Origin of the sequence: Gordonia sp. N1V (assembly GCF_029269935.1) — a bacterium.
Lineage (GTDB): Bacteria > Actinomycetota > Actinomycetes > Mycobacteriales > Mycobacteriaceae > Gordonia > Gordonia polyisoprenivorans.
Map to the genome: position 1 here is coordinate 172,384 of NZ_JARJDD010000009.1, position 44,921 is coordinate 217,304.

The 44,921-nt window shown below is 67.0% G+C and carries 37 protein-coding genes and 1 pseudogene; 21 read left to right on the forward strand and 17 right to left on the reverse strand.

Annotated features, from left to right (window positions below):
- Positions 1–84 precede the first annotated feature (84 nt).
- Positions 85–1,923, forward strand: a complete 1,839-nt coding sequence (locus tag P3L18_RS14095; RefSeq protein ID WP_079929096.1) for a hypothetical protein — start codon at positions 85–87, stop codon at positions 1,921–1,923.
- Here P3L18_RS14095 and P3L18_RS14100 read toward each other — a convergent pair.
- The 4 genes from P3L18_RS14100 to P3L18_RS14115 all read right to left on the reverse strand — a co-directional run bounded on the left by P3L18_RS14100 (position 1,897) and on the right by P3L18_RS14115 (position 6,730).
- Complete coding sequence (locus tag P3L18_RS14100; protein WP_276114384.1) at positions 1,897–2,976, reverse strand: XdhC/CoxI family protein; 1,080 nt, start codon at positions 2,974–2,976, stop codon at positions 1,897–1,899. The genes P3L18_RS14095 and P3L18_RS14100 overlap by 27 nt on opposite strands.
- Before the next feature lie 567 nt (positions 2,977–3,543).
- A complete protein-coding gene (locus P3L18_RS14105) occupies positions 3,544–4,854 on the reverse strand; it encodes a D-arabinono-1,4-lactone oxidase (protein WP_276114416.1) in 1,311 nt (436 codons plus the stop codon).
- Positions 4,851–6,107 (reverse strand): alanine racemase, encoded by a 1,257-nt coding sequence (locus P3L18_RS14110; protein ID WP_276114385.1) that lies wholly within the window; start codon positions 6,105–6,107, stop codon positions 4,851–4,853. The genes P3L18_RS14105 and P3L18_RS14110 overlap by 4 nt, the downstream gene beginning before the upstream one ends.
- Positions 6,104–6,730: a TetR family transcriptional regulator gene (locus P3L18_RS14115; protein WP_276114386.1), complete on the reverse strand. Its 627-nt coding sequence runs from the start codon at positions 6,728–6,730 to the stop codon at positions 6,104–6,106. The genes P3L18_RS14110 and P3L18_RS14115 overlap by 4 nt, the downstream gene beginning before the upstream one ends.
- Before the next feature lie 142 nt (positions 6,731–6,872).
- Here P3L18_RS14115 and P3L18_RS14120 point away from each other — a divergent pair, with 142 nt between their 5' ends.
- From P3L18_RS14120 to P3L18_RS14130, 3 genes are all read left to right on the forward strand, one after another.
- On the forward strand, positions 6,873–8,054 hold the full coding sequence (locus P3L18_RS14120; protein WP_276114387.1) for an MBL fold metallo-hydrolase: 1,182 nt from the start codon (positions 6,873–6,875) through the stop codon (positions 8,052–8,054).
- A complete protein-coding gene (locus P3L18_RS14125; RefSeq protein ID WP_276114388.1) occupies positions 8,051–10,564 on the forward strand; it encodes an HAD-IC family P-type ATPase in 2,514 nt (837 codons plus the stop codon). Before P3L18_RS14120 ends, P3L18_RS14125 begins: the two co-directional genes overlap by 4 nt.
- A gap of 90 nt (positions 10,565–10,654) precedes the next feature.
- Complete coding sequence (locus P3L18_RS14130; protein ID WP_020170264.1) at positions 10,655–10,903, forward strand: antitoxin; 249 nt, start codon at positions 10,655–10,657, stop codon at positions 10,901–10,903.
- Here P3L18_RS14130 and P3L18_RS14135 read toward each other — a convergent pair.
- Positions 10,900–11,556, reverse strand: a complete 657-nt coding sequence (locus tag P3L18_RS14135) for a DNA-3-methyladenine glycosylase (RefSeq protein WP_276114389.1) — start codon at positions 11,554–11,556, stop codon at positions 10,900–10,902. The two genes, P3L18_RS14130 and P3L18_RS14135, sit on opposite strands and share 4 nt — an antisense overlap.
- Before the next feature lie 18 nt (positions 11,557–11,574).
- Between P3L18_RS14135 and P3L18_RS14140 the strand changes: the two genes are divergently transcribed.
- The 5 genes from P3L18_RS14140 to P3L18_RS14160 all read left to right on the forward strand — a co-directional run bounded on the left by P3L18_RS14140 (position 11,575) and on the right by P3L18_RS14160 (position 16,953).
- On the forward strand, positions 11,575–12,012 hold the full coding sequence (locus P3L18_RS14140; RefSeq protein ID WP_276114390.1) for an SRPBCC family protein: 438 nt from the start codon (positions 11,575–11,577) through the stop codon (positions 12,010–12,012).
- A gap of 73 nt (positions 12,013–12,085) precedes the next feature.
- Positions 12,086–13,813 carry a VWA domain-containing protein gene (locus P3L18_RS14145; protein ID WP_276114391.1) on the forward strand — a complete coding sequence of 576 codons (1,728 nt, stop codon included), beginning with the start codon at positions 12,086–12,088 and terminating at the stop codon, positions 13,811–13,813.
- Positions 13,814–13,920: 107 nt separating this feature from the next.
- Positions 13,921–14,421: an FMN-binding protein gene (locus tag P3L18_RS14150; RefSeq protein ID WP_276114392.1), complete on the forward strand. Its 501-nt coding sequence runs from the start codon at positions 13,921–13,923 to the stop codon at positions 14,419–14,421.
- Between the two features lie 4 nt (positions 14,422–14,425).
- Positions 14,426–15,367 (forward strand): FAD:protein FMN transferase, encoded by a 942-nt coding sequence (locus P3L18_RS14155; RefSeq protein WP_276114393.1) that lies wholly within the window; start codon positions 14,426–14,428, stop codon positions 15,365–15,367.
- Complete coding sequence (locus tag P3L18_RS14160; RefSeq protein ID WP_276114394.1) at positions 15,364–16,953, forward strand: FAD-dependent oxidoreductase; 1,590 nt, start codon at positions 15,364–15,366, stop codon at positions 16,951–16,953. The genes P3L18_RS14155 and P3L18_RS14160 overlap by 4 nt, the downstream gene beginning before the upstream one ends.
- A gap of 49 nt (positions 16,954–17,002) precedes the next feature.
- Here the strand turns inward: P3L18_RS14160 and P3L18_RS14165 are convergent, their stop codons facing one another.
- Positions 17,003–17,893, reverse strand: coding sequence for a LysR substrate-binding domain-containing protein (locus P3L18_RS14165; RefSeq protein WP_276114395.1), 891 nt, complete (start codon positions 17,891–17,893; stop codon positions 17,003–17,005).
- 93 nt (positions 17,894–17,986) lie between these two features.
- On the opposite strand from P3L18_RS14165, the gene P3L18_RS14170 reads away from it, so the two are divergent.
- The 4 genes from P3L18_RS14170 to P3L18_RS14185 are packed head-to-tail and all read left to right on the forward strand — an operon-like array spanning position 17,987 to position 21,531.
- The gene (locus tag P3L18_RS14170; protein WP_035727117.1) at positions 17,987–19,228 is read left to right on the forward strand and encodes an acetyl-CoA C-acetyltransferase; all 1,242 of its coding nucleotides are present in this window, start codon (positions 17,987–17,989) and stop codon (positions 19,226–19,228) included.
- Positions 19,225–20,001, forward strand: a complete 777-nt coding sequence (gene pcaD / locus P3L18_RS14175; RefSeq protein ID WP_079929108.1) for a 3-oxoadipate enol-lactonase — start codon at positions 19,225–19,227, stop codon at positions 19,999–20,001. Before P3L18_RS14170 ends, pcaD begins: the two co-directional genes overlap by 4 nt.
- Entirely contained in the window at positions 19,998–20,780 is a 783-nt protein-coding gene (locus P3L18_RS14180) for a CoA transferase subunit A (RefSeq protein ID WP_006368265.1), read from the forward strand. The genes pcaD and P3L18_RS14180 overlap by 4 nt, the downstream gene beginning before the upstream one ends.
- A gap of 52 nt (positions 20,781–20,832) precedes the next feature.
- Positions 20,833–21,531 (forward strand): CoA transferase subunit B, encoded by a 699-nt coding sequence (locus P3L18_RS14185; RefSeq protein ID WP_006368266.1) that lies wholly within the window; start codon positions 20,833–20,835, stop codon positions 21,529–21,531.
- On the opposite strand, the gene P3L18_RS14190 is transcribed toward P3L18_RS14185, so the two are convergent.
- The 5 genes and pseudogenes from P3L18_RS14190 to benA all read right to left on the reverse strand — a co-directional run bounded on the left by P3L18_RS14190 (position 21,477) and on the right by benA (position 31,126).
- On the reverse strand, positions 21,477–23,999 hold the full coding sequence (locus P3L18_RS14190; protein ID WP_276114396.1) for a LuxR C-terminal-related transcriptional regulator: 2,523 nt from the start codon (positions 23,997–23,999) through the stop codon (positions 21,477–21,479). The two genes, P3L18_RS14185 and P3L18_RS14190, sit on opposite strands and share 55 nt — an antisense overlap.
- Positions 24,000–24,227: 228 nt before the next feature.
- A pseudogene (locus tag P3L18_RS14195) lies at positions 24,228–25,857 on the reverse strand (HNH endonuclease).
- A gap of 451 nt (positions 25,858–26,308) precedes the next feature.
- Positions 26,309–29,077, reverse strand: a complete 2,769-nt coding sequence (gene benC / locus P3L18_RS14200; protein WP_276114397.1) for a benzoate 1,2-dioxygenase electron transfer component BenC — start codon at positions 29,075–29,077, stop codon at positions 26,309–26,311.
- A gap of 16 nt (positions 29,078–29,093) precedes the next feature.
- Positions 29,094–29,651 carry a benzoate 1,2-dioxygenase small subunit gene (benB, locus tag P3L18_RS14205; protein WP_276114398.1) on the reverse strand — a complete coding sequence of 186 codons (558 nt, stop codon included), beginning with the start codon at positions 29,649–29,651 and terminating at the stop codon, positions 29,094–29,096.
- Positions 29,652–29,701: 50 nt separating this feature from the next.
- Positions 29,702–31,126: a benzoate 1,2-dioxygenase large subunit gene (benA, locus tag P3L18_RS14210; RefSeq protein ID WP_276114399.1), complete on the reverse strand. Its 1,425-nt coding sequence runs from the start codon at positions 31,124–31,126 to the stop codon at positions 29,702–29,704.
- A gap of 234 nt (positions 31,127–31,360) precedes the next feature.
- Between benA and P3L18_RS14215 the strand changes: the two genes are divergently transcribed.
- The 6 genes from P3L18_RS14215 (at position 31,361) to P3L18_RS14240 (ending at position 36,830) form a co-directional block, all read left to right on the forward strand.
- Entirely contained in the window at positions 31,361–32,284 is a 924-nt protein-coding gene (locus tag P3L18_RS14215; RefSeq protein ID WP_006368272.1) for a LysR substrate-binding domain-containing protein, read from the forward strand.
- Positions 32,281–33,384, forward strand: coding sequence for an enolase C-terminal domain-like protein (locus tag P3L18_RS14220; protein WP_276114400.1), 1,104 nt, complete (start codon positions 32,281–32,283; stop codon positions 33,382–33,384). The genes P3L18_RS14215 and P3L18_RS14220 overlap by 4 nt, the downstream gene beginning before the upstream one ends.
- Positions 33,385–33,393: 9 nt before the next feature.
- Positions 33,394–33,678: a muconolactone Delta-isomerase gene (gene catC / locus P3L18_RS14225; RefSeq protein WP_006368274.1), complete on the forward strand. Its 285-nt coding sequence runs from the start codon at positions 33,394–33,396 to the stop codon at positions 33,676–33,678.
- A 73-nt stretch (positions 33,679–33,751) separates the two neighbouring features.
- Positions 33,752–34,627, forward strand: coding sequence for a catechol 1,2-dioxygenase (gene catA / locus P3L18_RS14230; RefSeq protein WP_276114401.1), 876 nt, complete (start codon positions 33,752–33,754; stop codon positions 34,625–34,627).
- Positions 34,628–34,672: 45 nt separating this feature from the next.
- Positions 34,673–36,256, forward strand: coding sequence for an ATP-binding protein (locus P3L18_RS14235; RefSeq protein ID WP_276114402.1), 1,584 nt, complete (start codon positions 34,673–34,675; stop codon positions 36,254–36,256).
- A gap of 31 nt (positions 36,257–36,287) precedes the next feature.
- Positions 36,288–36,830 carry a molybdenum cofactor biosysynthesis protein gene (locus P3L18_RS14240; protein ID WP_276114403.1) on the forward strand — a complete coding sequence of 181 codons (543 nt, stop codon included), beginning with the start codon at positions 36,288–36,290 and terminating at the stop codon, positions 36,828–36,830.
- Between the two features lie 15 nt (positions 36,831–36,845).
- On the opposite strand, the gene P3L18_RS14245 is transcribed toward P3L18_RS14240, so the two are convergent.
- The 6 genes from P3L18_RS14245 to P3L18_RS14270 form a co-directional block, all read right to left on the reverse strand.
- Positions 36,846–37,808 (reverse strand): proline dehydrogenase family protein, encoded by a 963-nt coding sequence (locus P3L18_RS14245; RefSeq protein WP_276114404.1) that lies wholly within the window; start codon positions 37,806–37,808, stop codon positions 36,846–36,848.
- Positions 37,808–39,439: an L-glutamate gamma-semialdehyde dehydrogenase gene (gene pruA, locus P3L18_RS14250; RefSeq protein WP_276114405.1), complete on the reverse strand. Its 1,632-nt coding sequence runs from the start codon at positions 39,437–39,439 to the stop codon at positions 37,808–37,810. Before pruA ends, P3L18_RS14245 begins: the two co-directional genes overlap by 1 nt.
- 88 nt (positions 39,440–39,527) lie before the next feature.
- Positions 39,528–40,325 carry an ABC transporter permease subunit gene (locus tag P3L18_RS14255; protein WP_271354004.1) on the reverse strand — a complete coding sequence of 266 codons (798 nt, stop codon included), beginning with the start codon at positions 40,323–40,325 and terminating at the stop codon, positions 39,528–39,530.
- A 3-nt stretch (positions 40,326–40,328) separates the two neighbouring features.
- Complete coding sequence (locus P3L18_RS14260; protein ID WP_211543985.1) at positions 40,329–41,213, reverse strand: 2-aminoethylphosphonate ABC transporter permease subunit; 885 nt, start codon at positions 41,211–41,213, stop codon at positions 40,329–40,331.
- Positions 41,210–42,394, reverse strand: coding sequence for an ABC transporter ATP-binding protein (locus tag P3L18_RS14265; RefSeq protein WP_276114406.1), 1,185 nt, complete (start codon positions 42,392–42,394; stop codon positions 41,210–41,212). Before P3L18_RS14265 ends, P3L18_RS14260 begins: the two co-directional genes overlap by 4 nt.
- 1 nt (position 42,395) lies before the next feature.
- Positions 42,396–43,439 (reverse strand): 2-aminoethylphosphonate ABC transporter substrate-binding protein, encoded by a 1,044-nt coding sequence (locus P3L18_RS14270; RefSeq protein ID WP_276114407.1) that lies wholly within the window; start codon positions 43,437–43,439, stop codon positions 42,396–42,398.
- A gap of 125 nt (positions 43,440–43,564) precedes the next feature.
- Between P3L18_RS14270 and P3L18_RS14275 the strand changes: the two genes are divergently transcribed.
- Together P3L18_RS14275 and P3L18_RS14280 are read left to right on the forward strand one after the other, a co-directional pair.
- The gene (locus P3L18_RS14275) at positions 43,565–44,140 is read left to right on the forward strand and encodes an HD family phosphohydrolase (protein WP_276114408.1); all 576 of its coding nucleotides are present in this window, start codon (positions 43,565–43,567) and stop codon (positions 44,138–44,140) included.
- On the forward strand, positions 44,124–44,822 hold the full coding sequence (locus P3L18_RS14280; protein ID WP_276114409.1) for a GntR family transcriptional regulator: 699 nt from the start codon (positions 44,124–44,126) through the stop codon (positions 44,820–44,822). Before P3L18_RS14275 ends, P3L18_RS14280 begins: the two co-directional genes overlap by 17 nt.
- The last annotated feature ends 99 nt before the right edge of the window (positions 44,823–44,921 follow it).

Sequence of the window (44,921 nt, forward strand, 5' to 3'; positions counted from 1 at the left end):
TAACGTTCCCGAAACATGCAGGGGTGCCTTTCAGAAACGCGTCAGCCCTAGCGTGATCGCAGTTCATTCCTGGAAGGGGACTGCGTGTCGAAAAAACACCACGGAGCCGACGATCTCTCCGCAGGGGTCGGAGAGATCGAGAACGCCGAACACAGCATCATCGCCACTGGTGCGCAGGCAGCCGCCGCGCGTGAGTCCTTGGAGGACTACACACTTCGGTTCGCACCGCGCAGCTATCGCAAGTGGGGCCCGGGGGTCGTCGCGATCTCGGCCCTCGGCGGTATCGCCTACCTGGCCGACTTCGCGATCGGTGCCAACATCGGCATCGCCAACGGCACGGGAAATGCCTTGTGGGGCATCCTGTTCTTCGCGGTGGTGATCGTGCTGACCGGCTATCCGCTGGCCTACTACGCCGCGCGGTACAACATCGACCTCGACCTCATCACGCGCGGAAGCGGATTCGGTTACTACGGCTCGGTGCTGACCAACGTCATCTTCGCGTCCTTCACCTTCATCTTCTTCGCACTCGAGGGTTCGATCATGGCGCAGGGCCTCCAGCTGGGCCTGCACATCCCGCTGTGGATCGGCTACCTGCTGTCCTCGGTGCTGATCATCCCGCTGGTCATCTACGGCATGAACACCCTGGCGAAACTGCAGGTGTGGACCACCCCGCTGTGGCTGATCATGATGGTGCTGCCGTTCCTGTACCTGGTGATCAAGCACCCGTCGGCGATCGGTGACTTCTTCGCGTTCAGCGGTGTCGACTCGGCGGGCAACCCGCTGGGCAAGGGTGTCAGCTTTGCCGGCACCATGCTGGCCGCAGGCGTGTGTCTGTCGCTGATCGCGCAGATCGCCGAGCAGATCGACTACCTGCGATTCATGCCGCCGCGCACCCCGGAGAACAACCGCAAGTGGTGGATCGCCACCCTCACCGCCGGACCGGGCTGGGTGTTCTTCGGTGCCATCAAGCAGATCGTCGGCCTGTTCCTGGCCGTGTACCTCATCGGCATCAGCATCGACAACGCCGGGATCGCCAACCAGCCGGTGCATCAGTTCGTCGAGATCTATCAGGACTTCCTGCCGCACTGGCTCGCACTGACCCTCGCGGTGATCCTGGTGGTCATCAGCCAGGTGAAGATCAACGTCACCAACGCATACTCGGGATCGCTGGCCTGGACCAACGCCTTCACCCGCGTCACCAAGACCTACCCGGGTCGACTGGTGTTCCTGTTCTTCAACGTCTTCATCGCCATCGTGTTGATGGAAGCCGACATGTTCAGCTTCCTAAACAACCTGCTCAACTTCTACGCCAACTGCGGTATCGCCTGGATCGCCGTCGTGGCCTCCGACATCGCGATCAACAAGTACCTGCTCGGGATCTCGCCCAAGCAGCCCGAGTTCCGGCGCGGCATGATCCACAACGTGAACCCCGTCGGGTTCGGATCGCTGATCGTGTCGGCGGGAGCCTCGATCCTGGTGTACTTCCACGTCTTCGGTGATGCGATCCAGCCGTACTCGCCGCTGGTGGCATTGGTGCTCGCCGTCTTGTTGCCGCCGATCCTGGCGCTGGCCACCAAGGGCAAGTACTACCTGCGTCGTCACGACGACGGCATCGACATCCCGATGTACGACGAGCACGGCAACCCGACCGATGCGCGCCTGCTGTGCTGTGTCACCGGCATCGAGTTCGAACGCCCGGACATGATCGCCTCGGCGGTCCCCGGCCCGAACGGTGAGAAGCAGTACATCAGTTCGCTGGCGCTGTCCTGCGACCGCACCGGTGAGCATGTGCTTCCCGCACAGGACATGTCGGCCGCCCCGACGTCGTCGGTCACCTCCGACATCGCCGTCGATTCCACCACCGGCGAACCCGCGGCGGAGTCGCCGGCCTCGGGGTCACCGGTGGATGGGTCCACTCCGTAGCGTCAACGACATCCCCGAGGCGTCGTGCCGGTCGGCGATCAGTTGAGCGGCGATCGACACGGCGACCTCGGCCGGGGTGTGTGCCCCGAGATCCAAACCCAGCGGAGAACGCAACCGCGCCAACTGATCTGCTGTAACGCCCGCCTCGACGAGGCGGGCGTTTCGGTCGGCGACGGTCCGTCGGGAACCGAGCGCGCCGACGAATCCCACCCGGTCGGAACCCAACGCCGTGCGCAACGCCGGCACGTCGAACTTGGTGTCGTGGGTCATCACGCACACGCAGGTCGACCTGTCGGTGCGGTGTTCGGCGATCTCGTGGGCGAGATAGCGATGGGGCCAGTCGACGATCACCTCGTCGGCGTCGGGGAACCGCGCGCGGGTCGCGAACACCGCGCGGGCATCGACGACGGTCACGTGATGGCCGAGCGCCGACCCCAGGGTGGCGAGCGCGCGGACGAAATCGTTGGCGCCCACCAGGATCAGCCGTGAGCGTGGGCCGAAGGTCTGCACAAACGTGCGTGGCCGGTCCCCCTGTGGGCCGGTCTCGCAGTCGTCGACACCGATGATGCCGCTGCGTCCGGTGGCGAGTAGGTCGGCGATGTCGGCGTCGAGGTGTCGCCACGGTCGCTGGTCATCGGGAGTGGCCACGTGCCATGCCGGGCTTGCGCTCAGGGTGGCGGCCAGGGCGATCGGTGTGCCTGCGGCCACCGCCGCGGCGAGGAGTCGCACCGCGCTCAGGTGCCCGGCGCCAAGCGGCTCGACGAGCACTTCCATCTCTCCACCGCAGGTCAATCCGATCGCGATGCCGTCGGGGTCGGCGAGCCCGAAGTGCTCGATGATCGCGGTCTCGTCGCTCAACGCCTGTGCGGCACTGTCGATGATCGCCGATTCGATGCACCCGCCCGACAACGACCCGATGATCTCCCCGTCGGCGGTGATCAGCATGGCCGACCCGACGGCACGCGGCGACGCGCCGGTCGTCGAGATCACCCGGGCCAGGGCGACCGGACCGCGCTCCAGGTGCCGAACCAAGGCGGGGAGAACATCACGCATACTCCCAGTGTCGGCGCCCTGGCCCGCGCGCGCCACTCGGGCTGCGGTGGGTCTCGAGGCCTCCTCGCTGCGCTTGTCGGCACCTCGACCATCGGAAGGGACGGCGTCCTCATCCCGGTGGTGGAGCCGCCCCATCCCGGCAGTCGAACCGCCCTATCCCGGTGGTGGAGCCGCCCTATCCCGGCAGTCGAACCGCCCTATCCCGGCAGTCGAACCGCCCTATCCCGGTGGCGGGACCTCCCCATCCCGGTGGTCGAGCAGTCCCATCCCGGTGGTCGAGCCGTCCCATCCCGGTGGTCGAGGTGTGAGGAGCGATAGCGACGAGCCTCGAGACCGCTTGTGCCGGAGCTGGTTCGGTAGCCGTGGGGGTTGTGGACGCTGATCGGTGCGGCGGGTCTCGAGGCCTCCTCGCTGCGCTCGTCGGCACCTCGACCATCGGAAGGGACGGCGTCCTCATTCCGGTGTCGAGCCGCCCCACCCCGGTGGTCGAGGTGTGAGGAGCGATAGCGACGAGCCTCGAGACCGCTTGTGCCGGTGCTGGTTCGGCAACCACGGTGGCCGGAACCGTCAGGAACCCAGCACCTGGTGCAGGTAGGGGTTGGTGAACACCCGATCCGGGTCGAAGCGGTCTCGGACGGCCAGGAATTCGTCGAAGCGCGGGTAGACCGACCGGAGATACTCGGCGTCGCGTGTGTGCATCTTGCCCCAGTGCGGGCGACCGCCGTGAGCGGTCATGATCGCCTCGGCATCGGCGAAATATGCGGCGGAGTCGGCGGGGTCGTCGTGGTGGTATCGGTGCACGGCGATGTACCCCCGTGGTCCACCGGATGCGGTCGAGAGCATCAGATCGTCGCCAGCGGCGGCGCGGACCTCGACGGGGAAACTGACCCGATAGCGCTTGCCGTCGATCATCTTTCGTAGCTCGCGCAGTGCCGACGGGGTCGCCTCCAGCGGGACCGCGTACTCCATCTCCCGGAAGCGGACGGTGCGAGAGGAGACGAACACCTTGTCGGAGCGGTCGGTGAACGTGCGGGCCGACAGCACCCGCCCGGACAGCTGACTCATCGCGGGAACCACTGCGGGCAGACGGGAGCCGAGCGCGCACACGGCGCCGTACACGCGGTTGGAGAGGATCTCGTCATCGATGTAGCGGCGTACCGCGCCGGTACCCGACGGCTCGACCAGGCCGTCGAGTCGGGTGTTGGTCTTCGTCAGCGCGCAGGTGGTGTGCGGGAACCAGTAGAACTCGTGATGATCTTGTGTCTCAACGCGTTCGAGGAAGCCGTCGATCGCGTCGTCGGCGTCGAGCGGGTACTCCTCGGCCCGGATGGAGAACGCGGGAACGCACTCGATGGTCAGGTCGACGAGGATGCCGAGCGCGCCGAGGCCCAACGCGACGGCGGCGAGGTCGGGATCGTCCTCGGACACGGTGACGACCTCACCGGTTCCGGACACGAGGGTTGCGCCGACGATCTGGGTGCTGATGCCGCCGAAAGCGATTCCGGTGCCGTGGGTTCCGGTGGAGGTGGCCCCGGAGATGGTTTGCCGGTCCACGTCGCCGAGGTTGGTCATGGCCAGACCGTGCTCACCGAGCAGGGCGGGTAGCTCGTGCAGATGGGTGCCCGCACGCAGCGTGACGCGCCGGGCGTCGGCGTCGACGTCGACGAGTCCGCGCAACCCGGACATGTCCAGTTGATGCTGCGGCGCCACGGCGATGGGGGAGAAGCTGTGGCCCGCCCCGACGGCCTTGACCGTCGAATGTGTCTGCGCGGCACGCTCGACCAGCGCGACGACGTCGTCGATCCGGGCGGGGGAGTGCACGGCGTCCGGTGTGCACTGCGCCGTCCCGCCCCAGTTGCGCCAACTCGCCACGGTCACAGGAAGCACTTCCCTTCTCCACGGTAGGTGGGTACCAGCTCGTCGACCCGGGCCGTCCCGTCGGCAGTTCGCGCGATGCGCGCGACTCGCGACGACCGTTCGCACACCTCGCCGGATTTGGTGTGACGGAACCAGACCCGATCCCCGATCCGCAGGTCCTCGGTTCCCGGTCCGTGCAGCGGCGTCTGCACCTCACCGGCCGCCTCGGTCGCCACATAGTGCAGCTCGCGGGGCCACACCGGGCGGGGCAGGCGATCGGGTGCCGGTGGGCCCGAGGCGATCCATCCGCCGCCGGCGCAGGTGACGAAGCCCGGCGCGGGAACACGCACCACGTCGAGCCCGAACGCGAGCGCCGGTGCGGGCCGGAAGCGACGGTAGGTGTCGAACAGGTGGCCGCCGAAAACGCCGCTGCCGGCGGCGATGTCGGTCACCGAGGTGTCCCGCGAGGTGGCCTCCAGGGAACCGGTGCCGCCGGCGTTGACGATCTCCAGCGGTGCGATGTCGCGCAGCGCCGCCACGACTCGTCCACGGCGACGCCGGATCTCGGCCATGGAGGCACGCTGCATCAGACGCACGGCCCCGTTCTTCGCGCGTTTGCCGGGTACATCGTCGCCGACCCCGGCGACCTGTGCCTCGTAGGACATCACGCCGACCAGATCGAAACCCGGGCGATCGACGATCGAGCGACCGAGGGCAAGCGCGGCGTCGAGATCGTGGATGGGTGAACGCCGTACACCGAGATGCACTCGACCGCCGAGTGCACGCAACGACGCGTCGAGGTCGATGGCGACCCGGACCGACGGCCGGGAGCCGGGAGCCGCGATTGCATCGATCGCGTCGAGATGCGCCACGGAGTCGACGAGCAACGTCACCCGCGTGGTGGCCATCTCGTCGGCGAGGAACTCGCCGATGGCGCTCGCACGCACCGTCGGGTATCCCATCAACACATCGGTGATACCGGATTCGGTTGCCAGCCAGCGTGCTTCGTCCAGGTCATAGGCCAGCACCCCGGCGAATCCCGGGCGGGCGACGAGGTCGGCGATGACCGAGCGGACCCGCAACGACTTGCTGGCCAAGCGGATGGGTACGCCACCGGCGCGGCGCAGCAGGTCGGCCACATTGTGTTCGAGCGCGGACGTGTCGAGGACCAGGGCGGGACTGTCGACTCCTGCCGCGGTGAGCGCCTCGGTGAAGCCCTCCCAGTACCGGCGCGGGTCGCGCTCCCACAGTCCCATGGGGGTGGCCGACGTCATGAAGCCTCATCATCCGCAACGACAGCCGACATCGTCTGTCGGACAAGTGATTCCATGAGCGTGTTGACGACGGAGTCGTCGGCGGTGCTCAAGTAGATCAAGGTGATCGAGATCAACGCGCCGATCATCGCGGGCGCGATCTCGGTGGACGGGGTGACGAACCGAACACCGCAGCGCGCTGCCCCGGCGTCGAGGCCCGCGGCGGCGACGCCGTAGAGATTCTCGTACATCTTCTTGCCGTGACGCTGCAGCTCGGGATGGTTGTGCGCGTAGATGCCGAGCGAGATCGTGGCCTGCAGCCGACCCGGGTCGGCTTTGAGCATGGCGTAGAACGCATCGAGCTGGTGGCGCATGGTGGTTTCCATCGCCTCCACCGCCGACCCGGCGACGACGTCGTCCTCGGCCTGGATCGTGTGCAGCATCTGATTGATGTCGGTGGGAACCGCTGTCTCCATCACCGCGCACAACAGGGCGGTGCGGGATTCGAAGGCGTAATGGAAGCTCGCGAGTGGCATGTCGGCGTGCGCACAGATCCGGCGGGTCGTCGCGCCCTCGACGCCGTGGTCGGCGATGACCCGATATGCGGCCTCGACGAGCGCTGCGCGCCGATCCGTGACGGACATCCGTGCCAACGAAATTTCACTTCCCGACCAGCGTGTGAACTCCGCACACGCGTGAACTTGGTTGCAGGCGAGAATGCTACCAAGCCGTGTCCCCCTTTTCCGGTACCACGACTTTCCGGCGGGCACGGTTACGCTGAGGATCGTGACAACGCCCATCGAAAAGACGCCCACCGACGTGTTGGGGCGGATGAAGACCTCGGTCAGCACGCTCGGCGTGCGCGCGGCAGGTGCGGCCGTCGACTCCCTGGCCTCGGCGGGACTGCCCGCGGCACGGGCGATCGGCGCCGACCCGGAATCGATCTGGCGACATGTCGCGGGTTCTCCGAACCTGGTGGGCCGGACCTTCACCAACCCCGAACCGCCGTCGGCCGGGTCGGCGCCCGACCTGCGCGTCGCGCTCGACATGGCCCGACGCCCCGGACGTCCGACGACACCCATCCGGGTTGAGCGTCCGACGTTTCCCGACGACGCACGGGCACTCGCGGTCACCTGGCTCGGGCACGCCTCGGCCCTTGTCGAGATCGACGGGATGCGGGTGCTGACCGACCCGGTGTTCTCCCAGCGGTGTTCGCCGTCGCAGGTCATCGGTCCCGCCCGGATGCACCGCGCCCCGCTCCCGGCCGCCGACCTCCCGCCCCTCGACGTCGTGCTGATCAGCCACGACCACTACGACCATCTGGACATGGCGACCGTGCGCACGATCGCCGACACCCAGCCCGCGGCCACCTTCGTCACCCCGCTCGGGGTCGCTGCACACCTGCTGTCCTGGGGTGTGCCGGCCGATCGCATCCGGCAGGCCGATCTGTGGGAGACCGTGGAGGTCACCGGTCGGACCGGTCATGTGAGTTTCACGTGCGGGCCGGCCCGGCATTTCTCGGGCCGCATGTTCGACCGCGACCTCACCCAGTGGGCGAGCTGGGCGATCGTCGGACCGACCCATCGCGTGTTCTTCTCCGGCGACACCGGCTACACCGAACGCTTCGAGGACCTCGGCGCGCAGCTCGGTCCGTTCGACCTCACGCTCATCGCGGTCGGCGCCTACGACACGCTGTGGCCCGACGTCCACGTCGACCCCGAGGAGGCCGTCGCGATCCACCGGATGGTCTCCGGGTCGGCGGGCACCGATGCCGTTCTCGTCCCCATCCACTGGGGCACGTTCTCCCTTGCCCGCCACCCGTGGGCCGAGCCGATCGCGCGACTGCTGCCCAGCGCCGGCCGCAACGCGACCACGGTGATGGTTCCGCAGCCCGGTGGCAGCATCGACCTCACCCGTCGGTCGGGGACCGGTCTCACCGATCCGCAGTGGTGGGAAGCCTCGGCGTGAGCGGACTGATCGACACCGGAGCCACCAATCCCGGACTGACCGCCGACGAGGTGGCCGAACGGGTCGCCGCCGGGCAGGTCAACTCGATGCCCGATCGCTCCGGGCGGAGCGTCGCCGACATCATCCGCGCCAACGTGTTCACCCGGATCAACGCGATCCTCGGTGTGCTGTTCGCCATCGTCGCGTTCACCGGCTCGTTCATCAACGGCCTCTTCGGTCTGCTCATCGTGGCCAACAGCGGCATCGGCATCATCCAGGAGATCCGCGCCAAACGCACCCTCGACCGGCTGGCCATCGTCGGTCAGACCCGGCCCCGGGTACGCCGCGACGGGCAGGTGCACGAGTTGCCGCCCGCCGAGGTCGTCATCGACGACATCATCGAGGTCGGCGCGGGCGATCAGATCGTCGTCGACGGTGAGGTCGTCGAATCGCTGGTCCTCGACGTCGACGAATCGCTGCTCACCGGTGAGGCCGACGCCGTCGACAAGGCCGCGGGCGACAAGATCCTCTCCGGCAGCTTCGTGGTCTCCGGATCCGGCGCGTACCGGGCCACCAAGGTGGGCGCCGACGCCTACGCCTCGCAGCTGGCCGCCGAGGCGTCGAAGTTCACGCTGGTGTCCTCGGAGCTGATGTCCGGGATCAACGAGATCCTCAAGGTGATCACGTGGCTGCTCATCCCGGCCGGTGTCCTGACGATCGTCAATCAGCTGTTCATCAGCGGGAACGGGCTGCGTGCGTCGCTGTTGGGCATGGTCGCCGCGCTGGTGCCGATGGTGCCCGAGGGACTGGTCCTGATGACCTCGATCGCGTTCGCCGTCGGCGTCGTCCGGCTCGGGCGCCGCCAATGCCTGGTCAACGAACTGCCCGCGATCGAGGGCCTCGCCCGCGTCAACGTCGTCTGCGCCGACAAGACCGGCACGCTCACCGAGAACGGCATGCGGCTGTCGGAGGTGCGTGGGGTCGGCGACGCCGCCGAGCACACGTCGGTCGACGACGTCCTCGCCGCGCTCGCCGCCAACGACCGCAGCCCCAACGCGAGCGTGCTCGCGCTGGCCGAGGCCTACCCGCAGGCCCCGGACTGGCATCTCACCGCCATCGAGCCGTTCACCTCCGCCAAGAAGTGGAGCGGCATGTCGCTCGCCGACGCCTCCGGTGCCGATCGCGGCAACTGGATTCTCGGTGCCCCCGATGTGCTCCTCGACCCGGACTCCGCGCCGGCCACGCTGGCCTCGGAGATCGGCGCCAACGGACTGCGGGTGTTGCTGCTCGGGCACACCGACGTCCCGGTCGACACCGACCCCGATGCCGCGCCCACCGAGAGCGGTTCGGCGACAACCGTTCCCGGGACGCTGACGCCGGTCGCGCTCGTCGTCCTCGAACAGCGGGTGCGTGACGACGCCCGCGATACCCTCGACTATTTCGCGTCCCAGCACGTCGAGGTGAAGGTGATCTCCGGCGACAATGCGCGCTCGGTGGGCGCGGTGGCCCAGTCGCTGGGTCTCGGTTCACCCGAGTCGGCCGTCGATGCGCGTAGCCTGCCCGACGATCCCGCCGAGCTCGCCGAGGTCGTCTCCGACGGCGTCATCTTCGGCCGGGTGCGTCCCGACCAGAAGCGTGCGATGGTCGCGGCGCTGCAGTCGCGCGCGGACACCGTGGCGATGACCGGTGACGGCGTCAACGACGTCCTCGCGCTCAAGGACGCCGACATCGGCGTGGCCATGGGATCGGGCAGTTCGGCGGCCCGGGCGGTCGCGCAGATCGTGTTGCTGGACAACAAATTCGCGACGTTGCCGTATGTGGTCGGCGAAGGCCGACGGGTGATCGGCAACATCGAGCGCGTATCCAACCTGTTTCTCACCAAGACCGTGTACGCGGTGCTGCTCGCACTGTTCGTCGGGGTTGCCGGGGTGGCCGGCAAGATCTTCGGATTCGCCTCGCTCAGTTACCCTTTCCAACCCATCCACGTCACCATCTCGGCATGGTTCACCATCGGCGTGCCGGCATTCATCCTCTCGCTCGCCCCGAACAACGAGCGTGCCCGGACCGGCTTCGTCCGTCGGGTGCTGACCCAGGCGGTACCCAACGGCATCATCGTCGGGCTCGCCGCGTTCATCACCTACGTCATCGTCAATCCCGGCGGGACCGGGGTGGCGTTGGGTGGCGACAGCGTCGACCTCCCGCCCGCGCAGACCCAGGCGGCCACGGCCACCCTGATCTGCCTGATCGCCGTAGCCCTCTACGTCCTGGCCGTCGTCGCGCGGCCGTACACGTGGTGGAAGATCGTGCTGCTGGTCGCCTCCGTCGGCGCCTACGTGATCATCTTCGCCTGGCCGTGGACGCAGCACATGTTCAAACTGGATTCGTCGAACTGGGACATGAACGTGGTCGCGTTCATCGCCGCGGCCTGCGGCATCGCGGGTGTGGAGATCGTGTCGCGGTTGTTGCCGCGTCTGGTCGGCGATCGCGACTCGGAGCACATCGACGGCGCCGAGGGAGAATCGCTGGCATGAGCTCGACGCGGCACCTACACTCGGGGACCGCTTCGCCCGATCTGTACACCGTGTGACAGACGGTCATCACCCCACCACGAGGAGCTGGTCATGGATCTCAAGGGATTGGTCGACAAGGCCAAGGCCGCACTGCAGAAGAACCCGAGTCTGATCGACAAGGGCGGCGACGCCATCGACAAGGCGACCGGCGGTAAGTACGCCTCGCAGGTCGACAAGGCGCAGGACGCGGCCCGCAAGGCCGTCGGGGCCCAAAATCCGGAAACCCAGAATCCGGAAACACAGAACCCGGAAACACAGAAGCCGGATACCCCCAACCAGCCGCCGCAGAATCCCGCCTAAGTTCCCGCTGCGGCCCGCGGGTGTCGGCGATACGCCGACACCGTCGGGTCGTCGGTGAGCCAGAACCGCCACGCGAGGTCGGCATTGCGTCGCACACCTACCCGTGGGCCGGCGCTGATCGCTGCCGGGTCGATCGGTTCGTCCGCGGGTAGCAGCGTGACCGGCGTGTCATCGCCGAGGTCGGCGCCCAGATCGTCCATCGTGATCCCGAGCGCACGGGTCAGATTGCCCGGACCACGCGCCAGCGCCGACTCGGCGACCGGTGCCGCCCGACCGGCCGCTCGTCGACGATGTGCGAGTGCCGATCCGTCGAGTACCTCACCGGCGCGCAGCAGCACCGCCGATGCCAACCCGTCGGGCCCGGTCACCACATTCGCGCAGAAATGGCCGTGGATGTGGTACACGTAGAGCCGGTCGGGTGGGCCGTACATGATCTCCGAGCGCGCAGTGCGCACGAAGGCGTGCGACGCGGGATCGCGCGGTCCCGCATAGGCCTCGACCTCGGTGATCCGCAGGCTCACGTCGTGCCCGACGAGGATCGCGTCGAGCAGCGTTCGTGCCCCGACGGTGGGATCGGGATGGGCGATCGCCGCGGTCAGCCGGTCGCGCCCGGTTGGGCAAGGCTCGGGTCGTCGTCTGTGCACCTGCATCACCGGTTAGGCTTCCACACCATGGCGAAGACGAGCGACTCCATCGACCTCGAGCTGTCACCCGCAGACACCTGGACCGCGGCGTCGGATCTGTCGCGTTTCGACGAGTGGTTGGTGCTGCATGGTGGATGGCGTAGTCCGGTGCCGCAGCCGCACGAATTGCGCAAGGGACTCAAGGTGACCTCCATCGTGAAGGTGAAGGGCAATCCCGTGCGCATCGACTGGGTCGTCGACAAGTATGTCGAGGGCAGCGAGGTGCGGCTGAAGGGTTCGGGTAAGGGCGGGATCAAGGTGAAGCTCGACCTGTCGGTGGAGCCCCGTTCCTCGGGATCGACGATCACGTTCCTCGTCGACCTCGGTGGTCTCCCGTTGATGGGGCCGATCGGAATTGCGACGGCCAAGGTGGTCCACGGGGATCTGCACACATCGCTGACGACCTTCCAGCAGAAGTTCGGCTGACTTCGACACTGCCGGGCTCGACACCAACCGGATTCGACAACACAGGGTTCGACAACACAGGGGGAGTGCGCACATGGGGCGGCACAGCAACGAGCCTGCGGATTCCGGGCGCGCTCCCGGCCGTCCGGGTGACGGTCAGTCCGGTGCTGCCACCGACTTCGGTTTCGAGCACCGCAAGGTGCGGTCGTCGCGTCGCGGCGCCCTGCTGTGGGGTCTCGGCGCACTGGTGGTCGTTGCCGCCCTCGTGACCGGATTCGTGGTGTGGCGCACCGTCGGTTCGGGTGCCTGTCACGGTGACCGGACGAGTGTGACCGTCGCCGCCGATCCGACGATCGCCTCGGCGTTGCGGGATTCCGCGGCCACGGTGTCGGCCAACAGTTGTTACGACTACTCGGTCGACTCGGTGGCCGGGTCGGCCGCCCCGGGTCTGTTGACCAGTGGTGATCAGCGCCCCGATCTGTGGGTGCCGGATTCGCAATTGCAGGCTCGCCGCGTCATCACCCAGGTCCGTCAGGAACTCGATCTCACCTCACCGTCGTTGGTGTCCACCCCCACCGTCGTCGTCGGCAAGAACGTGCCGCAGCTGACCAGTTGGGAGCAGGTCATGAAGCTGCCCGATCTGCGCGCGGGCAGCCCGGTGGACACCAGCAGCGGCGACGCACCGATCGTCGGCGCACTCGCCGAGGTCAATGCCAACAAGCTCACCGAGGATCAACTACTCGAGGGCATGACGGTACTTGCGGTGCAGCAGAACAACGTTCGTCTGACCAACGACAGCGAGGGCACGCGCCTCAATCTGGCGAACGCCTCCGAGGTGCCGGCGGTGACGACCGAACAGCAGTACGTGATGTTCATGCGCACCCATCCGGGATCGCAGCTGAAGTTCGCGATTCCCGCCGACGGCACTGTGCTGCTGGACTACCCGTTGGTGAACACCGCCGGTTCGGCGCGCAAGGGCGACGCCGACGACGCGGGCAAGGCGCTGGCCGCCGGTATCGCCGGCAATGCCGCACAACCGTTGGCCGACGCGGCATTTCGTCTGCCGAACGGCAAGCCGGCCGGTGGCGATCACCCGTACGGCACTGGTCAGCCGGTGCAGGTGCTCACGCTGCGCGATCCCGCCGAGGTCGACAAGGCACTGCGGCAGTGGCAGGTGCTCGGCGTGCCGATCCGCACGCTCGTCGTCGAGGACACCTCCGGATCGATGCAGCAGCGCGTCGGTTCCGAGACCCGGGCGCAGTTGTTGATCGACGCGTCGTTGCAGGGACTGAAGCTCTTCCCGAACAACGCCGAGATCGGCGGTTGGGCGTTCAGCCAGAACCGCGGCCCGGGCGGCCAGGACTGGGTGTCGCTGTCCGACATCCGTCGGCTCGACGCGCCCGCGGCCAACGGAAAGACCCACCGTGACGAACTCGCCGCCGCGGTGACGCAGGGGCTGGCGCCGCAGAACCTCGGCGGGGCGACGGGTCTCTACGACACCACCCTCGCCGCATTCAAGCAGGTCCAGAGCACCTACGATCCGACCTACTCCAACAGCGTCATCATCATGACCGACGGCGAGAACGAGGATCCCGGCAGCATCAGCCTCGACGAGCTGATCACCGAGCTCAAGAAGCTCGAGGATCCGGCGCGGCCGGTACTCGTGCTCACCATCGGCATCTCCTCCGACGCCGACACCGACGCTTTGAAGCAGATCGCCGACGCGACCGGCGGTACCTCGTATGTCGCCAAGACCGCCGACGACATCTCGTCGGTGTTCGTCAACGCCATCCAGGCGCGCGTGGCGGCCGCCGGACGCTGATCCGCCGGCATGAATCCGGCAGGTGGCTGCGAAGTTTCTTGGGATACCCTAAGACATCGGCCTCGGGGGAGGCGCGCCACGGTGATCGTGCCCCAGAATGGGGAACCATGACCCGATCAATCCGGACCATGGTCCGCAAAGATGAGTTCGTGACCGTGACCCGCGCGACCGGGGTGGTTGCCGCCGTCGCCGCCGTGGGCCTGGCGACCGCCGCATGCGGTTCCGACGACGCGACGGCCTCCGACGCCACCCAGAGTACGGGCGCGGCGGCCTCGGCCACCTCGGCGACCGGTTCCGCAGGCGGCTCCGGCGAGTACAAGAGCGGCACCTACAGTGCGACCGGGCATTACGTCTCCCCGGGCGGCCCGCAGCAGATCGGTGTGACCGTCACGCTCGACAATGCGACGATCACCAAGGTCGATCTCGATCGCAGTCATACCCGCGGAACGTCAGCGGAGTTCCAGGCGAAGTTCGCCAGCGGGATCAACTCCGAGGTGGTCGGCAAGAACATCGACGATCTCGACGTGCACAAGGTGTCCGGATCGTCACTGACCTCCGGTGGCTTCAATGACGCCATCGCCCAGATCAAGTCGCAGGCGCGCGCCTGATCCGGTGCGTACCGACCCGTTGAGTACCGACTGGGGTTTCGAGGCGCTCGGCACGGTCTGGGAGATCACCACCGACCGGCCGCTCTCGGACCGTGCGCGTGCCGCGGTGGGTGCCGAACTCGATCGCATCGACCGGTTCTGGTCACGCTTCCGTCCGGACTCGACGGTCGCCGAGATGTCCCGCACGGCCGGCCGATACCGCCTCGCCCGCGAGGATCGATGTCTGCTGGAGTGGTATCGCGAGCTCTACGACGCCACCGGTGGTGCCCTCACCCCGCTGGTCGGGCAGATCCTCGACGACGCCGGATACGACGCCGACTACTCGTTGACCCCCGATCGCACCGTGCCCGCGCCCGCGTGGGACGACGTCATCGACTGGGACGGTACCGAATTGGTGGTCCACACCCCCGTCCTGCTTGACGTCGGGGCAGCCGGCAAGGGCTTCGCCGTCGACCGGGTGGCGTCGATCGTCGCCGACCACACCGAGCGCTACCTCGTCGACGCCGGCGGGGACATGATGATCTCGCCGCGCGACGAACCGGTACGGATCGCCCTCGAACACCCCCTCGACCCGACCAAGGCGATCGGACTCGTCGAATTGACCGGGGGTGCGTTGTGCGCGTCTGCGGCCAACCGTCGCGTGTGGGGCGACTGGCACCACATCGTCGACCCGACGACGGCTGCTCCCACCCGTGAGGTCATGGCCACCTGGGTGTACGCGGCCGACGCGATGACCGCGGACGGCCTCGCGACCGCGCTGTTCTTCACGGCAGCAACGGAATTGATCGGTCTCGGTGCGCGTCACGAGCGGACGTCGGCACTGTCGGTCGGCTCCGACATCGCCGGGTTCCGGTTCGCCGGCACCGACCTACCCGACCATGTGACGATTCGCGGCAACGGAGTCGTCGAGCACACCTCGATCCCCGGATTGGAGTTGTTCGTATGACGAGTCCGTCACTGCGCAGCAGTCTGTCACCGCGATGGCTGACCATGCATCGCGCGGTGCTGCTCGCGCTGCTCGCACTGGCCGTCGTGTCGTTCATCGTCGCTACCGTCGACAACGATTTCGCCTATACCCCAGAACAATTGCTGGTGTCACTGGTGATCGCGCTGGCCGTCACGGGCGCCGGAACGTACCTGTGTGCGGCGCTGGTGCGGGTACCGCCGGGTGCGGATTCGTGGGCGATCACGGCGTTGATCCTGTTCTTCCTCATGCCCGGTGTGTCCGATGCGGCCTCGGCGGTGTCGATGGTGATTGCTGCGGGCGCTGCGGCGATCAGCAAGTACGTGGTGGTGTGGCGTCGCCGGTTGATCCTCAACCCGGCCGTCGTCGGGGCGATCGCCGCGTACGCGGTCTCCTATGCCGGGGTGAGTATCGGTGGGGTGCCGCTGAGTTCGCCGTTCTGGTGGGTGGCCGCGGAGCCGCTGTTCTATCCGATGCTCATCATCGGCATCCTGTTGGTGACCGTGCTGCGCGAATGGTGGCTCGTCACGGTCTTCCTGCTGGCGACGCTGGCCACCGTCGGAGTGCTGCAGGTGACGCAGGGCGGTCAGGATCTGCAGTTCGTGTTCGTCTCGTCGCCCACGCTGTTCCTCGCGGCCGTCATGCTGCCCGAGCCGTTGACCTCGCCGACATCGCGAATTTACCGCGCCGTGTACGCGATCATCGTTGCGGTGCTGATGAATTGGCAGCAGACCTTCGAGATCACTGACGCCTATTCGCTGGAGTTCGTGCCGCAGATCGCGCTGGGCGTCGGATGTGTCTACGCCTTCGTGGTCCGGTTGGTCGCCCAGCGCGGTGCGGGGCGGGTGGTGCTCGACACGTATGTCGACCGCATCGCCGAGAACACCTATCGGGTTCGCGCGCAGACGACCTCGCCGTTGCGGTTCGCGCCTGGTCAGTGGGCGATGGTGTCGGCGCCACGGTGGTCGGCGCCGTTGTGGCAGCGCACCCGGCGCGTGTTCTCCTACGCCGAGGCGCCGGGGGAGAACCCGGCCGAGTTCGCGTTCACCGTGCCGTCGGCGCGGGTGTCCACCTTCAAGTCCGACCTCATCGAATCCCGGCGGAGCCGGCTGTATCTAGACGCCACCGGCGGCGATTTCACCCTCGAGGGGCGGGTGGGCCGGCACCCACTGGTGCTCTTGGCCGCCGGCATCGGCATCACCCCGTACCGATCGATGCTGCGCACCCTGACGCTCGGTGACGGCCGCCCCGACCTGTCGTGGCTGACGGTCGTCCACGTCGTCGGTGCCGCCGAGCGGACGGTGTACGACGACGATCTCGACATCCTGCGGGCCGCCGGCGCGCGGGTCGAGGTCACCTCCGACGACGCAGGGCTGACCGCGGGTATCGCCGAACCCGCGGCGTTGGTCGACCTCGCCGGGCGTGCGGTGCACTCCGGGGATGCGCACTATCTCGTGTCGGGCAATCCCGCGTTCGTGCGCACCACCGCCGCCACCATTCGCCGCACCGACACCACAACCCGCTGGGCGTTCTGGCGGATTCGCACCGACGCATTCCTGGGTTATTGAGTTTCTGGGGGTATTGAGTTCCTGGGTTATTGACGGGCCCGGGTCGCGTTCATCCCGGCGCCTGCGCCAGGCGATGCAACACCGTCACCACCTCATCGACCACCGGTGAGTGCACCTGGGCGGGTCGTGCGGCGACGAGTTCGACGCTGGTGTGCGGGACGAGGTCGGCGTAGCGCACGCCGGCGATGTCGAGGGCGGCGGTGGGTGCGGGCACGATCGCCACCCCCAACCCGGCGGCCACGAGTGTGACCAGCGTCGAGGTCTCGGCGACCTCGTGGCGGATACGTGGCACGAACCCCGCGTCGGCCCACAGACCCGAGATCACCGAGTTCATCACCGAGCGGCCGTGCCCGGCGTGGGCGATCAGGTCGTCGGTCGCCAGGTCGGCGACGGACAGCTCTGTGCGGTCGGCGAGTCGGTGGCTGTCGGGGAGTGCGACGATCAGCCGGTCGGAACGGATCGGTTCGATCACCGCGTCGGTCCCGGTGATCGGCGGTCGTAACAGCGCGAGGTCGATCCGTCGCTCTTCCAGCGCGGAGAGGAGTTCGGGCGCCAGCATCTCGCCGCGGACCGCGACCTCCACCCCGGGGAGTTCGTCGCGTAGCGTGCGGACGAGTTGCGGGAGCAGCGAATAGGTGGCCGAGCCGACGCACCCGATCGTCAGGTGTCCTTCCTGGCCTTCGGCGATGCGTCGCGCCTGGGCGCCGGCGGATTCTACGGCGTCGAGGATCGCGACGACCTGCGTCAGATATGCGGTCCCGGCGGGGGTCAGTTCGACGCGGCGGGTTGAGCGGGTCAGCAACTCGACGCCGAGTTCGGCCTCGACCTGCCGGATCTGTGCCGACAGTGGCGGCTGGGCGATGTGGAGTCGTTGCGCGGCCCGGCCGAAGTGCAACTCCTCGGCGACCGCGCGGAAGTATCGCAGGTGACGCAGTTCCATGGATGCGAGTCTACGACTTTTGATACTTCACAGCTCTCAATAGCGGCGATTTTGGTACTTCAGAATATTAGCGGTGCGGCCTAGCCTCGGAGTATGAGTTCTGGCACCTCGACTTCTTCCGACACCGATGTGGTCATCTGCTCCCCGCTGCGCACCCCGGTGGGCCGGATGGGTGGCGCGCTGGCGCCGCTGACCGTCACCGACCTGGCGACGACACTGCTACGCGAACTCGCCACGCGGACCGGCCTCGGAGAGGGCGATGTCGACGACGTCATCCTCGGACAGGGCTATGCCAACGGTGAGTCACCCGCCATCGGACGCATGGCCGCCCTCGACGCCGGTCTCGGTATCGGCGTGCCCGGCATGCAGGTGGACCGCCGATGTGGCTCGGGACTGCAGGCCATCCTCAATGGTGCCGCCCAGATCGCCTCCGGGGGAGCCGAATTGGTCATCGCCGGCGGTGCCGAATCGATGTCGAATGTCGAGCACTATGCGCTCGGCCTGCGGACTGGGGTGCGTCAGGGCGGCGTCGAGCTGATGGACCGCCTCGATCGCGGTCGCCTCACCGCGGGCGGACAGTCGCACCCGGTGCCCGGTGGAATGATCGAGACCGCCGAGAACCTGCGCAAGAAATACTCGCTGAGCCGCACCGAGCAGGACGAACTCGCGGTGCGCTCCCACGAAAGGGCCATCGCCGCACACGACGCCGGGCGCTTCGCCGACGAACTCGTGCCCGTCACCATCCCCGGGCGTCGCGGAAAACCCGACACCGTCGTCGACCGCGACGAGCACCCGCGTGCCGACGCCGACCTCGCGAGCCTGTCGAAACTGCGCGCCATCCGTTCCCGCATCGACCCCGACTCGACGGTCACCGCCGGTAACGCGTCCGGGCAGAACGACGGTGCGGCGATGTGCGTCGTCACCACCCGCGCCGGTGCCGAGAAGCGCGGTCTCACACCGCTTCTGGCGCTGCGTTCCTGGGCCGTCACCGGCTGCGCCCCCGAGGAGATGGGAATCGGACCGGTCGGCGCCACCGCCGCGGCGCTGGCCCGCGCCGGCCTGACCCTCGCCGACATGGATCTGATCGAGCTCAATGAAGCCTTCGCCGCACAGGTGCTCGCCGTTCTCGCCGAATGGGAGATCGACCCGACCGACGAACGCCTGAACCCCAACGGTTCCGGGATCTCGCTGGGACATCCGATCGGCGCGACCGGCGCCCGCATCCTGGCGACCGCGGCGTACGAGGCGCGGCGTCGAGACGCCCGCCACGTTCTGGAAACCATGTGTATCGGCGGCGGTCAGGGACTGGCCGCGGTGTTCGAGGTGATCCGATGAGCGCGGTCGAGGTCGCATCGTATGTGAGTGGGCCCGCCGACGCCCCGGTCGTCGTGTTGTCGAACTCGCTGGGCTCCGACCACCGGATGTGGGATGCCCAGGTCCCCGAACTCGAGAAGACCTTCCGAGTGGTGCGCTATGACACCCGGGGACACGGGGCGTCGCCGGTTCCGCAGGGGCCGTACGGGATCGACGACCTCGTCGACGATCTCGTCGCCCTGCTCGACCGCCTGGGCGTCGAGCGAGCGGCCATCGTGGGTCTCTCCCTTGGCGGGATGACCGCGATGCGGGTCGCCGTGCGCAACCCGGATCGTGTGCGCAGCCTCGGATTGCTGTGTACCTCACCGTATCTGGGGCCGGCGGCCGGCTGGACGGACCGCGCCGCGGTGGTCCGCGACGGTGGATCGGTCGCCGTCGCCGATGGCGTACTCAGCCGCTGGTTCAGTCCGGGATTCCTTGCCGACGAGGCGAATTCGGACCGATTGGCCTACTACCGGGACATGATCGCCGCCACGCCGGCCGAAGGGTATGCGGGATGTTGCGAGGCCATCGCCGCGATGGATCAACGCGACGAGATCTCCGCGATCACCGCGCCGACCCTCGCGATCGCCGGCGCCGACGACCCGGCCACCCCGCCGCAGATGCTCGCCGACATCGTCGACGCCGTCGCCGACGGCACGCTGCTCGTCGTCGACGACGCGGCGCACCTGGCCAACGCCGAACAGCCCGCCATCATCACTGCCGCCCTCATCGAACATCTGGAGAAGTCATGAGCATCAACAAGGTTGCCGCGTCCGCCGCCGAGGCAGTCGCCGACATTCCCGACGGCGCGAGTCTCGCGGTCGGCGGATTCGGGCTCTCCGGAATCCCCAAGTTCCTCATCGACGCGCTGCTCGCCCAGGGTGCCGGAAACCTCACCATCGTCAGCAACAACTGTGGCGTCGACGGCGCCGGCCTCGGACTCCTGTTGGAGGCCAGACGGATCGACAAGGTGATCGCCTCTTACATCGGAGAGAACAAGGAATTCGGCCGTCAGTTCCTCGCCGGTGAGGTCACCGTCGAGCTCACCCCACAGGGGACGCTGGCCGAACGGATGCGCGCCGGCGGCAGCGGGATCGGCGCGTTCTTCACCCCGACCGGCGTCGGCACCCTCGTCGCCGACGGTGGTCTGCCGTGGCGATACAACTCCGACGGCTCGGTCGCGCTGGCGTCGCCGGCCAAGGAGGTCCGCACCTTCAACGGTCAGGAGATGGTGCTCGAGGAGTCCATCGTCACCGACTACGCGCTGGTGCGCGCCGCCGTCGTCGACACGGCGGGCAACTGCTGCTTCCACGCCGCCGCCCGCAACTTCAATCCGCCCGCCGCGATGTCGGGGCGCATCACCATCGTCGAAGCCGAGAAGGTGGTGGAGGTCGGTGAACTCGGCCCCGATCAGATCCACCTGCCGGGGATCTTCGTCAAACGGATCGTCGCGCTCACCCCGGAACAGGCCGCCGACAAGGGAATCGAGCACCGCACCATCCGTGAGCGGCCTGCGGCCGTCTCGGCGTGATCTCCCGACCTGCCCGATCGACTGTCACCCAACACTTTCCGAGGAGAACACCATGACCTGGACCCGCACCGAGATGGCTGCCCGCGCGGCACGTGAGTTGCGTCCCGGCGACTACGTCAATCTGGGGATCGGGCTGCCGACGCTCATCCCCGATCACATGCCCGCCGATTCCGACATCGTGCTGCACGCCGAGAACGGCATCCTCGGGGTGGGGCCGTTCCCGTACGACGACGAGGTCGATCCCGATCTCATCAACGCGGGCAAGCAAACCGTGTCGGTGCTGCCCGGCGCGTCGTATTTCGATTCCGCCACCAGCTTCTCGATGATCCGCGGCGGTCACGTCGACGTCGCGGTCCTCGGTGGCATGCAGGTGTCGGCGAACGGTGATCTGGCCAACTGGATGGTGCCCGGGGCCATGGTCAAGGGCATCGGCGGTGCCATGGATCTTGTCAACGGCGCCGGACAGGTCATCGTGCTGATGGAGCACGTCAGCAAGAAGGGTGACCCGAAGCTCGTCGCGGAGTGTTCGTTGCCGCTGACTGGCAAGGCCGTGGTGAGCAGGGTGATCACCGATCTCGGTGTCTTCGACGTCACCGGAACGGGATTCGACGTCGTCGAATTGGCCCCGGGGGTGGAGTTCTCCGATGTGGAGGCGAAGACCGGTGCGACCGTCGTCGACAAAACCGACCTCAATGGTCAGGATCGCGACGCCGCCAACTCCGACCTCGACCGCAGCCCGAGCTTGGCGTAGATGCGGGTGAGGTGGTACTGCACGGTCTTGGGTGAAATGTACAGTTCGGCAGCCACTTCCCGGTTCGACAGTCCGCGCGCGACGAGGGTCGCGACGGCCTCTTCCTGAGGGGTCAGGTCGGTGACGTCACGCTCGGTGCGGTGGGAGGCGCCGGCATGGCCGGTGTGCACCCCGCCCGCCTTCAGCTCCCGATCACACCGCTCGACATACGTTGTCGCACCGAGGGAATGGTAGATCTCGCGCGCGGTGGCCATGACGGTGTCGGCGGCTCGGCGTTTGCCTGCACGTCGTAGCGTCTGGCCGTAGGCGAAGTTCACGCGCGCAAGGTCGTAACGCAGCGGCAGGCCCTCCAACAGCTCCAGTGACCGCTCGAATGTCTTTCGAGCGCCGTGGATGTCGCCGGTGGAACCGAGGAGCCGGGCCCGGGCATAGCCGAGTCTTGCTGCCGCCGATCGATGGCCGCGCGCCGCGGTACGTTTCTCGAACGGTGTGAGCAGGGCGTCGGCCTCGTCGAGCCGGCCGTCGACGACGAGCGCGTTGGCGAGGACGTCGACCCACGGCCACCATCCGGGCTCGACGAGAGCGGGGGTGTCTTTGGCCATCTGCCGCAAGGGTTCGAGCGTGCGGATCACCTTGCCGTAATCGGCAGCGGCCTCGGCGAGTTGCGCTCGAGCGAGCAGCATCGGTATCCGCATGATCTCGTAGTCGCCCGCCGGTGCCGCCGCCCGGTCGGCCGCGTCGTGGGCGGATGACCAGTCTCCGCGGAGCGAATGAATCTGCGCCGCAGTCCAGTTCAGCAGGGGTGTGGCCAGCTCGATGCCCCCGCGGTCGGCGAGTTCGCGCCCCCGCTCCACGGTGACGAGCGCGGTGTCCCAATCGCCCGTGAGGAACTCGACGCGAGCGAGCCACGCCAACGACCAGAGAGAGATCCGGTTGGAGCCGCCGAGAGCGGCCATGGAGACCGCGGTCTCCAGATGGCTTCGGGCGCTGCCGATGTCGTCGATGCCGAGTTCGAGCCAGCCGCGGCCCATGGAGACGCGCTGCGCCTGAGGTCCGAAACGCACGCGTTCGGCGAGGTCGGTGTACGAGGCGACGGCGCCGGTCGTATCTCCCGACCACGCCTGTCCGAGACCGCGGATGACCGCGGCCTCGATTCCGGCGGGGGAGTTGTCGCCGGCCATCTCGATGGCCCGATCGGCCCAGTCGACGAGTTCGTCCCCGCGGCAGCGAACGAGATTGTGCAGGACGAAGCGCTGCGCGATCAGTGCAGCAACGTCGGGTTCGCGCTCGAAACTGACTATTCCCCAAGCGCGTTCGAGTCGGAGGTGCGCTTCAGCAGACCGGCCACGCAGGATGGCGAGATATGCCAGGGTGGCGTTGCGCAGCGCGGTCTCTCGCAGGCTCTCCACGATCGGCACATACGACGCCGCGCTCACACAGTCACCTGCGGCCAGCAATGCATCCACCGACAGGGTGGTGCGTTGGTCACTGCGAAGCCGATCCGAGGTCAGACGACCGGCTTGTCGATAGAGTTCGGCGGCCGCTGCCCACTCGCCGTCGGTGGCGCGGGACTGGGCGAGCGCGTCGAGTTCGTCGGCGAGCGCGGCGTCTGGCACCGGGGTGGCGGCGACACGATGATTGAGCCTGTGCACCGGATCGGTCACCAGATCGGCTGCGCGGCGGTGCATCTCGCCGACACGACGGATTCCCATCACCTCGAGCACTGCGGCCTGTATCAGCGGTCCGGCGACCCGGGGATGCGCGTCGGCCGGTACCAGAGCGGCCGGAGCCTGGACGAGCCCGGTGCGCAGGGCGTCGTCGAGTGCGCCCAGCGGATCGGTGATATCTGCCAATTCGATTGCCACGCCCAGGGACTCGTTCTCGTGGAGAATGCATAGGGCTTCGATGAGTCGGCGGGCGGGCGTGGGGCATGCCTCGAGTTCTTCGCGGACCGAGTTGACGATGTATCCGGGCGCGGGAAGTGCGATGCCCGCCTGTGACCAGGCCCGCCCCGGCAGTTCGTCCAGCAGACTCAGAATGTCGCGCGGATTGCCTCCGGTGTGGTGGGTGAGCGTGTCGACAACCGTCGGATGAACCACGCGTGCGCGGGCCGTCGCCAGGGCGGCCACCGCGTCGCGATCCAGCCCGGCGAGTGGCATCACATCGGGCAGGAATGACATCAGTGCCGGCGTTTCATGCGTGGCGGTGAGAAGGACGAGGTGCGCATCGTCATTCTCACCGATGACCTCGGTGAGTTCCGTTGCGTCGAGATTGTCGGCGTCGTCGATCGTGCGAATCGACAGGTCCTGTTGCGCAGCGAGTTGCGCGACGCGACGCAGCAGCGTGCTCTTGCCGATGCCGGCCGCGCCGGTGACCAGGAGGTAGGACGTCTGTGTCAGCTGAGCTGCGCGCTCGAGGATCTCGCCGACCTCGCGATCACGACCGATACAACCGGCCTCGATGATCATCCCCACATCCTAGTTGCGTCCCTTCCGGAGGAGCGGGTGTTTCACCCAGGGGCCTTGGCACCCTTCCCCGACTACCGGGCCGCCCTTCCCCCCCGATGGTCGAGGACCTTCCCCCCTGGGTGGTCGAGGTGCGCCCATTTTCTGGTGGTCGAGGTGCGACGAGCGCCAGCGAGGAGCCTCGAGACCCGTTGAGCCGTAGCTGGTTCCATCCCACAGCAAAAGCGGCCGTCACCGCGGATACGTGACAATCACCTGCCCCGTCCGTCGGTTCCGCCACTGCACCCGCCGATCGGTGTAGAGCGTCGGCACCCACTCGGCGAGATGCTTGCGCTGATGATCAGCCCGACACAACGGGATCAGGTCACCGAGCACCGTCCAGCCTCCGGCCTCGGGGTCGGCATGGTTGAACGGCCGCCAGTGGTCGAGGTCGCACAGGTGTGACGGCATGCCGCAGTAGGGGTATCGGCACCAGGGGTCGTTGGCCAGCACCTCAGCGCGCAAGGTGGCGCTGGGTGCATAGGTCAATGCCCCAGGTGGTGGCACGGTGTGACCGCCGTGTCCGGTGGGATCCGCCGGTGAGGCTTGCGGTCGGTCGGAGATCTGCGGGATGAGTGGTCCAGCCGCACGTACGGATTCGGGGTAGTGGATGGTTCTCGCTATCTCGGCGAGGGTGGTGGCGTAGTCGGGATCGATCGGCCCGTATCCCTGTAACCGAGGCACGAGAATCCCGTCCGGGTCCTTCAACACCGTCAGTACGGGTGCGCCGGGCACCACCAGGGCCCGCCCGAACGCGACCGGCACCTCATCACAGGTCGGCTCATCCATGGGGTCGGGGATCTCGGGTTCGACGACCGGCTCGACCAACTCCACCAACTCGACTGCGGGAGCGTCGGCATCGGCGGGTTCGGGTAGCAGGTCGTCCCACGCTGCCGCGTCCTCGGCGTCAGCGGGTGTCTCGGCCGACCCGTTGCTGTCGGTGCCGCCTCCTCGTTTTGGGCAGTCATCTTGTCCGCATTCGCAGTCGAGGTGCGCTCCCGGCACACCGGTGATCTCCCCGAGGGCGATCACCCCGCAGCGACCCCACGCGGCGGGGGTCCTTGCGGCAGGTGCGTTCATCGATCAGCGCCTCGATCTGGGTGGTGAGGAATACCCCGTAATGGGCGGGGACGACCGCGTCGAGAGCGGAGTGCCCGGCAACGTCGGGGGTGATGGTGACGTTTCCCACCAGGTCGGTGATGGTGTCGCGGTCCTCGATAACGCTGTCGGGGTTCATCGAAATCAACGCGGCGTCGAGTTGTTGCGATAGCACTGGGTCGGTGGTGGCGCGGGATCCGTAGTCCAGGACGATCTCCTCGAACGACATCCCGGACTCGTCACCGGTATCGATGCTGTCGCTGTCGCTGTCGCTGTCGCTGTCGCTGTCGCTGTCGCTGTCGGTCTCGGTGTCAGGGTCGGCGCCACGCTGTGCAGCGCGCGCCATGATCGAGGCCCGATTCGTCGAGAGCTCCCCGTTCAAATAGGCGGCACGGATGAGCGGGAACTTCTCCAACAGCTCCGCCAGGGCTATCCAACTCCCGGCTTTGCTGCGAGAGACCTTGAACTGCAACGACACTTCGGCGCGGCCGAGTCTCTCGGCATGCTCGACCACCGACCCCCACACACCGGTCTCGGACCGCCCGGCCAGATGCTCGCGATACACCTGCTCTGCCAATGCGGCGGCTGCCAGGACCGTCCGGGCCTCGTACTTGCGGGACTCGCGCAGCAGATCCGGGCCGGTCTCGATGAGCTCGTCCCGCGACATCGACGTGATTGCGGCGGCGTCGGCATCCGGATCGGTGAACGTCAACGTGGTCGACATCAGATACCCCCTCCCGCGATCGGACGTGATGAGAACAAGTGTACGAAGTGGTACCGACAAAACCGGCGCGATGATCGCCAGGCTGGAGAAATCTGTGGACAACTATTGCTACTCATCGACCGGGCGTCGAATTACGTCGACCGGGCGCTCTGTTGCGTCGAGTGGGTAGTGGATGTGGTTGCGATGCTTGTCATCTCGCCGGGTCTCGAGGCTCGCCGCACGCGGCTCGCACCTCGACCACCGGGGGATCCTTTCCGGTGGTCGAGGTGCCGAGGAGCGATAGCGACGAGCCTCGAGACCCCTCTCACCGATCAGTTTCCGCACTACCCGTCGAACCGAACCAGCACCGGCGCAGGCGGTCTCGAGGCTCGCACCTCGACCACCGGGGGAAGGATAAACGCCGGAGGGTGGAAGGGATCGATGACCCGGGGGAGATCTCGACCCGGCGGGGCTACCCCTGATCTCCGCCGGCGACCGGTAGGACCGATCCGGTGATGTAGGAGGCTTCGTCGGAGGCGAGGAAGCAGATGGCGGCGGCCTGCTCGTCGAGGGTGCCGTACCGTTTCAGCAGCGACGAGGACACTGTTTGCTCGATGTGCGCGTCGAACCACTGTTGCTGTGTCTCGCTGTGCGGGGTGGGCGTGCCACGGGAGACCCGCCGCGGCGGGGCCTCCGTGCCGCCAGGAGCGGTGGCCACCACACGAATGCCGTTGTCGGCGTACTCCATTGCCAGCGACGCGGTGATCGCGTTGATGCCGCCTTTGGCTGCCGAGTACGGGATGCGATGGATGCCGCGGGTCGCCGCCGACGACACGTTGACGATCACACCCGATCCGTGGGCCACCATCGAGGGTAGAACGGCACGGCACGCGTAGAGCGTCGTCATCAGGGACCGATCGATCTCGGCGCGGATCTGTTCGTCGGTGAACTCGACGAACGGTTTGAAGTTGATCGCACCGCCCACGTTGTTGATCAACACATCGACCCGGCCGTATGTCTCGATCGCGGTGGCGACGACAGATGCTGCGCCGTCATAGGTTTCGAGATCGGCGATGCTTTTGACGGCCTGGCCGCCGAGGTCGGTGACGTCGGAGACGATTTCGTTGACGAATTCCGAGCGATCAGCACACACGACCCGACCACCTTCGGCGCCGATGCGCCGCGCGGTGTGCGCGCCGATACCCTGCGCGGCTCCGGTCACGATCACCACTTTGCCGGCGAAACGACCCGGGGTGATGAAACGTGGCCGCCGCGAGGCCATCTCGTCGGCCATGGCACGTCGCATCGTCTGCTTGGACCGCTCGGCATGTGCGGAGATCAATCCGCGGGCCCGGTCGCGGTTGCCCGACGCGAACGCCTCGACGATGTCGATGTGGTCCTGCGCGCACAACGGATGACACCACGTCGCATTGCGCAGCACCTCACCCATCCGGCCCTTGACGCCGAGCGCCTGGTAGGCGGCGAGCAGGTGATCGTTGCCGGTGAGCCCGAACAGGTAATCGTGGAAGGCGGCGTTGGTCTCGGTGTATTCGGCGGCATCGACGAACGAATCACCCTTGACGTAGGGCAGTGTCGCCTCGGCGAGCAGCCGGTAGCCGGCCAACTGGCGGCTGGTCATCCTGCCGAGAGTCAGCTCCAGCGCACCGAGTTCGAGCGCTGCGCGCGCCTCGAACAGCGCATCGGATTCGTGGATACCCGGGTGTTCCTCGCCGATTTCGTAGCCCTGCTCGGTGACGGTCGGCACGGTCTCGACGACGGGTTCCGTCTCGACAACAGCCGCGGTATCGGCCTCCGCGAAGACCGTCTGCCCGGCGATGCCCCGAGCCTCGCTCGCGGCGAGTAGGTCGCCGCCATCCGGGTCGAGATCGACGCCGGCGCCGTGCGCACTCCACACCTGCTGGCCGGCGATACGCGCGATGGCACCGTCGTCGTCGAGTGCGGTGGCGCGTTGCCCGTGAGGGCGGATGTCGCACGGTGCCAGCACCTGTTGCCCGGCGATGCCACGGGCGTCGCGGGCCGGGATCACCGGGTCCTCGTCGATGACCGGCGTGATCGTCGAGATCTCTTGCGTCGCAGAGTCACCGCCGTCACCGATGGAGGTACCCTGCGTCGCGGCTGCGGGTACGGCAAGCGCGAACTTCTCGTAGTAGAAGCCGACCGGCTCGATACCCGCGTCGGCCACATGGGCGCGTACGGACTCGACCATCGGCGGCGGTCCACACAGGTAGATCGCGACATCCCCGTCGTAGAGATGCTCGGGCCGGATCAGGGTCATCACATAACCCTTGTTCACCGCCGAGCTGTTCGGGTTGGAAACACAATGGTCCCAGGTGAATCCCGACAGCTCCCGCGCGAAGTACTCGATCTCGTCGAGCGCAACCAGATCGGTGTCGGTGGAGACGCCGTAGATGAGATGCACCTTGCGGGCGCTGTTGTCGTCGTGCATCTTTCGCAGCATCGACAGGATCGGGGCGAGACCGGTGCCGCCGGCCAGGAGAAGTACCGGCCGGGTGGCCTCACGCAGGAAGAACGAGCCGTGCGGCCCGGTGAAGCTGATCTCGTCGCCACGCTGCGCCCGATCGGTCAGATAGTCCGACATCGCGCCGCCCGGCGTGAGCTTCACCATGAAGATCAGCCGTTCCTCGTGTGGCCCGTTGGCGAACGAATAGGACCGCCGCAGCGGCTGACCGGTCCCGTTGCCATCGGCGTCGAGTGCCTCGGTGCCCGGTACGGCGATGTTGACATACTGCCCCGGCAGGAATGCGAGATCGCCACGGTTACCGATCTCGATCCCCACGCGCATCGTCGATTCCGACAGCCGTTCGAGGCTGATGATGGTGCCGGTGAAATCGCCCGCGGCAGTTTTGGCGATGTCGGAGGTCGCGGCGATCTGCAGGACGAGATCGGACTGTGGCTTCATGCAGCACGGCAGCGCATAGCCGTCCGCGCTCTCGGCCGCCGATAGCGCGTCGTCGATGTAGGTGCCGCCGTCGTACTCGCCGGATTCGCAGAATGCCTTGCAGGTTCCGCAGGCCCCGTCGCGACAGTCGAGTGGGATGTTGATCCGCTGACGGTAGGAGGCGTCGGCGACGGTCTGATCCTCGCGGCAGGTGACGAACCGGGTCACACCGTCCTCGAAGGTCAGCGCCACCTGGTGGGTGGGAGCCTGAGCGCCGGTCGGGGGACTCGCCGACGTCGGTTGGTCAGTGGTGAGAGTCATGGTGGCACCGGCCTTCTCAGAAGTGGTAGACGTCCACCACGTGGTGGATGTAATCGTTCTTGAGTACGACGGTCTTCCGACGGATCAGCGGCGACTCCCCGGAGAAGTCGATGGTGTAGAACGAGGTGCCGTAGTACGGGTCGACCGTGTGATACCGGAAATACATGGTATGCCAATTGAATCGGACGTCGACGAGATCGCCGCGCCGCTCGATGACCTCGACGTTGCTGATGTTGTGACTGGTGCGCGGCTCGGGAAGCGAGGTGGCCGAGGACCGCTCGGTGCGAATCCGGAACACCCGATCTTCGAGGCCACCCTTGTTGGCGTAGTAGATGAGTGAGATGTCGCGCTGCGGGTTCTCCACCAGACGGTCATCGTCGTCCCACGCAGGCATCCAGTAGACGACGTCGTCGGCGTAGCACTCGAGCCACTTCTCGAACTCGCGGTCGTCGAGGTAGCGGGCCTCGCGGTAGAGGAACTGCTCGATCATGTTCTGGGTGATCAGCGTGGTGCCGGCCTGGGTGGATGGCGAGGGGGTGGATGGCGACGGGGTGGACAGGGATTCGGTGGTCATTGGGATCTGCCTTCTGCGAACGAAAGTGGGCTGGGAGGTCGGCTCGTCGCTCACGCCTGACGCGTGGCGGCCTCTTCTTCGGCGACGGCGGCACGCATGGTCTCCAGCCAGTAGCCGTGCTGGACGGGATAGAGCCCTTCGTCCTCGTTCTTCTTTCCCGCCGAGACGATCTCGGTCATGCCCAGGCTCTGCGCCACCGGGTCGGGGCCCGAGAGCCAGTGTTGCGCACCGCGGCTCATGTCGTTCCACGGGGCGGCAGTGGCGCGGAAGGTCAACTGGCAGGAGCGGAACTCCTCGAGGTCGTCCGGGGTCGCCATGCCGGAGGCATTGAAGAAGTCCTCGTACTGACGGATACGATGCGCGCGGGCGGTATCGCTCTCACCCTTGGGTGCGATGCAGTAGATCGTCACCTCGGTCTTGTCCGGCGCGATCGGCCGGAAGTGGCGGATCTGCGTCGAGAACTGGTCCATCAGATACATATTCGGGTACAGGCACAGATTGCGTGACCCCTTCACCATGAATTCGCCCTTGGCGTCGCCGAACTTCGCCTTGAGGTCATCCATCTTGTCCCACAGCGGACGGTCCTGCGGGTTGGCCGCCCACGTCCACAGGCACAGGTGTCCGTGCGGGAACGACCAGTACCCGCCACCGGACTTGCCCCAACCGCCGGCGTCGAGGGCCTTGGTGTCGTTCTTGGATTCGCCGGTGTTGCGCCGTGAGGTCGTCGCCGCGTAGTTCCAGTGGGTCGCCGTCACGTGATAGCCGTCGGCGCCGTTCTCCGCCTGCACCTTCCAGTTGCCGTCGTAGGTGTAGGTCGACGAGCCGCGCAGCACCTCGAGGCCCTCGGGTGACTGATCGACGAGCATGTCGATGACGGTGCGGGTGTCGCCGAGATGCTCCTCGAGCGGCAGCACGTCGGGATTGAGGCTGCCGAACAGGAAACCGCGATAGTTGCCGAACTTCGCCACCTTGGTCAGATTGTGAGAACCGTTGACGTTGAACGTGTCCGGGTAGCCGGCGTCGTCGGGATCCTTCACCTTGAGCAGGGTCCCGTCGTTGCGGAAGGTCCACCCGTGAAACGGGCACGTCAGCGTCATCCGGTTGTCGGTCTTGCGGCGGCAGATCATCGCCCCGCGGTGTGCGCACGCGTTGATCAGGCAGTGCAGCTCGCCGTCCTTGCCGCGGGTGATCATCACCGGTTGGCGGCCGATGTAGGTGGTGAAGTAGTCGCCGGGGTTGGCGACCTGGCTCTCGTGGGCCAGATAGATCCAGTTGCCCTCGAAGATGTGGCGCATCTCGAGCTCGAAGATCTCCTCGTCGGTGAAGATGCGTCGGTTCGCCCGGTAGATGCCGGCGTCGCGATCGTCGATGACGGCCTCGGACAGTACCGAGCGGACGTGCTCCGACGGTGCCGCGGGAACGACGCTCGAGTACGCCTCGGGGGTCGAGTGGTCGGGCCGATCGGTGACGGTCATGGCTACCTCCTGGATGTGGGCTGTGCTTCGACTCTCGCAGCACGTGTCACCCATCACACCGGCATTAACCCGAGTCCTGACCAGGCATCTGATTGATAAACAAGTCCTCTCAATCGACGGAATACGTGTCCTTGTCTCGTATGGATCGCGGATCTACCGTGATTGATACGTGGTGTCGATCACATACGCCCGATTGATCAGGTTCGTTCACTCGAGACAGGGAAGGAGGACGACATGGAGCTCCGTCATCTCCGCTATTTCGCCGCCGTCGCCGAGACCTGCCACTTCGGGCAGGCGGCCGCATTGCTGCACGTCGCCCAGCCGGCGCTGTCGTATGCGATCCGCCAGCTCGAATCCGAACTCGATGTCACCCTCTTCGCCCGCACCACACGCCAGGTCGCGCTGACCCCGGCAGGGGAGTACCTGCAGGGCGAGGCCGCGCGCATCCTCGACGACGTCGATGCGGCCATGGAAGGCGTACGGCGCATCGCGGCCGGACGCAGCGGACTGGTGCGTCTGGGACTGACCGGCATCGCCGCCTTCTCACACCTGCCGCGGATCGCGCGCGCGGTCAAGCAGGCCCTGCCGGACGTGGAGTTGCAGATCTCCTCCGACATGCTCACCCCGATGCAGTGCGCGGCGCTGCAGTCGGGCGAGATCGACCTCGGTGTGTTGCGCCCACCGGTGGTCGGTGACGGTATCGAACTGCGCACCATCGACGTCGAGTCGGTGGTCCTGGTGGTCTCCGCCGATCACCGCCTCGCCGTCGAACCCGTCATCGCCACCACCGATCTGCGCAACGAGCCGTTCGTCATGTACGACAGCCGTGATTCCGCGGTCAACGACGCGACGCTGCGCGCCTGCCGTCGAGCCGGTTTCGTGCCGCAACGTGCGCATGAGGCGTCGGGCACCCCGGTCCTGCTCGCGCTGGTCGCGGCGGGTCTCGGAGTCGCGGTGCTGCCGGCCTCGGTCCGCGCACTTCCCATGGAGGGCTTGGTGATCCGCGATCTCGCCGACGCCGGCAGCACCGAGGTCGCCCTGGCCTGGAACGCCGGTGAGACCAACCCGGTCGTCGAATCGGTGGCCCGGGTGATCAGCAACGCCTTCGACCTGTCCGCCGTGCTTCCCTCGTCCGCCCCGCTGGGAGAGAAACTGTGAAAATCATCGAGATCGAGGCGATTCCGTTCGCCATTCCCTACCGCAAACCCCTGCGGTTCGCCTCCGGCGAGGTGTCCGTCGCCGAGCACGTCCTGGTTCGCGTCCACACCGACGACGGAATCATCGGTGTCGCCGAGGCGCCCCCGCGTCCGTTCACCTACGGCGAGACCCAGCGCGGGATCGTCGCCGTCATCGAGACCGTGTTCGCCCCGCAACTGGCCGGGCTCACGCTGCTCGACCGCGAGATGATGGTCGCCCGTCTCAACCGGACCATCGGCAATCCCACCGCGAAAGCCGCTGTGGACATGGCGATCTGGGACGCATTGGGCAAGACCCTGCAGATGCCGGTGACCGACCTGCTCGGCCGCTACACCGATCGCCTGCGGGTCAGTCACATGCTCGGCTTCGACGAGCCGGCCACCATGGTCGCCGAGGCGGAGAAGATGCGCGAGAACTACGGGATCGCGACCTTCAAGGTCAAGGTCGGGCGCCGGCCGATCGGCCTCGACACCGCAGTCGTCCGCGCATTGCGTGAGCGATTCGGCGACGAGATCGAACTCTACGTCGACGGCAACCGCGGCTGGTCGTCGTCGGAGTCGTTGCGCGCCATGAAGGACATGGCCGACCTCGATCTGCTCTTCGCCGAGGAACTGTGCCCCGCCGACGATGTCGTCGGCCGGCGCTGGCTCGTCGAGCACCTCGACGTCCCGGTCATCGCCGACGAGTCGGTGCCCACCGCCGCCGACGTCACCCGCGAGATCCTCGGCGGCTCGGCCACCGCGATCAGCATCAAGACCGCCCGCACCGGCTTCACGTGGTCACGGCGGGTACATCACCTTGCCGAGGGACTCGGCATCGACGTGGTGATGGGCAATCAGATCGACGGTCAGGTCGGCACCGCCTGCACCTTGGCGTTCGGCGCGGCCCACGAACTGACCTCCCGCTACGCCGGCGAACTGTCGAACTTCCTCGACATGAGCGACGACCTGCTCGCCGAACCCCTGCAGATCCGGGACGGCTACCTGCACACCAGCCCGAACGCCGGCATCGGCATCGAGATCGACCCCGACAAACTCGCCCGCTACCGAGTCGACCGATAGGAGACGCGCATGCTCTATCACGTCCGGATGGACGTCAACATCCCCCACGATCTCGACCCCGAGGTGCGGGCCGACACCGTGGCGCGTGAAAAGGCGTATTCACAAGAGCTGCAACGGTCGGGCAAGTGGCCGCACATCTGGCGGATCGTCGGCGAGTACTCCAACTACTCGATCTTCGACGTGGCCGACCACGACGAGTTGCACACGATCTTGTCCGGACTCCCGCTCTTCGCCTACATGGACATCTCGGTGACCCCGCTGGCCACCCACCCCTCTGACATCAACGCGGGTTGATCACCCGTAAGCCCAACAAGCCCAACATCATCCAGCCCCATCAATCCAGCCCCATCAACAAGGAGTACGCATCATGACCGACACCAGCTTCGACACCGAGGTCAACGCCAAGGCCGCCGAATCCGGCGCGAACGCGTCGGCGCGTTTCGCCGAGCGCATGGCCACCGCGGGCGGCCGCTCCGGCGTCATCGACACCGCACGTGTGAATTACCTTGCCAGCAAGGTGATCAAGGGACTCAACGACATCGTCCTCGAGGACAAGGTGTCCTACGAGGAGTACAACGCGCTCAAGGCGTGGCTGATCAAGGTCGGCACCGACGGTGAGTGGCCGCTGTTCCTCGATGTGTGGCTCGAGCACTCGGTGGAAGAGGTCGCCAACGAGCACCGCGAGGGCAGCAAGGGCACCATCGAGGGCCCCTACTACATCGAGGGATCACCCGAGTTGCCGTGGAATGGAACCATTCCCATGCGCGACGACGAGCCCGGTGATCCGCTGGTGTTCGCCGGGCAGGTGCGCGCCGTCGACGGCGCCCCGCTCGCCGGTGCGCGCCTGGAGCTGTGGCACGCCGATGATCTCGGTTTCTACTCGCAGTTTGCCCCGGGCCTGCCCGAGTGGAACCTGCGTGGCACCTGGATCGCCAACGAGGACGGGCGTTTCGAGATTCACACGCTGCGTCCGGCGCCGTACATGATCCCCACCGACGGCGCGTGCGGCCAGCTCATCGCCGCCGCCGGCTGGCACGCCTGGCGTCCGGCTCACCTGCACTTCAAGGTCAGCGCGCCCGGCCATCAGCTCATCACCTCGCAGCTGTACTTCCCCGGCGACCCGCACAACGGCGACGACATCGCCTCGGCGGTCAAGCCCGAACTGATGCTCGACGTCAAGGACAACCCGAACGGCGAGGGCTACATCACCGAATACGATTTCGTCCTCGATCCGCAGTCCTGATCGCAGGAAATAAGACCGACCTCACCAGAAGCGAAGGAGTCCACCGTGCTCGTCGCACCCACCGCCGTTGTCGCGGCCACCTCGTCACCGGACCTCACCGCGGTACGCGCACAAGCGGGTTCGTGGCGTTCGGCCGAGATCGGGATCACCGACCGCGATCTCACCGACGCGGCGCTCGCCGATCTCGTCGACACCGCCGGTGGTGCGGGCGAGGACTCCTTCGCCAGGGCGGTCACCGCGATCATCTCGGCCCGCGCCGGTAGCTTTCCGCGCATCCCGCACATCGACGCGGCGACCGAGATCTTCCGAACCTTCCTGCGCCACGACCTCATCGACGGTTGGCTCTACGTCCGTGAATCCGATGGATATCTGCATCCCTATCTCGTCATGGACCTGACTCTGGAACACGCCGACCGCACCCACGGTCCGCGGATCAAGTTCACCATGGAGGCCGACAACGCCACGGTGAAGCGTCCGTCGCGCAAACCGAAGGTGCTCTACTTCGAGGAGACCGAGGTGGTCGGCAAGACCCCCGGTGACGTCCTGGCCGCCGGCGGCGCCTACAAGGAAACCCCGGAACTCAAGGTGGAGTATCAGACTCGCCGTGAGCAGTATCAGCGGATCATCGACGACGGGTTCGGTAAACAGTACCGCTACACCGGCCGGGTGATCCGCACCGATGACTACCGGGCGCCCAACAAGCGGGGGAACCGCAAGGTGGTCCACGACGTCGCACCGAGCGAGATCGCGGCGCTGCGCATGGTGGCGCCGTCGATCCTGTTCGGCCCCGATGAGTACGGGCCGGTCCCGGTGATCACCGCGGTGCGCGTGTTCGATTTGGGCGCACAGGATTTCCTCGACGTCAACACCGGCGACCTCGTCGACTACGCCTACGATGCGCATCTGCAGGACAAGCTGGTGCTGCCCGACGATCAGCGAGAACTCCTCAACATCCTCACCACCGACATCTCGGTGTTCACCGGCGACATCATCGACGGGAAATCGGCGGGCAACGTGATCCTGGCGAAGGGACGCCCCGGCGTCGGCAAGACGCTGACCGCCGAGGTGTACGCCGAGGTCACCGCACGTCCGCTGTACTCGATCCACTCCGGATCACTGGGTGTGACACCGGAATTGGTGCGCAAGAATCTCGAGGTGATCTTCGACCGCGCCAAGCGGTGGGATGCGGTGTTGCTGCTCGACGAGGCCGACGTCTTCGTCATGGAACGCGGAATGGACTTGTCGCAGAACGCGATCGTCGCCGAGTTCCTGCGCACCCTCGAGTACTTCGACGGATTGCTGTTCCTCACCACCAACCGGATCGACGGCGTCGACGAGGCGATCCTCGCCCGGTGTGCCGCGGTCATCGAATACCAGCCACCCGGACCCAAGGACGCCCGCCAGGTGTGGCAGATCCTCGCCGCGGGCAACGACGTCATCCTCGGGGAGGATCTACTCGACGACCTCGTCGGCGGCTTCCCCGACATCACCCCGCGCGACATCAAGATGCTGTTGCGACTCGCGTTACGGATGGCCAGACATCGCGGGGTCGATCTCGATGCCTCGGTGTTCGCCGGCAGCGCGGTGTTCCGCGGGTTGCATTACATCCCGCCGGAGGATCGGCGGTAGCGCATACCTCGGTGCGCCTACGCTGGGTGGGGTGCGGTATGACGTCGAGATCGAGTCGCTGGTCGTGTCACCCCGACACGCCTACTTCGGCCGGCCGAAGGACGGTCCCGCCGACGACGTGGCGACCCACACCCCCGATCACGTCGATGTGGTCGCCGACAAAGGGATTCGCGGCGACCGGTTCTTCGGCGTGCGCGCCCACACCGAGGCCGCGGTGACGTTCCTCGCGATCGAGGCGTGGCAGGCCGCGGCCGGTGACGCCGACCCGGTGCTGGCCCGGCGCAACATCGTCGTGCGCGGTCTCGAACTCGATCCGCTACGCGGCGTCGAATTCGAGGTCGACACCGGCGACGGGCCCATCCGGCTCCGCGGTGGCCGGCCGGCACATCCGTGTTCCTGGATGGACACCATGGTCGGCGACGGCGTGCGCAAGGCCCTCATCGGGCGCGGCGGACTGCGCGCCCAGCCGCTGACCTCGGGGGTCCTCCGGGTTGGACCGGCGGTGATCACCGCAGACGTCGACCTCGACGCGGCCCGCGCCGCCGATCAGGTCCGGCGCGCGCAGCCGCTCTGAGTAGCGGGCCGGTGGTTACCCCGCGAGCGCCCTCAGGAAGAACCCGAGGTTGGCAGGCTTCTCGGCGAGACGCCGGACGAAGTAGCCGTACCATTCCTGGCCGTAGGGGATGTAGACGCGCACCCGCGCGCCCTGGGCGGCGAGACGCCGCTGCTCATCGGCGCGAATCCCGTAGAGCATCTGGTGTTCCCAGCTGTCGGGGGTGCGGCCGACCTCGGCGGCAAGGTGGCGGGCCGCTGCGATCATCGTCGGGTCGTGGCTGGCGACCATCGGATACCCGTTGCCCTTCATCAGGATTCGCAGACACCGCAGGTAGGCCTCGTCGATCTGGGAGCGGTCGGGATAGGCGACCGCCGCCGGCTCGGCGTAGGCGCCCTTGCACAACCGGATTCGCGCGCCGGAGGCCGCGAACTCGGTGCAGTCGTCCTCGGTGCGACGCAGATACGCCTGCAGGACGGTGCCGAGTTCGGGGAATTCACCGCGCAACGAGCGGACGATCTGCAACCGTTCGTCGACGGTGCCGTGGTCCTCGGCGTCGACGGTGACCAGCACCCCGGCCCGCCGCGCCGCGGCACAGATCGTGTGCGCATTCTCCTCGGCGATCTTGCGGCCATGTCGGGGCAGCGATTGGCCGAGCGCGGTGAGCTTGAGCGACACCTCGAGCCTGCCGGGCTCGACGTCGAGCGGCGACATTTCTTGCGTCGACATTGCCTGGAGGAGTGCGAGATAGGCGTCGACGGTGGCGCTCGCCTGGCTCTCGTCGGTGGTGTCCTCACCGAGGTGATCGATGGTGACCGAGAGTCCCTCGTCGAGGCATCCGCGGATCGCGGCGAGTACGTCGTCGAGGGTCTCGCCCGGCACGAACCGGTTCACCACGCGCTCGGTGATCGGCAGCCGAACCGATGCTTCCTTGATCCGTTCGCTGGCAGCGGCTTTCATGATCACCGGCCGCAGAACCGCGTCGAAGACCGTACTCATCACTGCTCCGTGTGGGGGTAGGCGGAGGAGGTGGGCGGCACGAAGGTCTCCTTGATGGTGCGGGTGGAACTCCAGCGCATCAGATTGGCCTTCGACCCGGCCTTGTCGTTGGTGCCCGAGGCCCGGCCGCCACCGAACGGTTGCTGGCCGACGACGGCACCGGTGGGCTTGTCGTTGATGTAGAAGTTGCCTGCGGCGTTGCGCAGAACATCCGATGCGGTGGCGACCGCGGCGACGTCGGTGGCGATGATCGATCCGGTCAGCGCATATTTCGCGCTCGAATCGACCATCCGCAGGATGTTCGGATAGTCGGCGTCGGGGTAGACGTGCACGGCGAGGATGGGGCCGAAGTACTCGGTCGCGAACGCCTCGTCGGTCGGGTCGTCGCCGAGCAGGACGGTCGGGCGGACGAAGTAGCCTTCCGAGTCGTCGCAGTGTCCACCGGCGGCCACCGTCATCGTGGGCACGGTCTTCGCGCGATCGATGGCCGCGACGTGCTTGTCGAAGGCGCGCCGATCGATGACGGCGCCTCCGAAGTTGCCGAGGTCGCGGACGTCGCCGTAGGTCAATTCGTTGGCCTCGGTGAGGAAGTCGTCGCCCATCCGATCCCACACCGAGCGCGGGATGTAGGCGCGGGAGGCGGCCGAGCACTTCTGTCCCTGATACTCGAAGGCGCCGCGGATCAGGGCGGTGCGCAACACATCCGGGTCGGCCGAGCGGTGGGCGACGATGAAGTCCTTGCCGCCGGTCTCACCGACGAGACGTGGATAGCTGTGGTAGCGGTCGATATTCGCCCCGACCTCGCGCCACAGATGCTGGAATGTCGCCGTCGACCCGGTGAAGTGGATGCCCGCGAGATGTGGATCGGCAAGGGCGACATCGGAGACCGCGATGCCGTCGCCGTGGACGAGGTTGACGACCCCGTCGGGCATTCCCGCGGCGCGCAGCAGTTCCATGGTCAGGTGCGCGGCGTAGGCCTGTGTCGGTGACGGCTTCCACACCACCGTGTTGCCCATCAACATCGGCGCGGTGGGCAGGTTGCCGGCGATGGCGGTGAAGTTGAACGGTGTGATGGCGTAGACGAATCCGTCGAGGGGGCGATGGTCGAGGCGATTCCAGACGCCCGGCGAGGAGATCGGTTGTTCGGCGAGGATCTCGCGGGCGAAGGCCACGTTGAAGCGCCAGAAGTCGATGAGCTCGCAGGGTGCGTCGATCTCGGCCTGCTGCACGGTCTTCGACTGTCCGAGCATGGTGGCCGCGGCGATCCGTTCGCGCCACGGTCCCGAGAGCAGGTCGGCGGCGCGCAGCAGCACTGCGGCACGATCGTCGAAGCTGGTGTGTGCCCAGGCGTCGGCGGCCTCGAGAGCGGCATCGACGGCCGCTCGTGCCTCGTCGTGGCCGGCATTGGTGAAGGTGCCGAGCACCTCGGCGTGGGCGTGCGGTTGCACGACGTCGATGCGGTCGCCGTCGCCCATCCGGGCACGGCCGCCGATGACGTGGGGGAGGTCGATGGGGTCGGCCTGTGACTGTGCGCGCAGTTCCGCGACGATGCGGGCACGTTCCGGAGTGTCCGGCGCATAGGTGTGAACCGGCTCGTTCGCCGGGCGTGGGGGAAGGGTGATCGCGTCCATACCCGTCAGTCCACCAAGACGGCGACACCTGCGATATGTCCGATCAGCCAATCATCGACGTCGATAGTTGGCTGATCGGACAAGCGGGTCAGCGGACGACGGCGCGTGACCGGATACGTCCGAGGAGGACCAGTGCGAGCATCGTGGTGACCAGCAGGATGGTCGTGCAGGCGGCGGCGGAGAATACATCGCCGCGGTCGGAGAGCCCGAAGATGGTGACCGGCAGCGTTTTCCACGTCGCCGGATAGACCATCACCGTGGCACCGAGTTCACCCATGGACAGGGCCACCGAGAGACCTGCGGCCGCGCCGAGCGCGGGGAGGAGCAGCGGCAGGGTGACGCGGGTCAGCACCCGCAGCGGTGACGCGCCGAGCGATTCGGCGGCCTGTCGATATGCCGGGTCGAGCCTATCCAAAGCGGCCGAGACCGCGCTGAACGCAAAGGCCAGCACCAGTACGGTGTGGGCGACGACGACGATCCACTTGGTGCCCCCGAGCAGCAACGGGCGCGAGTTGAAACTGATCAACAGGCCCAGGCCGATCGCCACCGACGGCACCGCGATCGGCAGATGGAAGACGGCGTCGGTGATCCGGCGCAGCGGTCCCGCGGAATCCCGGATCGCCAGTGCCGCCCAGGTGCCGAGTATCAGGGCGAGGGCACCGGCGATGATCGCGGTCTGCAGGCTCACCGACAACGAGGCGACGTTCTCGCCCGAGAGTGCGTCACCCATGTGTGTCAGACCCAGATGGGACGGCAGTGGGCCGGTCCAGGACCCGGCGAATCCGGCGAGAACCACGGTGGCGATGGGGGCGACGAACACCACCAGCACTACGACGGCGAAGATCGTCCATACGGCGGCGCGGCCGCCACGGCTCCAGAACAGCATGTCTCACAGTCCTTTCCGCTTGCCCGATATCCGGGCGAAGATGAGGCGGTAGATGCCGTAGAGGGCCAATGACAGGGCCACCTGGACGGTGGCGATCACCGCGGCGCCGGCGAGATCGAACGTGACGATGCCGCGGGTGTAGATCAGTACCGGCAGCGTGATCACGTCCTTGGCGCCGGTGAACAACACGATGCCGAACTCGTTGAGCGTCAACAGGAGAACCAGGCTGCCGCCGGCCATCAACGCCGGCCACGCCTCGGGCATGATGACCGAGCGCAACACCCGCCACGGGGAGGCCCCGAGACTCGCGGCGACATCGAGTTGATCGGTGGACAGCGTCGCGAACGACGCGAGCAGCGGCCGGACGACGAACGGGGTGAAAAAGGTGATCTCCGCAGCGATCACCCCCCACGGCGTGGCGAGGAAGTTCAGCGGACGGCTGCCGGTGACGTCCGCGATGAGCGCGTTCACCGCACCCGCCGTGCCGTAGAGAAAGGTGAATGCCAACGTGATCAGAAACGACGGCAGTGCGAGGACGGTGTCGATGAGTCGCGCCACGATCGTGGAGCCGGGGAACGGCACGAAGGCGAGGACGATCGCCAGGAAGGTACCGAGGATCAGCGCCCCCAGTGTCGAGGCGACGGCGACCTGCGCGGTCCGCAGGAGCGCGGTCCGGAAGATCTCGCTGGACAGTACTGCACCCCAGGTGCTTTCACCGGTGCCGCCCGCTGATTCGGTCAGCACCCGCACGAGTGGGTACACCGCGATGATCAGCACGATCACGAGCGGTGGCCACACCCAGAGCGCGCTGCGTGATCGCAGGGGGCGGTTCGGTTGCGGTGGTGGCGTGGACGTGGCGTCGTCGGTGAGTAGTGCGCCGGTGCTCATCGCGGGGTGCCCTCGGAGGCGACGAGGACGCCGATGGGGTCCGGGAAGCGCACGCCGACAACCGAACCCGGTGCGTAGTCGACGTGACCGACGACGTCGGCGTCGATGAGCTGATCGGGCAGTCCTTCGACGGCCAGGCTGACGCGCGTCGTCGAGCCCCGCCACACCGACCCGTCCACCCGCGCCCACATCGAGCCGTGTGCGCCGGCCGGCGCCACCTCGACGTCGTGCGGCCGCACGCAGATCAGCGCCGGCGACCCCGGTGCCCACCGCTGGACAGGTTCGGGTGCGTTGGTGGAGAACATCTTTCCGCCCGCCTCCACCAGCGCGGTGGAGCCGGAGACCCGACCCACGGTGCACGGGATGAGGTTGGCGCCGCCGAGGAATCCGGCAGTGAAATCGGTTGGTGGCCGCGACCACAACTCGTCGGCGGTGCCCAGATCCACCAGGCTCGCGTCCCGCATGACGCCGATTCGGTCGGCCAGTGCGAGCGCCTCGGTCTGATCATGGGTGACGTAGAGCATCGTGGTGTCGGGCAACGCATCCCGAAGGTGCTGCAACTCGACGACCATCGACGACCGCAATGCGGCATCAAGGGCGGCGAGCGGCTCGTCGAGCAGCAGGACCTCGGGCCGGATGGCCAGGGCACGGGCGATCGCGACGCGCTGCTGCTGGCCACCGGACAACTCGCGGGGGAGCCGGGAGGCGTACTCGCCCATCGCGACCATCGACAGCGATTCCTCGACGCGTTCGGCAATGACCTTGCGCGGCAGGCGTCGTGCCTTCAGCCCGAATGCGACGTTGTCGGCGACCCGCATGTGCGGGAACAGCGCGTAGGACTGGACGACCACGCCGATGCCGCGTTTGGCGGGCGGTAGATCGGTGATGTCGTCGCCGTTGAGGAAGACCTGACCCGCGCTCGGCCGGACGAAGCCCGCCAGCGCCTTGAGCGCCGTGGACTTGCCGGAACCGCTCGGACCGAGGAGCGCTATGGTCTCGCCACGCCGAGCCCGAAGGGTGAAATCGCGGAGTGCATCGGTCGACTTCTTGCCGCGGCCATAGGTGACCGACACACGATTGAACACGATGCTGTCGGGTGCCTTGACGGCTGTCGTGGCATCGGTGTCGGTGTCGGTGGCGCGGCCGGCAAGTGCCGAGCGGCGGATCGGGTTGTCGCTCATGTCAGTTCTTGGTGGCCTTCTGGTAGGCGGCGACGTCGGCGTCGAGAGTACTGAGCACCGCATTCCAATCGGGCCGCCACACGGTGACACCCTTGATGGCCGCGACGGGGCTGTCGGGGCCGTTCGGTGCGGTCACGTCGGTGCGGACCGGGATACCCAGCGCGTCGGTGGCGACGGTGTTCTGCACGTCCTTGCTGACCAGGTAGGCGAGTAGTTTCTTGGCCTCTTCCGCATGCGGTGCACCCTTGGTGACACCGGCGAAGTAGGGGAGCGAGACGGTGGTGCGGGTGCCGTCGGGCATGGCCGGGAAGAACAGGGAGAACTTCGAGCCGTCGTCGCGGATGGAGGCGAGATTCATCTGCACATCGCCGTTGGCCACCAACAGTTCTCCGTTGCTGACCTTGGGCTGCAGCTTGCCGGTCGAGCTGGACGGACCGACATTGTTGGTCTGGAGTTTGGCGAGGTAGTCGAGGGCCTGCTGGTTGCCCATCAGGTGCTGCAACAGCAGGAGTACCGCGGTTCCGTCGCCGGCCTGTCCTGGTGTGGAGTACTGGATCTTGCCCTTGTACTGCGATGCAAGCAGGTCATCCCACGTGCGCGGTGCGGGCTGGGCGGAGGGGTTGGCGATGAAGCTCAGCGTGTTGTCGACGATGGCGACATAGTTGCCGTCGGCGGCATTGTTGCCCTGTGCGATCGCGGCATCCTGCACGCCGGAGGACTGCAGGAGTTTGTCGGCGTCGGCGCGCTGGATGAACGGCGGCAGTGTGACCAGCAGGTCCGCCTGCGGGTTGGACTGCTCCTTCTGGACGCGCGAAACCACCTCGCCGGAGCCGGCTTCCACGACGTTGACGGCGACGCCGGTCTGCTTCTGATACGCCGCGAACTGGCTCTTGTACCAGCTGCCGAGGCCGTCGGCGCTGTACACGGTGAGCGTCGTGGCGCCCGACGACGACTGGGTGCCGGTGCCGCCGCACGCGGCGGTCAGCGTGAGGGCGGCCGCTGCAGCGGCGACTGCAACGGCGCGGGTGAGGTGTCGAACTCGCATGGGTGCTCCTGGTCTGGACAGTTGCGATCGGGGCGTGTGCTCCACCATCATCACCGTTTGGTCTAGACCAAAGAAGGTCTGCCAGGAAAACGTTCGGTTAACTTTTGGTCTAGACCGAACCCGGTATGCTTGCGGGCATGACTTCACCAGCAGAGATCGTCGCCGAGGTGACCGCCCTGCTCGACTCGCTCCACGGTGTCTACGACGAGCTCGCCGTCGACGAGTTCGAGCATGCGACGCAAGCCGCGTGGCAGGCGCAGGTCAACGGTGCAGACGACGAACTTGTGCTCGCCGCGGCGCTCCACGACATCGGGCACAGTCCGCTGATCGATGACCATGCTCATCACGACCGCGCCGCATGTGCGTGGTTGGCACCACGATTCGGCGAGCGGGTGGCGTGGCTGGCCGGCGCGCACGTGGCGGCCAAACGTCATCTGGCCGCGACCGAACCGGGCTATGCGGAGTCGCTCAGTGATACATCCGTTGACTCCTTGGAGCATCAGGGCGGCGCAGGCGACGTCGGGATCGAGTGGACGGACCACCGCTGGTGGTCGGATGCGGTACGGCTCCGCCGATTCGACGATGCGGCGAAAGTTATTGGTGCGCAGGCGATCAGCGTCGACGAACTGTGTCGTATCGCCGGATCGGTCGCCGAACGAGCAGTGGCGACGCAGGAGGCGCTCGGTGCGCGAGACTCCTAAGTACTACCAGGTGCGCACCGGACTGGAGGAGAAGCTCGCCGGCCTCGAAGAGGGTGATCCGGTGCCGGCCGAGCGCGCGCTCGCCGAGGAGTTCGCCGTTGCACGCGAGACCGTCCGACAAGCCCTGCATGATCTGCTCGTCGAGGGGCGGATCGCGCGGCGCGGTCGTGGCACCGTCGTGTCGGCTCCGAAGTTGGTGCAGCCGTTGTCATTGCAGTCCTACACCGAGGGCGCGAAGAAGCACGGGCGGACTCCGAGTCGAGATCTGGTGCAGTTCATCGAGGTTGATGCCGACGACGCCCTTTGTGATGACCTCCAATTGCCCCCAGGCTCGCGCGTGCTGCACCTCGAACGTGTATTGCTTGCGGACGGAGCGAAACTCGGCCTCGAGATCACCTATCTGCCCGTCGATCGCTTCGGCGACTTCTTGACCACCTTTGATCCCGCCACCTCTCTCTACGCGGCAGTCCGTGCGACAGGCGTCGAGTTCGCATCCGCCCACGAACGGATCGAGACGGCGCTCGCCTCTCCTCGCGAGGCGGCGCTCCTCGAAACCACGACGTCCATGCCGATGATCCTGTTGCACAGGCGATCTCTCGACTCCGACGGCCGCCCGATCGAAAAGGTCCGTTCCCTCTACCGCGGCGACCGCATCGCCTTCGAAGCGGTCCTGCGGGAGTAGCGCGCCGCGCTTTCCTCCGGTGGTGCGGACAATGCTCGGCGAGCGGGGTCTCGAGGCTCGTCGCTGGCGCTCCTCGGCACCTCGACCATCGGATGGGAA

What these genes read in the sequence shown, in the direction of transcription:
- P3L18_RS14100 (WP_276114384.1), bottom strand. Translation starts at nt 2,976, where the DNA reads ATGCGTGATGTTCTCCCCGCCTTGGTTCGGCACCTGGAGCGCGGTCCG.
- P3L18_RS14110 (WP_276114385.1), bottom strand. Translation starts at nt 6,107, where the DNA reads ATGACGTCGGCCACCCCCATGGGACTGTGGGAGCGCGACCCGCGCCGG.
- P3L18_RS14115 (WP_276114386.1), bottom strand. Translation starts at nt 6,730, where the DNA reads ATGTCCGTCACGGATCGGCGCGCAGCGCTCGTCGAGGCCGCATATCGG.
- P3L18_RS14130 (WP_020170264.1), top strand. Translation starts at nt 10,655, where the DNA reads ATGGATCTCAAGGGATTGGTCGACAAGGCCAAGGCCGCACTGCAGAAG.
- P3L18_RS14140 (WP_276114390.1), top strand. Translation starts at nt 11,575, where the DNA reads ATGGCGAAGACGAGCGACTCCATCGACCTCGAGCTGTCACCCGCAGAC.
- P3L18_RS14145 (WP_276114391.1), top strand. Translation starts at nt 12,086, where the DNA reads ATGGGGCGGCACAGCAACGAGCCTGCGGATTCCGGGCGCGCTCCCGGC.
- P3L18_RS14150 (WP_276114392.1), top strand. Translation starts at nt 13,921, where the DNA reads ATGACCCGATCAATCCGGACCATGGTCCGCAAAGATGAGTTCGTGACC.
- P3L18_RS14160 (WP_276114394.1), top strand. Translation starts at nt 15,364, where the DNA reads ATGACGAGTCCGTCACTGCGCAGCAGTCTGTCACCGCGATGGCTGACC.
- P3L18_RS14165 (WP_276114395.1), bottom strand. Translation starts at nt 17,893, where the DNA reads ATGGAACTGCGTCACCTGCGATACTTCCGCGCGGTCGCCGAGGAGTTG.
- P3L18_RS14170 (WP_035727117.1), top strand. Translation starts at nt 17,987, where the DNA reads ATGAGTTCTGGCACCTCGACTTCTTCCGACACCGATGTGGTCATCTGC.
- pcaD (WP_079929108.1), top strand. Translation starts at nt 19,225, where the DNA reads ATGAGCGCGGTCGAGGTCGCATCGTATGTGAGTGGGCCCGCCGACGCC.
- P3L18_RS14180 (WP_006368265.1), top strand. Translation starts at nt 19,998, where the DNA reads ATGAGCATCAACAAGGTTGCCGCGTCCGCCGCCGAGGCAGTCGCCGAC.
- P3L18_RS14185 (WP_006368266.1), top strand. Translation starts at nt 20,833, where the DNA reads ATGACCTGGACCCGCACCGAGATGGCTGCCCGCGCGGCACGTGAGTTG.
- P3L18_RS14190 (WP_276114396.1), bottom strand. Translation starts at nt 23,999, where the DNA reads ATGATCATCGAGGCCGGTTGTATCGGTCGTGATCGCGAGGTCGGCGAG.
- benC (WP_276114397.1), bottom strand. Translation starts at nt 29,077, where the DNA reads ATGACTCTCACCACTGACCAACCGACGTCGGCGAGTCCCCCGACCGGC.
- benB (WP_276114398.1), bottom strand. Translation starts at nt 29,651, where the DNA reads ATGACCACCGAATCCCTGTCCACCCCGTCGCCATCCACCCCCTCGCCA.
- benA (WP_276114399.1), bottom strand. Translation starts at nt 31,126, where the DNA reads ATGACCGTCACCGATCGGCCCGACCACTCGACCCCCGAGGCGTACTCG.
- P3L18_RS14215 (WP_006368272.1), top strand. Translation starts at nt 31,361, where the DNA reads ATGGAGCTCCGTCATCTCCGCTATTTCGCCGCCGTCGCCGAGACCTGC.
- catC (WP_006368274.1), top strand. Translation starts at nt 33,394, where the DNA reads ATGCTCTATCACGTCCGGATGGACGTCAACATCCCCCACGATCTCGAC.
- catA (WP_276114401.1), top strand. Translation starts at nt 33,752, where the DNA reads ATGACCGACACCAGCTTCGACACCGAGGTCAACGCCAAGGCCGCCGAA.
- P3L18_RS14245 (WP_276114404.1), bottom strand. Translation starts at nt 37,808, where the DNA reads ATGAGTACGGTCTTCGACGCGGTTCTGCGGCCGGTGATCATGAAAGCC.
- pruA (WP_276114405.1), bottom strand. Translation starts at nt 39,439, where the DNA reads ATGGACGCGATCACCCTTCCCCCACGCCCGGCGAACGAGCCGGTTCAC.
- P3L18_RS14255 (WP_271354004.1), bottom strand. Translation starts at nt 40,325, where the DNA reads ATGCTGTTCTGGAGCCGTGGCGGCCGCGCCGCCGTATGGACGATCTTC.
- P3L18_RS14260 (WP_211543985.1), bottom strand. Translation starts at nt 41,213, where the DNA reads ATGAGCACCGGCGCACTACTCACCGACGACGCCACGTCCACGCCACCA.
- P3L18_RS14265 (WP_276114406.1), bottom strand. Translation starts at nt 42,394, where the DNA reads ATGAGCGACAACCCGATCCGCCGCTCGGCACTTGCCGGCCGCGCCACC.
- P3L18_RS14270 (WP_276114407.1), bottom strand. Translation starts at nt 43,439, where the DNA reads ATGCGAGTTCGACACCTCACCCGCGCCGTTGCAGTCGCCGCTGCAGCG.
- P3L18_RS14275 (WP_276114408.1), top strand. Translation starts at nt 43,565, where the DNA reads ATGCTTGCGGGCATGACTTCACCAGCAGAGATCGTCGCCGAGGTGACC.